Origin of the sequence: Methylobacterium currus, assembly GCF_003058325.1 — a bacterium.
Taxonomy (GTDB): domain Bacteria; phylum Pseudomonadota; class Alphaproteobacteria; order Rhizobiales; family Beijerinckiaceae; genus Methylobacterium; species Methylobacterium currus.
This window is the reverse complement of the sequence record NZ_CP028843.1, coordinates 414,434-470,350: the sequence shown is the minus strand read 5'-3', so window position 1 is coordinate 470,350 and position 55,917 is coordinate 414,434. Positions and strand designations below refer to the sequence as shown.

The following is a 55,917-nucleotide window of genomic DNA, read 5'->3' as shown; positions in this document are numbered from 1 at the left end:
CGAGCCGCAGGCCGTAGATCGGCAGGATGGCGAACCCCCCGGTCTCGACCGCGCCGTAGACGAGGGCCGCCAGCGTCGCCGAGGGCGCGACCCGCAGGTAGCCGAGGAAACCGCGCCCGCCCTTGTGCGGGATCTCCGGCGAGAGGCCGCGGGCCATGACGAGGGGCAACGTCCCGGCGCAGAACAGGGCGGCCCCCGCGAGGTACGGCGCCCAGCCGGTGGTGCCGAGGAAGCGCAGCAGGCCCGGGCCGATGGCGAAACCGAGCGCCAGCACGGTGGCGTAGACCCCCATCACCAGGCCGCGCCGCGTCGGCGGCGCCGCCTGGTTGATCCAGAACTCGGAGAGCACGAACAGCACGCCCAAGGCCGCCGAGAACACGAAGCGCAGCGGGAACCACCAGGCGAAGTCATAGACCGCCCGGAAGCCGACGAGCGCCGCCGCCGCCACCGCGATGGCGCCGAACAGCAGCGGCATCACGCCGACCCGCGCCGCCACCCGCGGCACGAAGGGCAGGACGACGATGCTCGCCACCCCGGCGATCGCCGTGTTGACGCCGATCCAGGTGTTGGACAGGCCCATCCGCTCCATCTCGAGCGACAGGAGCGGGATCGACAGGCTGAGCCCGACGCCGACCACCGCCACGCAGGCGATGGCGGCCGCGATGGCGGCGAGGCGCGCCGCGTCGAACTCGGAATCGGGGTTGAGGCGGGTCATGATGGGCTGGCCGTCGGGGCCGGCCCATATGGAACAGGCGGCCCGGGAAGGCCACCCCCGACGGCGTGCGCCTTACAGTTCTTCCCGCGTATGCTCGCCGTCGACGTCGCGGAAGAACGGCACCGGCAGCATCGGGCCGAACCCCGCCGCCAGCCGCGCCTCCAGCTCGTCGAGCACGATTCCCGTGATGCGCGGCAAATCCAGCTTGCGCGCCGCCGCGAGGTCGACCCAGGCGAGCTCGGTCAGCTCGGAATCGGGACCGACGATGCCGGGGGTCTCGGCCACCACCGCCTCGCGGTCGACGGCGAAGAAGCGGGTATCGAAGCGCTTGGGCCGGGAGGGCGGGGTGATGGCCCGGGCGACGAACTGCAGCATTTCGAGGTCGGGCATCACGCCGGCCTCGCGGAAGGCGGACCAGGCGCCGGGCGGCGCCGTCTCGGGCGGGCCGTAATCGAGGGAGCCGACCATCAGGCCGGTTTCCTCGTAGGTCTCGCGGATCGCCGCCAGCGCCAGCACCCGGCCGAGATGGAACAGAGGCGGGTGGACCTTTTCGGCCAGGGCGGCCTCGGCCCGGTCGTTGAGGGTGCCGGCCACCGGCATCGCGCGGTCGCCGAGCTCGATCCGTCCGCCCGGAAAGACGAACAGGCCGGGCATGAACTTGTGGCCGGCGTGGCGCCGGCCCATCAGCACCTTCGGCTCGTCGCCGGAGCGGTCGAGGATGATCAGCGTCGCGGCGTTGCGGATCCGCAGCGGCCGCGTCTTCCGCTCAGGAGCCGCTGCTCCGTCCGTCGGTCCTGCCGCCATCCCGCGTCTCCATCTCATGTCGGCTCGAGCCGTCCGCTGCCTGAGCCCCGGCGCGGCGTATCGCGGAAAAGCCGTGCATGCCAAGGGCATATTGCAGCCCGACCACCGCCCCCTTGGTCGGCTGGAGCAACGCGAGCGAGGCGATGAGCGCCAGGCCGGGCCAGAAGGTCATCTGGAACCAGAGCGGCACGTCGAGGCGCATCTCGGTCTCAAGGATCCCGATCCCGGCAAGGTGGCCGACGACGAAGATGACGAGATAGGGCGGCAGGTCGTCGGCGCGGTGGTGGTGCAGCTCGGTCCCGCAGGTCTCGCAGGTCTCCCGCACCTTGAGGAAGCGGTGGAACAGCCGTCCCTCGCCGCAATGCGGGCAGCGGTTGCGGAAGCCGCGCCACATCGCCAGCGCCCAGGACGGCTGGATGCCCGGCTGGATGCCCGGCTGAATGCCCGCGGGGGGAGCGGGCTCGGCGGCGGGGCCGGCGTGGATCTCGATCATGCGCGTCTCCCGCGGCGCTTGGTCAGGCTGTCCCGGTTCGCCGGGGCGGGCCTACCTTTACGCGGTCCGCCGCGGGCCGGAGCAGGCGCGCCGGCCCGGCCGCCGCCGGCGATCTCGAAGCGCAGGGCCCCGGCCACCGGCGCCGCCTCCATCAGCTGCACCTCGACCTTGTCGCCCAGGCGGAAGGTCTGGCGGGTGCGCTCGCCGACGAGGGCGTGGCGGCCCTCCTCATGGCGGAAATAGTCGGCGCCCAGCGTCGAGATGGGCACGAAGCCGTCGGCCCCGGTCTCGTCGAGCTTGATGAACAGGCCCGAGCGGGTCACGCCCGAGACCTGGCCGGAGAAGGTCGCGCCGACCCGGTCGGCGAGGTGGTGGGCGATCAGCCGGTCGATGGTCTCGCGCTCCGCCGCCATGGCGCGGCGCTCGGCGGCCGAGATCTGCTGGCCGATCTCGGCGAGGTCGCCGCTCTCCATGTCCGGCGGCAGCCCGTCCGAGCCGAGCCGCAGCGCCCGGATCAGGGCGCGGTGCACGATCAGGTCGGCGTAGCGCCGGATCGGCGAGGTGAAGTGGGCGTAGCGGCGCAGGGCCAAGCCGAAATGGCCGGCATTGTCGGCGGCGTAGACGGCCTGGGCCTGCGAGCGCAGCACCACCTCGTTGAGGAACAGCTTGTGCTCGCTGCCCTCCACCATGCCGAGGATGCGGTTGAACAGGGCGGGCCGGAGGTTCGCCTCCTTCGGCAGCTTCAGGCCGATCGAGGCCATGACCTCGCCGAGCGCCCGCATCTTCTCCAGCGAGGGCTCGTCGTGGACGCGGTAGATCAGCGGCTGGCCCTTCGCCTCCAGGGTCTCGGCCGCCGCGACGTTGGCCTGGATCATGAACTCCTCGATCAGCCGGTGCGCCTCCAGGCGCTCCGGCACGATCACCCGGTCGACGCCGCCCTCCGGATTGAGGATCACCTTGCGCTCGGGCAGGTCGAGGGCGAGCGGACCCCGCGCGTCGCGGGCCGCGGCCAGCGCCCGGTAGGCGGCCCAGAGCGGGCGGAGCACCGGCTCCAGGATCGGACTGGTGATCTCGTCGGGCCGGCCGTCGATGGCCGCTTGCGCCTGCGCGTAGGCGAGCTTGGCGCTTGATCGCATCATGACGCGGTGGAAGCTGTGGCGAACTTTCCGCCCCTCCGCCGTCACGGTCATGCGGACGGCGAGGGCCGGCCGGTCCTGGCCGGGGCGCAAGGAGCAGAGATCGTTCGAGATCCGCTCGGGCAGCATCGGCACGACCCGATCGGGGAAGTAGACCGAGTTGCCGCGGACCAGCGCCTCGCGGTCGAGGGCGGTGCCGGGCCTCACATAGGCCGCGACGTCCGCGATCGCCACCGTGACGACGAACCCGCCCGGATTGGCCGGATCGGGATCGGGGACCGCCATCACGGCGTCGTCGTGATCCTTGGCGTCCGGCGGGTCGATGGTGACGAGGGGACGATCGCGCCAGTCCTCTCGGCCCTCCAGGCCCACCTCGCGGGCGGAGTCCGCCTCGGCCAGCACCTCGCGGGGGAAAACGTGCGGGATGCCATGGGCATGGAGCGCGATCAGGCTGACCGCCTTCTCCGAGCCGACGCTGCCGAGGCGGTCCTTGACGCGGCCCTGCGTCAGCCCGAACCGGTCCTCGCGGCCGAGGGTCACGGTGACGAGGTCGCCGTCGAGGGCATCGCCCTCCCCGCCCGGCGGCACCGCGATCTCGCGCCCCTGCGCCTTCTTGTCGACGGGCACGATCCGCCCGCCCCCGGTCGGGAGCGCCCGGAACACGCCGAGCGTCTCGGCCTTGTTGCGGCCGATCACCTTGATGACCCGGCCGAGATAGCGCCCGGGCGCGTCGCCGTCGGGCTCGATCTTCAGGAGCGCCCGGTCGCCGGTGCCGGGGGCCGGCCCGTCGGCGCGGCGCCCGCGCGGCATCAGCACGGTGATGAGGGGGGCGGGCCCGGCCTCCGGATCCCATTGCGCCGGCCGTGCGACCAGCTCGCCGTCGCGGTCGCGGCGGGTATCGATGTCGGCGACGACGACCGGCGGCAACCGGCCGGCCTTGCGCAGGCCGGCGCGGTCCTTCTCGATCGCGCCGTCCTCCTGCATCTCCTTGAGCAGGCGCTTCAGCTCGATCTTGTCCGCGCCTTTGATGCCGAAGGCCTGGGCGATCTCGCGCTTGCCGACCTTTTGGGGCGAGTCCTCGATGAAGGCGAGCACGGCCTCGCGGGTGGGCAGGACGGCATGCGCCGGCTTCGGGTGAAGTCCCTTGGGATGAATTCTCTTGGCCAACAGGTCGATCCAGGCGGCGGGACGCGACGGCTCCCCGGCGGGCAAGCCGCAGCCGCTACCCGGAAATATGGGATGAGTGCGGCCGCGGGGCAACGTTGCCGGTGCGGCGATGCCCCGCTGCCACCGGGATCCTGAGAGCCTGCTCGCGTAGGCCGGCCGCATGGCAACCCTCTTCGTCATCCTGGGGCCGCGCAGCGGGACCCGGGATCCATGAACGCTGGCGGTCCAGGATGAAGCGGACCGCCATCCGCCTGATTCGGGACTCGAGGCGGATATGGATCCCGGGGTCTCGACTTCGTCGAGACTCGGAATGACGATGAGAAATGTCGCCGTCTGCGCCAGATCCACCCGCTCGACGAATCAGCCGAGATGATGATCGATCATGATCGATCGACGTCAAGCCCAATCATGAAATAGATTTTTCCATCCGCATTCTGTTGACGTTGCGGCGTCTGCGACAGCTGATTGTCGAGGACCGAATCGCTTCGCACAGTTCAGGCGCCATGACCCAGCCTCCCATGATCAAGACTTTCGCCGCGCGGAGTTCCACCGCCCTCAGCCGGCGCCGGCTGTTCCAGTCGGGCGCCGTCCTGGCCGGGGCCGCCCTCGGCAGCCGGGTTCCCGGCGCAGCGGCACGGGACTGCCCGCCGCCGCCGCGGGGACTCGACGCCCTGGCGCGCGACCTGCGCAAGCTGGGCAGCCGGCTGATCCTCCCGGGGGAGCCGGGCTTCCTGGTCGCCGCCTGGCCGAATAACGGCCGCTGGGCCGACGTGCTGCCGCGGGCGATCGCGATGTGCACGAGCGACGAGGCTGTGTGCCGCTGCATCGACTGGACGCGCCAGGAGCACCAGCCCTTCGCGGTCCGCTGCGGCGGGCATAATTACGCGGGCTTCTCGACCACCTGCGGCCTGCTCATCGACGTGAAGCCGATGAGCGGCATCACCTTCGACCCGAAGACCGGTCTCGTGACGATCGGGGCCGGCGCCAACAACCAGGACATGGCCGACGCCTTCCGGGCCACCGGCCTCGCCGTCCCCTCGGGCCGCTGCCCGACGGTGGGCATCAGCGGGCTGGTGCTCGGCGGCGGCTGGGGCTTCTCGGCGACGCGCAACGGCCTGACCTGCGACGCCCTGCGGGCGACGGATGCGGTGACGGCGGACGGCACGCTGCACCGCGGCATCACCGGGTCCGGCGCGGACGAGCCGCTGTTCTGGGCCGCGCGGGGCGGTGGCGGCGGCAACTTCGCGGTGCACACCTCGTTCACCTTCGAGCCGCACGAGGTCGGCAACGTGACGGTGTTCAACATTATCTGGCCGGCCGAGCATCAGGTCGAGCTGATGCTGGACCTGCAGGAGATCCAGCTCAAGAACCCGGCACTGATCTCGACCCGCAGCAAGCTCGCGCCGCTGGCGGCCGGCAAGGTCACGCGCGGCGAGCTGCGGGTGCAGACCCTCGGCCAGTTCTTCGGCCCGCCGGACCAGCTCAAGGGCCTCCTGGAGCGTCCCCTCAGACGGGCGACGCCGGTCGTCGCCGAGATCAACGCCATGAACTACTGGAGCGCCCGGGACTACCTCGTCACCGACGATCCGGAAGGCCTCTACGACATCCGCTCGAGCTACGTCGCCGGCCAGCTCGGCGGCGACGCGATCAACAGGATGATCGACTGGATGGAGAAGTGGCCCGGCGGCTCGCTGCGGCAGGACAATATGGGCATCCTGTTCGCCGCCGGCGGCCAGGTGAAGAAGGTGGGTCCGACCGACACGGCCTATTTCCACCGCGAGTGCGACTTCATCCTGGAGATGGAGGCGTCGTGGAGCCCGCTCGACACGCCCGACACGGTCACCCGGCAGCTGGCCTGGCTCACCGAATACTTCCAGGATATGCGACGCTTCGTGACGCCGCAATCCTATGTCAACTTCCCGAGCCGTGACCTGCCGAACTGGCTCAACGCTTATTACGGCGGCAATGTCGGTACGCTCTGCGAGGTGAAGCGCCGGTACGACCCGGACAACGTGTTCAACTTCCCGCAGAGCATTCCGCTCACGCCGCCGACCTGATCGCGGCGGCCAGCCTCCGCCTCACCCGGTGGAGGCCGACTTGCGGACCCGCCCGACGGCCTCGTCGAACCGGAAACCCGGTCCCGCGACGGCGTCGAGCGGGAGCGGGCAGGCCTGCGGCAGGGTGAGCGACACCTGCGTCTCGTCGGGCCGCAGGGCCGGCGCCTCGGCCTCGCGCACGGCAAGGATCCAGATCCCGTCGAGCTTGAGGCCGGAGAGATCCCGACCGGCGAGACGGCCGTGCAGCGCGGCCGCCTCCTGGCGCCACGCGGCGAGGCGGACCTCGTCGGCGATCAGGGCGGCCTTGACCAGGGTGGCGAGGAGCGCGCGCAGGGTCGCGGCGGGCGAGGTCGGATCGGTCATCGGGGCTCCGGGGCGTCTCGCCTCGACACGGCAAGCCGGATGCCAAAAAGGAAGGGGCCGGATCGCTCCGGCCCCCTCGCTGCCTCGTCCCTGAATCCGGTTCGGCTCAGAGCGAGTAGTAGTTCACGAACTCGATCGGATGCGGGGTCATCTCGTACCGCATCACCTCGGTCATCTTCAGCTCGATGAACGAATTGATGAAGTCGTCGTTGAACACGCCGCCGGCCTTGAGGAACTCGCGGTCGGCGTCGAGGCTGTTGAGGGCCTCACGGAGCGAGCCGCACACGGTCGGGATCTCCTTGAGCTCCGCCGGGGGCAGGTCGTAGAGGTCCTTGTCCATGGCCGGACCGGGATCGATCTTGTTCACGATGCCGTCGACGCCGGCCATCAGCATGGCGGCGAAGGCGAGGTAGGGGTTCGCCATCGGGTCGGGGAAGCGGACCTCGACGCGCTTGGCCTTCGGCGAGGTCGTCCACGGAATCCGGCACGAGGCCGAGCGGTTGCGGGCCGAATAGGCCAGCAGCACCGGCGCCTCGTAGCCCGGGACCAGCCGCTTGTAGGAGTTGGTCGACGGGTTGGTGAAGGCGTTGAGCGCCTTGGCGTGCTTGATGATGCCGCCGATGTACCACAGGCATTCCTGGGACAGGTCGGCGTACTTGTTGCCGGCGAAGACCGGCTTGCCTTCCTTCCAGATCGACTGGTGGACGTGCATCCCTGAGCCGTTGTCGCCGTAGACCGGCTTCGGCATGAAGGTCGCGGTCTTGCCGTAGCTCTGGGCGACGTTGTGAATGCAGTACTTGTAGATCTGCATATGGTCGGCCATCAGGGTCAGCGTGTCGAACTTCATGCCCAGCTCGTGCTGGGCCGAGGCGACCTCGTGATGGTGCTTCTCGACCTTGACGCCCATCGACTGCATGGCGGCCAGCATCTCGCCGCGCATGTCCTGGGCCGAATCCTGCGGCGGGACCGGGAAGTAGCCGCCCTTGATCTGGACGCGGTGGCCGAGGTTGCCGCCCTCGTACTCGGTCTGGCCGTTGATCGGCAGCTCGACCGAATCGAGCTTGAAGCCGGTATGGTACGGGTCGGCGGAGAAGCGCACGTCGTCGAAGACGAAGAACTCGGCCTCGGGGCCGACGAAGATGGTGTCGCCGATGCCGCTGGCCTTCACGAAGGCCTCGGCCTTCTTGGCGATGCCGCGGGGGTCGCGGCCGTAGGGCTCGCCGGTCGCGGGCTCGAGCACGTCGCAGACGATCGACATGGTCGAGGCCGAGAAGAACGGGTCCATGCAGGCCGTCGCCGGGTCCGGCATCAGCAGCATGTCGGATTCGTTGATCGCCTTCCAGCCGGCGATCGACGAGCCGTCGAACATCGTGCCTTCGGCGAAGATGTCCTCGTCGACCAGCGACACGTCGAAGGTGACGTGCTGCCACTTGCCCCGCGGATCGGTGAAGCGGAAATCGACGTACTTGACGTCGTTTTCCTTGATTTCCTTGAGGACGTCCGTCGCGGTCTTAGACATTCTCGTTTGACCCCTTCCTAGAGCGGCGGCAGGGCCGCCACAAAGCCGCGGTCCTGGATGTCAGGCCGCGGTTTTCGTCGTCGCAGATGAGGGCGGCAGATGATGGCAGGATGCGCGTCAGATCGCGTCCGAGCCGGTCTCGCCCGTGCGGATACGGATCGCTTCCTCGATCGAGGAGACGAAGATCTTGCCGTCCCCGATGCGGCCGGTCTGGGCCGACTTGCGGATCGCCTCGACGGCGCCGTCCACCAGCGTGTCGGGGAGCACGATCTCGAGCTTCACCTTGGGCAGGAAGTCGACCACGTACTCGGCGCCCCGGTAGAGCTCCGTATGGCCCTTCTGGCGGCCGAAGCCCTTGGCCTCGATCACCGTGATGCCCTGGAGGCCGACCTCCTGCAGGGCCTCCTTCACCTCGTCGAGCTTGAAGGGCTTGATGATCGCTTCGATCTTCTTCATGCCGGGCGGGCCTGGTCTGCAACGGTTCCGGCGGCATTCCTAGCATCGCGCCGCGCCGACCGCCACGGGGGATTTCCCCGGACCGGACCGGGAATGCCTAATCGATAAGCAATCTCTGCGCGTTTGTTGCGCAATCCGCCGTTCTCAAGCCCGGTGCCGCGGCAAAGCTGCCGCGCCCGGGCGCTTCTCGGAGTATGATGCGATGGCCGGGACCGAGTTGCTCACCACCGACGAGATGCGGCGGGCGGATGCCGCGGCGATCCAAGCCGGAACGCCGGGCCTGACGCTGATGCGCCGCGCCGGCGCGGCCGTGGCGGAGCGCGCCCGGGCGCTCGCCGGTGACGGCAAGGGCCTCGGCAAAATCCTGGTCCTGTGCGGGCCGGGCAACAACGGCGGCGACGGGTTCGTCGCCGCGACGCGGCTGGCCGAGGCGGGGGTCGCGGTCGAGGTGGCGCTGCTCGGCACGGTCGCGGCTTTGACGGGAGACGCCGCCGCGGCGGCGTCCGAATGGAAGGGCCCGGTGGCTGACGCCGCCGCGGCCGAGCCGGCGGGCTTCGCCCTGGTGATCGACGCGCTGTTCGGGGCGGGCCTGTCCCGCCCGCTCGAGGGCGACGCTGCGGCGCTCGTCGGGCGGGTCAACGGGGCGGGCGTGCCGGTGCTGGCGGTCGACGTGCCCTCGGGCCTCGATGGCGATACCGGAGCCTCCGCCGGTCCGGTCGTCTCCGCCACCGAGACCGTCACCTTCGTCCGGCGCAAGCCCGGCCACCTGCTCCTGCCCGGCCGGCGCCTGTGCGGCCCGGTGACGGTCGCCGGGATCGGCATCCCGGACGCCATCGTGGCGGGGATCAGGCCGAAGGCCCACGTCAACGGCCCGGACCTCTGGGGCGCCGCCTTCCCGCGCCTGGCGGGGGACAGCCACAAATATACCCGCGGCCACGCGGTGGTGCTGTCGGGGCCCGCTCACCGCACCGGCGCGGCGCGGCTCGCCGCCCGCGGCGCCGTGCGGATCGGCGCCGGCCTCGTCACCGTGCTGTCCCCGACCCCGGCTTTGCCCGAGAACGCCGCCCAGCTCACTGCGATCATGCTGCGCCCCTGCGACGGCGCCGACGACCTCGACGACGCGCTCACCGACGAGCGCCTCAACGTGATCGTCGCCGGCCCGGGCCTCGGCACCGGCGCCCCGACCCGCGACCTCGTGCGGGTCGCGACGGAAGCCGGTCGCGGCCTCGTCCTCGACGCGGACGCCCTGACGAGCTTTTCCGGTAAGGCCGACGAGCTCGCGGAGATGATCGCGACGGGCGGGGGCCAGGCGGTCGCGACCCCGCACGAGGGCGAGTTCGCGCGCCTGTTCAAGGGCGTGGCGGCGGTGCCGATGGAGGGCTCGAAGCTCGCTCGGGCGCGGGCGGCCGCGGCCCATCTCGGCGCCGTCGTGGTGCTGAAAGGGGCCGACACGGTGATCGCCGCACCGGACGGCCGCGCCGCCATCAACCCCAACGGCACGCCCTGGCTCGGCACCGCCGGCAGCGGCGACGTGCTGTGCGGCTTCATCGGCGGCCTGCTCGCCCAGGGCATGGCGCCCGCCGAGGCCGCCGCCGCCGCGGTCTGGCTCCACGCCGCGGCCGCGCGCCGGCACGGGCCGGGGCTGATCTCGGAGGACCTGCCGGAGATGATGCCGGGGGTGCTGGGGGAGGTTTTGGCGGGGCTCGCAGCGGCGTGAGAGCCGGTGGGGGGCGTCCGCGCCCCTCGACTCGCGGGGAGGAGGGCCCCCGCCTCATCCGGCACCGAGTGATCGGCCGGTCACGCCGCGACGGCGGCCACCACCCGGTTCCGGCCGGCCTGCTTGGCCTGGTAGAGCGCGAGGTCGGCGCGCTTGAGGATCTGGGCCGGGTCGGCATCCTCCGGCTGGCGGGCGGCGACGCCGATCGAAACCGTGACGTCGATGGCGCCGGTGCCGCGCTGGACCAGGAACGCCGCCGCCTCGATCCGCTCGCGGATGCGCTCGGCGACCTGGCGGGCGGCATCGAGCCCGGTATCGGGCACCACCACCACGATCTCCTCGCCGCCGAAGCGCGCCACCACGTCGATGCCGCGGGTCTGGGCCCGGATGCGGTTGGCGAATTCCTTCAGCACCTCGTCGCCGGCATCGTGGCCGAAACGGTCGTTGATCGACTTGAAGCGGTCGATGTCGAGGATCAGCAGGGCCACCGACCGATCGCGCAAGGACGGCTCGGCGAACAAGCCGCCGAGATAGCTGTCGAGGTAGCGCCGGTTGTGCAGGCCGGTGAGCCCGTCGGTCACCGCGAGGTCCATCGAGGCCTGCACCGATTCGCGCAGCGAGTGCGAGAAGCGCTTGCGCTTCACCTGGGTGCGGACCCGGGCCACGAGTTCGTTGCGGTCGATCGGGCGGACCAGGTAATCGTGCACGCCGAGATCGAGGCCGCGCATGATTCGCGCCCGGTCATGCGGATCCGCCATCATGACGACCGGCACCGTGCGGGTGCGGTCGAGGGAGCGGAGCTGGCTGCACAGGCGCAGGCCGTCATGGCCCTCGAGGTCGAGGCTCACCAGCACCACGTCGTAATCGCCGGCCTTGGCCCGCTGCAGCGCCTCCTGCGGCGAGGCCACCGTCTCGACGCAATGGTACTGGCCGAGCGCCGCCGCGAGGCGCTCGGCGGAGGAGGGGCGATCCTCGACGACCAGCACGTTGGCGTTGTGCCCGGTCTCGGCGGTGGCCGCCGCCAGCGGATCGCCGACCCGCGACGCCATGGCGCGGCTGCGCAGCTCGTCGGTCACCGCCTTCAGCCGCACCAGGCTGCGCACCCGGGCCATCAGGGCGGTGTCGTCGATCGGCTTGGTGAGAAAATCGTCGGCGCCGGCATCGAGCCCGCGCAGGCGGTCGCTCGGCTGGTCGAGGGCCGTCACCATCACCACCGGCAGATGCGCCATGGACGGCGTCGACTTGATCCGCCGGCACACCTCGAACCCGTCCATGCCCGGCATCATCACGTCGAGCAGCACGATGTCGCACAATCCCTTCTCACACACCGCGAGCGCATCGGGCCCGTTCATCGCCGAGACGACGTCGAAATACTCGACGGTCAATTTCGTCTCGAGCAATTTGATGTTCGGAAAGAGATCGTCGACGATGAGAACACGTGCCGACATGGAAGGCCAGGCCCCTCTCAGCTCTGCTCAGCTCTGGCGCTCGTCGCCGACATAGGTGCGGACCGTCGCGAGGAACTTCGCGACCGAGATGGGCTTGGACAGGTAGGCCTCGCAGCCTCCCTCGCGGATGCGCTCCTCGTCACCCTTCATGGCGAAGGCCGTGATGGCGATCACCGGGATGCTCTTGAGCTCGTCGTCCTCCTTGAGCCATTTAGTGACCTCGAGGCCCGACACCTCGGGGAGCTGAATGTCCATCAGGATCAGGTCAGGCCGATGCCGGCGCGCCAGCTCGATCGCCTCGATCCCGTTGGCCGTCTTGAGGGTCGCGTAGCCGTGAGCTTCCAACAAGTCGTTGAAAAGCTTCATGTTCAGCTCGTTATCCTCGACGATGAGCACCGTCTTCGTCATGGCTCACTGTCTCCGGCGCTCCAGCGGGCCGCATCACACCCCGGCTGCGCCCGGAACCGCAACACTGTTAAGCGGCACATGTTGATGAAACGCAAATTCGATGGATTTGCCAGGGGGTCCGGTCCCCGTGGCGGAGTGCTGAGTGAATCCGCCGCGGAGGCGCTGGGGACCCGCGTCTTCGCCTACGTCACCGGCGAGCCCGGGCGATTGCTCAGGTTCATGGAGAGTTCCGGTCTCTCGCCGGATGCGCTGCGGCAGGCGGCCAACAGCCCTGACCTCGTCGCGGGCCTCCTCGATCACGTGGTGGCGGACGAGGAGCTGCTACTGGCCTGCGCCGCGGCCCTGGAGGTGCCGCCGGAGCAGATCACCCAGGCCTGGCGGCGCCTCGGGCCGCCCGAGGACCCGGGCGAGTTCGGCGCGTGAGCGGGGGGCCGCTCTGCCGCGATTGCGGGGCGGGCCCGCCGGGCGACGCCCCGCGCTGCCGGGCCTGCGGCTCGCCGCGCCTGCTCGCCCACCCGGAACGGGACGCGCTCGCCATCGCGCATGTCGATTGCGACGCGTTCTACGCCGCGGTCGAGAAGCGCGACGATCCCTCCCTGCGCGACCGGCCGCTGATCATCGGCGGGGGCCGGCGCGGGGTGGTCTCGACCGCCTGCTACATCGCCCGCATCCGCGGCGTGCACTCGGCGATGCCGATGTTCCGCGCCCTCGAGGCCTGCCCGGACGCGGTGGTGCTGCGGCCCGACATGGAGAAATACGCCCGGGTCGGCCGGCAGGTGCGGGCGATGATGCAGGCGCTCACGCCGCTGGTCGAGCCGGTTTCGATCGACGAGGCCTTCCTCGACCTGTCGGGCACCGAGCGGCTGCACGGGGCCTCGCCCGCGGTGACGCTGGCGCGATTCGCCCGCAGGGTCGAATCGGAGATCGGCATCACCGTCTCGGTCGGCCTCGCGCCCAACAAGTTCCTGGCCAAGATCGCCTCGGACCTCGAGAAGCCGCGCGGCTTCTCGATCATCGGCCGGGCGGAGGCCGAGGCCTTCCTGGCGCCGCGGCCGGTGCGGATCCTGCCCGGCATCGGTCAGGCGGCGGCCGAGCGCCTCGCCGCCCTCGGCATCCAGCGGATCGGCGAGATCGGCCGGATCGCGCCGGAGCGGCTGCATGCCGGCCTCGGGCGCGACGCCGCCCGCCTCCTCGCGCTCTCCCGCGGCGAGGACCGGCGCCCGGTGCAGCCGCGGCGGGAGGCGAAGAGCATCTCCGGCGAGACCACCTTCGCGGAGGACCTGCGCGCCTTCGAGGCCCTGCGGCCGGTCCTGTGGCGGCTGTGCGAGACGGTGGCGCGGCGCCTGAAGCGGGCCGATCTCGCCGCCGGCAGCGTGACGCTGAAGCTGAAGGACCGCGATTTCCGCCTGCGCACCCGCACCCGCTCGGGTCTCGCCCCGACTCAGGTCGCCGAGCGGCTGTTTCGCCCGGCCGAGGCGCTGCTGCGCGACTCCTGCGACGGCACCGCCTACCGGCTGATCGGCATCGGGGCCGGCGACCTCTGCGATGCGGCCCATGCCGACCGGGGCGACCTCGCCGACGTCTCGGCCGTCCGCGACGCGAGCCGGGCGGCGGCGATCGACGCCCTGCGCGAGCGGTTCGGCGCGGCGGCGGTGCAGCGCGGGCTCGGCTTCGCGCCGCAGGCCAGGGACGGCAAGGACCGTGAGGGCGGAGATCGGCCGGAGCGGGAACCGCGCTGACGGTTCCGGCCTCAGCTCCGGTCCTGGCACTCCCGGTCCTACTTGCAGTCCTTGCTCTCCGGCGTGAGATCGATGCGCGACAGCTCGCCCTTCAGCGAGAACTCGCCGTAATCGAGGCGCAGCGTGCCGCTGACGCCGTTCTCGTAGAGGTCGAAGGCCAGCACATAGACCGGGGTCCGCTCCCCCTCCCCCGGCGAGAAGTAGCTCAGGGTCACGGGCCAGTGCGGCATCGACGCCATCGCGCCCTCGCGCAGGGGCGCCTCGACCGGGGCGGCGGCGGGTTTCGGCGCATCGGGCGGGCGGAGATCGGATGATGCGTCGGGCTTTGCGGGGGCGCGCTGCGGGCCGATCACCGCCAGGGTGTCGTAGACCTTGCGGCCGTCATCCGAGCCGTCGAACACCTTCACGGCGACGGTGGATTGCCCGGCCCGGGCGGCCTCGATCAGCCGCCGCATATGGGCAGCCGGGAACAGCACCTCGCCCGGCACCGCCATCTCGCCGCGCTTGGGCTGCTTGAGGGTGATGTCGAGGCCCTTGTCGCCGCGCTCGGCATTGCCGTCGACCGGGGCCGCCGCCTTGCCGTTGAGGTCGGACTGGGTGCGGAAGCGGAAGCTGCGCCCGTCGCCGCTCTCGAAGGTGGTGTTGCGCAGGTCGGAGGTGCGGGTGCCGCTCTCCGAGCTCTCCAGCACCGTCACCTGCCGGTATTGCAGGGCGAAGCCCTTGCAGGCATCGCCGGAGAAATCGAACACGATCCGGCCGCGGGCGCTCTCGACCGCGCGGGTGCCGGAACTGCCGGACAGAGACAGGTCGTAGACGGCACGATGAGGCGCGAGGTGCACCGCCTCCGCCGCCAGAACGGGCGACGAGAGCGCGAGCAGGACGCACGCGAGGAGTGATCGCATGAGGTCTCCCGGAGCGGCCGTCGGTGCTGGCGTCGGCCCTGGTGGTTCTCTCAAGATAGGACCCGCCCGGGCGCCCGGCAACGTTCCGGCCCCGGCCGATCGCCGGCGGCCCTGTCCGGGCCGTGGCACGACGGCCACGCTTGTCGACGACCGTATATACAACCTAAGATTGTTATACGCCGTGGCGGCGCCGGGACCTGCCAAGATGCGGTACCCCGGTATGCCGGACGCGCGCCGGTATTCGGGCAAACCATTGGCAGACAACGATGATCCAGGCTCGCCATCCGGCCCCGCCGGGTCGTTCGGCGGACCGGCCGCGCAACTCGGCCAGGTCCCGGAGGCCGCCCGCCCGCGTGGGAAAAACAGCCTCGGCGGGGGGCGGACTCTTGCGCGGGTGTTAGGGCGTCCTGTAGGTTCACCCCCGTCGCCACCGCTCAGGGCGTGGCGGCGATCACCAGCAGGATCGGACGGAGTCAACGCGCGGTCGAACGGCCGCCCGTCGCGGCTGCGTGCCGATCCCATGGGTGATGTCGGGGGATTGGAGGCGGCGATGGCAGATGCGGGTCCGAGCTGGACGAAGGAACGCGTCGAACTTCTCAAGCGGCTGTGGAGCGACGGCCGCAGCGCCAGCCAGATCGCCGCCGAGATCGGCGGCGTCTCCCGCAATGCGGTCATCGGCAAGGTCCACCGCCTCGGCCTGGCCGGGCGCGTGCTGAAGAGCAACGGCGCCGCGCCGGCCGTCGGCCGCCGGCCTCGGAGCGAGGCCGAGTCCGCTCCCGTGGCCGAGACGCCGTCCGTGCTGGCCCCCGCGCCGCCGGCCCTCGCCCTGGTTCAGGCCGCACCGCCCTGTACGGAGGTCGCGCTGCCGGAGAGCGCCCGCGTCACCATCATGGAGCTGCGGGAATTCATGTGCCGCTGGCCGATGGGCGACCCGTCCACGCCGGATTTCCGCTTCTGCGGCGACCGTGCGATCACCGGCCTGCCCTATTGCACCCACCACAGCCGCATCGCCTACCAGCCCGCCGCCGAACGCAAGCGCGACCGCAAGGCCGTGGGTTTCCGGTAGGTCTGGTTTCGGGGCTCGCCGAACGATCCGGAGGCGGCGTCACGTCGCCTCCGCCGGGCGGCTCGATTCTTTCGACCGGGTTGACCCTATCGGTCAAATCCTAACGAATCTTTGTCGGGCGGCTCTCCCTGGACCGGGATTGCCTAACCGGTGCTCTCCCGCAGGACGAGCCGGAACCCCAGATCGACCACCGCCGGCTCCCTCGCCTCGCCGTCGAGGAGGTCGATCAGCAGCGCACCTGTCCGCCGCCCGATCTCGCCGGCATCGACCGCGATGGTCGAGAGCCGCGGGATGCAGTGGCGGCCGATCTCGACATCGCCGAAGCCGAGGATCCGGACGTCCTGCGGCACCCGGATGCCGCGCCGCTGGCACTCCGTCAGGGCGCCGAAGGCCGAGATGTCGGAGACGAGGAAGACCGCTTCCGCGCCGCCGCGGGCCAGCAATGCGGCCATCGCCTCGGCGCCATGCGCGAAGGTCCCCGCCGCCCGGCCGTGATGCAGGATGAGGTCGTCCGGAAGACCAGCCTCGCGCAGCGCATCGCGCAGGCCGCGCAGGCGCTCCTCGCCGCGGAAGTCCCGGGCCTCGCCGGTCCGCTCCGGACCGAGCCCGGCGATGCGGGTGGCGCCGAGGCCGATCAGGGTCCGGGCGGCGAGCCGGCCGGCCTCGTGATTGGAGAAGCCCACCGCCCGGTCGACCGGCGCCTCGGGCCGGTCCCAGATCTCCACCACCGGCACGCCGGCGCGGGCCAGCAGGTCCCGGGCGGCGGCGGAGCGGTGCATGCCCGACACGACGATCGCGTCCGGGCGGCGCGACAGCATCGCGCGCAGCACCACCTCCTCCTCGGCCACCGAGTAGCCGGTGACGCCGATCAGGGGCTGGTAGCCGTGCGGGCGCATCGCGGCCGTGAGGCCGGCGGCGGTGTCGGCGAAGTTCGGGTTGGTCAGCGACGGGACGATCAGGGCGACGAAGCCGGTGCGCCGCGACGACAGGCCTCCCGCCCCCCGATCCGGCACGTAGCCGAGCCGGTCCACCGCCGCGAGCACCCGGGCCCGCGCCTCCTCCGAGACGCGGGCGGGATCGGCGAGCGTCCGCGAGACCGTCATCGGCGAGACGCCGGCGAGGCGCGACACGTCGCGCATCGTCGGCGCCCGGCGGATCGGGCCCCGATCCTCGGCCATGAAAAGCCTAGAAAGCGAGGTGGACCTTGATCGCCCGGCTGCGGTCGGCGGCGAGGGCAAAGGCTTCGTCGGCCCGGGCCATCGGCATCTCGGCGGAGAGGATCGGCCCGACATCGATCCGGCCGGCGGCCAGCAGGGCGATGGCGGTGCGGTACTCCTCGTGGAAGCGGAAGGCGCCGATGAAGTCGATCTCGCGGGCCATCAGCATGTTGGCCGGCACCGGGACGTCGCCCGGCGGCATCATGCCGAGCTGCACCACCCGGCCGCCGGGCCGCACCACCCGGAAGAGCGAGGCGAGGGCCGCGGGCGAGCCGGTGGCTTCGAGGGCGACGTCGAAGGTGCCCTTGTCGGCCTCGTAGGAGGCCAGCCGCTCCGGCTGCGTGCCGACGTTGATGGTCTCGGCGGCGCCGATCTCCCGGGCGATGCCAAGTGGCGCATCGGACAGGTCGGTGCAGACGATCCGGCGGGCGCCGGCGAGCTTCGCCGCCATCAGGCACAGGAGGCCGATCGGCCCGGCCCCGGCGATGAGGACGTGGCGGCCCAGAAGCTCGCCCGCCCGCCGCACGCCGTGGAGCGCCACCGCCAGGGGCTCTCCGCAGGCCGCGACCCGCATCGGCATCGCATCCGGCACCACCACGCACTGGTCGGCCCGGGCGAGGAAGAGCTCGCTGAAGCCGCCCTGGACATGCGGATAGATCGCCGCCGAGCCGAAGAAGCGCATGTTGCGGCACAGGTTCGAGCGGCCGGCGCGGCAATAGTCGCAGGAGAGGCAGGGCCGGCTCGGATCGACCGCGACCCGGTCGCCGGGCTTCACGCTCGTGACGGCGGCGCCCACGCGCTCCACCGTGCCGGCGACCTCGTGGCCGAGCACCATCGGCTCGCGCAACGAGAAGTCGCCGACCCGGCCCTTGCCGTAATAGGACAGGTCCGAGCCGCAGATGCCGCCGGCGCCGAGCGCGACCACGACCTCGTCCGCCTCCGGCTCGCGGAGCGAGATCGCCTCGACCCGCAGGTCCTTGGCGGCGTGGATGCGCGCGGCGAGCGTCATGACGTCGGTCTCCTCCCGGTGCGGCTCCCGGGCCTGCGCGAATCATCCCGCGCGAATCCCCGGCGCCGAGATGCCGCTTGCGCTGGTATCGGTACCATGCTTCCCTGACGGCACAAGCGCAATCGCAGGCGTGGCCTCGCCGGCCGCCGGAACCGGGCGCGCATCAGGGGAGGAAGCGCCGGTGTCGACCGCCTTGTTCGATCTGTCGGGCCGACGGGCCCTGGTGACCGGCTCCAGCCAGGGCATCGGCCTGTCGCTGGCCCTCGGCCTCGGCCGCGCCGGGGCGGCGATCGTGCTCAACGGCCGCGACGCGGCGAAGCTCGACGGCGCTGTGGCCGAGCTGCGGGCCGAGGGCATCGCCACGGAGGCGGCGGCCTTCGACGTGTCGGACGCCGCCGCCGTGAAGGCGGGCGTCGACCGGATCGAGGCCGAGATCGGCCCCCTCGACATTCTCGTCAACAATGCCGGCATCCAGCGCCGCGCGCCGCTCGAGGACTACCCCGTCGAGACCTGGCACGAGCTGATGCGGATCAACCTCGACAGCGTGTTCTATGTCGGCCAGGCGGTCGCCCGGCACATGATCGCGCGCAAGCGCGGCAAGATCATCAACATCGCCAGCCTGCAGAGCGAGGCGGCGCGCTACTCCATCGCCCCCTACACCGCCTCGAAGGGCGCGGTGAAGAACCTGACCAAAGGCATGTGCACCGACTGGGCCCGCCACGGCCTGCAGGTGAACGGCATCGGCCCGGGCTACTTCGCCACGCCGCTGAACCAGGCCCTGATCGAGAATCCCGAATTCGACGCCTGGCTGAAGAACCGCACCCCGGCCGGGCGCTGGGGCCGGGTGGAGGAGTTGCAGGGGGCGGCGATCTTCCTCGCCTCGTCCGCGTCGGATTTCGTCAACGGGCAGATCCTCTACGTCGACGGGGGTGTGCTGGCGACGTTGTGAGATCGGCGCGACCGCGCCGCATTCGGGACGCACTCGAGTTCGCCTGCCGTCACCGCGACGCTGGGGCGAGGCTTGCCAAGGCTCGGTCTCGCGGGTCGACGACCCGCTCGCGCCCGCCCGCGCCGCCCCTTCGTCTGAAATGCCTCTAGGGAAGTCGCGTTCATGTTTTTTTAGACGCGATCAGGTTAGTCGATCGTTGACTGACTGCACGGCGTTAGATTGTTGCCATGAGAGACGGACTCGTTGGCCCGCCGGCGCAAGACTCGGCTTCGCCGTCCCGGGGTGCGATCCTGCCGCTGTTCGTCGTCGGCGTCACCCTGATCCTCATCGTCATCCTCGCGCGACTGCCGGGCGTCCCGACCGGCCGCTACGCCCAGGACGTCACGGCCCTGCTCGACGGCGCCTATCGGATCGATCACGGCCAATGGCCGCATCGCGACTTCATGGTGCCGTTCGGCGGTCTCGTCCTGGTCCAGGCCTGGGTCGCGTTGAAGCTCGAAACGCTGGCCGCTCCCTTCGCCGCCCTCCAGGTCACGTCCTGGCTGCTGCTCCTGCCGGCGGTCCTGGCGCTCGCCGCGCGGCAGCCGTCGCGGTGGCACGCCGGCTTGCTCGTCGCCGCGGTCGGGCTGATGGCGCTCGTGCCCTACGTCGTCGAGCCGGAGCCGATCCCCGACCTCAACTCCAACGGTGTCTATAACCGCGCCGCCTCGGCCGCCCTGTTCCTGCTCCTCGCCTGGGTGTTCGGACCGAAGCGAGCGAGGCGCGATATCCTCCTGGTCGCGTGGCTGCTCCTGCTCGGCCTCGGCTGGAAGATCTCGCACGCCCTCGTCATGCTCGGGCTGCTCGGTCTCGCCGGCCTCCTCTCCGTGCCGGCGCGCCGCATCGGCCTTGGTGCCGTCACAGTGCTGGTCGCCGGCCTCGTGGCGATCGACCTCGCCACCGGGGGCGTCGTGCGGGGCTACGGCCGCGACATCGCCGAGATGGCGCGGATCAATCGCGGCGGCGGCACCTACTTCCTCGGCGCCCTGGCGATCCGCAGCCTGCCGGCCCTGGCCTGCGGCGCGCTCGTCGTGGCTTGGCTCCTCGCCCGGCGCGGGCGGGCGGCCGGGGTGCCGCTGCGGCGGGCCGCCGCGCACCCGATCCTCTGGCTGCGGGCCTGGCGGCGCCCGCTCTGGATCGCCGCGACGATCCTCGCGGTCCTGGCGACCGAGAGCCAGGGGACCGGCAATCTCGGGCTGTTTCCCGTCGTCGTCCTGCTGCTCGGCCCCCTTATCGGCGCCCTGGGCGGGCGGCCCGCCCGGCCGCGCGAGCCCCTGGCGGTCATCCTCGCAACGCTCCTCGCCGTGACGGCGGCCTATCCGTTCGTGGAGACGGTCCTGCGCCGCGCCGGCACGATGGCGATCCGCCAGGCGGCGTCCCTGCGGCGCGAGCCCGCCCTCGACCGCGTGATCGGGCCGGTTCTGGTGGCGCGCCAGACCGGCGAGGCCGCCGAGCGCTACGCCGCCCTCTGGCACGGGTCCGAGGCGGCCAAGGCGGCGGTCCAGAACGCCGATGTGGCGTTCTCGGGCGGCCTGAACGCCACCGAGCCGGCGATGAGCCTCGCCTGGGCCCGGGAGGTCGCCGCGATGGGCCGGCTCGTCCGGGAGCGCGACCTCGTCCGGCCGGCGATGCGGGTGACCACGATCGGCTATGTCGAGCCCTTCGGCCGCCTCCTCGGCGCCATCCCCACTCCCGGCACCCGGCTCTGGCTCGACCCCTGGCGCACGGTCGGCCTGCTGTCGGCCGAGGAGGCGCGCGCCACCCTCGCCCCGGCCGACGCGGTCTTCGTCCAACGCTGCCCGCTCAAGCCGCAGCTCCAGGACATGATCGCGCACATGTTCCAGGCCGCCCTCGACGCCGATTTCGCCCCGGCCGCCGCGACGGGCTGCTACGATCTCTGGCTCAGGCGGCCGCACTAGCGCGGCCGCCCCTCGTGCCCTGCGCCCCGGTATCCGCCGGGATCTCAGAACACCCGCTTCTCGCGGATCTGCCCGTCGAAGCCGACATGGAGCATCCGCTCCTTGCCGTCCTGGCCCTTCGCCGCGACGTCGAGGTGGCGCGGACCGCGGCCGGCGACGCGGACATCCGAGTAGCCGGCATCCGTGACCGCCTTGGTGAGGGCCGGGACGTCGACATTCGGTCCCAGCCCGACCTTGTTCCTGGCCCAGTCGAGGCCGCCGGGGGGCGGGCCGATCGGGCGCATGGGCTCGACCCGGCCATCGGCTCGCGTGAGCACGGTGGCGTGCAGGAAGCCGTTCTCGAACCGGCCCTGAACCGTCACGCTCTCGCCCTTGGCGACCAGCGTGCCGCCCTCCCCGGCCCGGCCGGTCTCGACCAGCGCCCGGCCGGTGCCGTCCTGGAGGATGAACTTGCTGCCAAAGATCTCGGCGACCTCGCCCTTGGCGGCGGTGGCGCCGGAGGGCTGGAGCGTGTTCACCGCGACCGGGGCGACGGGAGTGAGCGGCGTCCCGGCCGGCTGGGCGAGGGAGAGCCCGACGGCGCCGAGCGCCAGCGGCACCGCGACGGCGCCGACGAGGAGGCCGCGGCGAGGCCGCGGGCGCGGGGAGGCCGCGGGCGCCTCGGTCTTCGGGTTCTCGGTCGCGGCGGTCTCGATCTCGACGGCCTTGCCCTCGATGGTGGTGTGGTCGGTCATGTCCGTGTTCCCTGTCTGTCGAGGCCCTGTCCGGGTCGGCGCTGCTTCTACGTCAGGCCCCGGGAACCGGGCCTGAACCCGGCCGTTCAGGTTCGGTTAAACCGCCGGGACTACGGCGAAAATCCACTTTGGACATCCGGTCGGCACGCCCTATGAAGCTCCTGCTCGTCGAGGACGACGCGGCCTTGGCAGTCGAGATCCTGCGGGTCCTGCGCGCCGAGAACTGCGCCGTCGACCACGCCCGCAACGGCGAGGACGGCGCGCATCTCGGCGACACCGAGACCTATGACGCGGCCGTGCTCGATCTCGGCCTGCCGAAGCGCGACGGGATCATGGTGCTGCAGGGCTGGCGCGCGGCCGGCCGCACCCTGCCAGTGCTGATCCTCACCGCGCGGGACGCCTGGAGCGACAAGGTGGCGGGCTTCAAGGCCGGGGCCGACGACTACCTGGTGAAGCCGTTCCGGGTCGAGGAACTGGTGATCCGCCTGCGCGCCCTGGTGCGCCGCGCCGCCGCCCACGGGGCGACGACCGTCGCCTGCGGTCCGGTCAGCTTCGATCCGGGCCTCGGCGCCTTCTCGCGCGACGGGCTGCCGCTGAAGCTCACCGGGCTCGAATGGCGGGTGCTCTCGTGCCTGATCCTGCGCCGGGACGGGGTGGTGCCGCGGGGCGAGCTGCTGGAGCGGGTCTACGAGGGCGACGCCGAGGTCGATTCGAACTCGGTCGAGGTCATCATCACGCGGCTGCGCCGCAAGATCGCCCCGGCCCGGATCGAGACCGTGCGCGGCCACGGCTACCGGCTCACCGCCGGCGACGCCTCGTGACGGGCTCGGGCATGGGCTCAGGATCGGGCTCGGGCTCAGGATCGGGCTTGGGCCAGATCGGCTCCTTGCGCCGGCGCCTGCTCGTCGGAGCGCTGGCGCTGATCGCGATCGCTTTGGTGGTGGCGGGCCTCGCCATCGGGCTGATCCTCGCCCGCTTCGTGCGCGGCCAGATCGACCAGCGGCTCGACGCGCAGATCGTGTCCCTGGTCTCCGGGTTGGAGAAGGGACCCGCCCTGCGGCTTGCCCGCGACCTCGACGCGCCGCCCTTCGACCGGCCGGGCTCGGGCTGGACCTGGCAGATCCGGCGGGACGGCACGGTCCTGCGCTCGACGTCCCTCGGGGCGCGCGACCTCGCGCTCCCGGCGCAGCCGATGGAGGACGACGATCGGCCCCGCCCGGCGGACGGCACCGGCCCGCGCGGGGAAGCCTTGATCCTCCGGATCCTGACCCTGCCGGACGGCACCGTGGTCGCCGCGAGCGCCCCTCGCGCCGCCCTCGCCGGGCCGCTGCGGGAGGCCGGGCTCGCGGTCGCCGCCAGCCTCGCGGTGCTGGGACTTGTCCTCGCGGCGGCGAGCGTGCTTCAGGTGCGCCTCGGCCTGCGCCCCCTCGACACGCTGCGGCAGGAGCTGGAGGCGGTGCGGGCGGGGCGGCGCGAGCGGGTGCCCGATCTCCAGCCGGCCGAGGTCCGGCCGCTCGCCGCCGAGATCAACGCCCTCCTCGACCAGAACGCCGCCCAGCTCGCCCAGGCCCGCACCCACGTGGCGAACCTCGCCCACGGCCTGAAGACGCCGCTCGCCACGCTGTCGCTCGCCCTGTCGGAGCCCGGACGCGATCCCGACGGGCGCCTGTCGCGGCTCGTCGCCAGCCTCGACCGCGGCGTGCGCCACCACCTGCGCCGCGCCCGCAGCGCCGCCCTCGCCGGGGCGACCCGGATCCGCACCGGGCTGGCCGGGCCGGTGGCCGATCTCGCGGGCGCGCTCGAACGGCTCCACGCCGAGAAGGGCGTGCGGGTGGCCTGCGCGATTCCCCCCGGCCTCGCCGCGGCCTGCGACCCGCAGGACCTGGACGAGATGCTGGGAAACCTGATCGACAATGCCTGCACCTGGTGCACGCGAGCGGTGCGGGTCTCGGCGGACGCGTCGGGCGGCGACGTGGTGGTGGCGATCGAGGATGACGGGCCGGGCCTCGGGCCCGAGGCGCTGGCGGCGGTGGCGCGGCGCGGCCGGCGCCTCGACGAGACGGTGCCGGGCCACGGCTTCGGCCTCGCCATCACGACGGAACTCGCCGAGCTCTACGGCGGCGGGCTGGAGCTCGACCGGTCGGGGATGGGGGGTTTGAGGGCGCGGCTGCGGTTGCCGGGATGAGCGGCGGACCATAGCGCCATGTCCGCGGCTTCATCCCACCCTCGACCCATCCTGGGGTGCTGCTGCTTGCAGCAGCCTCGAAGGAGGGTTCCCGCGATCTCTCAGGCTTCTGGAGCCCTCCTTCGAGGCCCATCGATCAACGATCGATGCGATCTCCGATCGGCGGGCACCGCTGGATGCGGTCGCGGGTGGGATATGATCAGCTTACCGGACGCTCTCGAATGAGCGCGCCAAGCAGTCCGGCGGGATGGTGGCCCCGTCAGGGCCGCCCTCCCCTCATCCCTGCATCTTCGCCATCATCGCATCCGAGACCGCGAAGTTGACGAAGACGTTCTGCACGTCGTCCTGGTCCTCGATGGTCTCGACGAGGCGGATCAGCTTCTCGGCGGTCTCGTCGTCGACGTCGACGGTGTTCTGGGCGCGCCAGATCAGGGCGGTGCGGAGGGGCTCGCCGAAGCGGGCCTCGAGGGTCTTGGAGACGTCGCCAAGGGCGCCCTGGTCGCAGGTGATCTCGTGGCCGTTCTCGTCGGACTTCACGTCGTCGGCGCCGGCCTCGATGGCGGCTTCCAGCATCGTGTCGGCATCGGCCACCTTGGCGTCGAAGGCGACGAGGCCGACGCGGTCGAACATGAACGACACGGCGCCGGTCTCGGCGAGGCTGCCGCCGGACTTGGTGAAGGCCGAGCGCACGTCGGACGCGGTGCGGTTGCGGTTGTCGGTCTGCGCCTCGACGATCAAGGCGGCGCCGCCGGGGCCGTAGCCCTCGTAGCGGATCTCCTCGTAGTTCTCCGCGTCGCCGCCGGCCGCCTTCTTGATGGCGCGCTCGATGTTGTCCTTCGGCATGTTCTCGGCCCGGGCCGCCAGGATGGCGGCGCGCAGGCGCGGGTTCATCGACGGGTCCGGCGTGCCGAGCTTGGCCGCCACCGTGATCTCTCGGGCGAGCTTGGAAAACACCTTCGAGCGGACCGCGTCGACGCGGCCCTTGCGATGCATGATGTTCTTGAACTGTGAATGCCCGGCCATGGTACTCCCCGGCGGATTGGTGGACCCTGCGCGCGGAGAGCGCCCGGCGGGGCTCTCGACGCCGCGAGGCACGCGTGAGACAGCCGGCTTATAGGCGCCCGCCCCGGGGGAAGACAATCGCGCGGCGCCAGGTTTTCTGCGCCTTCGCAAGCGCGAAAACGCGGTGGAATCAGGCCCCTAGGATGCGCGGGCCACGCACCCGCCTCAGTGCGCCGCGGCCCCGATGATCGCCCGGCGCAGGCGGCCCGAGACGAGGTCGATCAGCGCCACGGTGACGAGGATCATCAGCACCAGGACGGCGACCTGCTGCATCTCCAGCACCCGGATCAGCTCGGTGAGGTACTGGCCGATGCCGCCGGCCCCGACGATGCCGATGATGGTGGCCGAGCGGGTGTTCGACTCGAAGAAGTACAGCACCTGGCTCGCCAGCACCGGCAGCACCGCCGGCACCAGGCCGAAGCGGACCCGGTGCAACCGGCTGCCGCCCGAGGCGGTCACGCCCTCCTGCGCCTTGCGGTCGGCGGTCTCGATCGCCTCGGAGAAGAGCTTGCCGAGCGCCCCGAAATCCGAGCACGCGATGGCGAGCGCGCCGGCGAACGGCCCGAGGCCGACGACGTTGATCCAGATCAAGGCCCAGATCAGCACGTCGACGGAGCGGATCACGTCGAAGCCGCGGCGCACCCCGAAGCGCAGGAAGGGGTTCGGCACCACGTTGCGGGCGGCGAGGAACGCCGCCGGGAAGGCGAGGCAGGCCGCCGTGAGGGTGCCGAGGAACGCGATCGCCAGCGTCTCCCCGAGCGCGGTCAGGAACAGGCCGAGCCGCCCGCCGGCGGAAGGCGGCAGCATCATGCCGGCGAAGTCGCCCAGCCGGTGGAGGCCGTTGAGGATGCGCAGGAGCGAGAAGTCGAGACGGACCATCGCGAAGGCGGCGAGGCCGACGACGAGGGCGAGGCTACCGAGGATGGCGGCGCGGCGGGACCACGAGGCCCGGAACACCTGCGGGTGACGCGCGCGGAGCCCGTCGAGGTCGGCGAGCGCCGCCTGACGGAGGGCGGAGGGTGGGCGGCGGCTCACGCGTGGGCCTCCCGGCCGAGCAGGTGGTGGCGCAGGCGCTCGGTGGCGAGGTCGATCGTCACCACGGTCAGGATGATGAGGAGCAGGATCGCGCTCACGTCCGAGTAGTAGAAGTTGCGGATCGCCACCAGAAACTCCTGACCGATGCCGCCGGCGCCGACGAAGCCCATCACCCCGGCGCCCCGCACGTTGATCTCGAAGCGCAGCAATGCGTAAGAGGCGAAGTTCGACAGCACCTGCGGCACCACCGCGAAGCGCACGGTCTCGACGAAGCCCGCGCCGGTGCCGGTCAGGCCCTCGACCGGCTTCATGTCGATGTTCTCGACCACCTCGGAGAACAGCTTGCCGAGCGCGCCCGTGGTGTGGATGGCGAGCGCCAGCACCCCGACCATCGGCCCGAGCCCGAAGGCGATCACGAAGATGAGGGCGAACACCACCTCCGGCACGGTGCGGCACACTTCCAGGAACCGCCGGGCGCCGAAGCGCAACGGGGCCGAGCGCACCAGGTTGGCCGAGGCCAGGAAGCAGAGGAGGAAGGCCGCGATGCCGCCGAACAGCGTGCCGAGATAGGCCATCAGCAGCGTCTCGGCGAGGAGCGAGAGCCATTTCGGCAGGCCCCAGTACCAGGCCGCCAGGTCGGCCGGCAGGTTCTCCAGCGTGAGCGGCGGCAGGATCTGGGCGATATAGGCGGTGAAGTTCTGGATGTTGTCGAGGAAGGTCAGCGGCCGCACCTCGGCCACGACGCCGGCCAGGAGGTAGAGCGCCACGATCACGACGACGGTCGCCAGGGTGCGCAGGCGGGTGGACGCGACGGCGCCGGCATAGGTCGCGAGCAGCGTCGTCTCGCGCTCGGGCGGCAATCTGTCGATCTGGACGGTCACGGGTGCTTGCGTCTCCGGGGCCGGATGGAGCGCCCTCTCCCCGAGGGACCGCCCGGCAAAATTCGGAGCGCGGGATCCCCTCTCCCGTGCGGGGTAGGGGTGAGGGTGGCGCGCTTCCGTGTGAAGCGCTGAGCATCGTGCTGGCAGCGGAACGTTCGGAGCCTGATCCGGTACCGTCTCCACCCTCACCCCCGCCCCTCTCCCACTCGGGAGAGGGGGACCCGCGCCTCTTCTGTGACCCTCGACCTCCTCACGGGAGGAGAGGCGCCAGCCTCACGACCGCTTGCGCTGGTCGTCGTTGTGGCGGAGCATCTCGATGATCGGCTGGTAATCCTTCAGGGTCACCGGGGTGAGGCCCTGGTCCTTGCCGTCCGAGAGCTTGTCAAAGGCGGCCTTGTCCTTGGTCGGCAGGTCGACGAAGGCCTGGCGGATCGTCGCCTTCAGGTCGTCCGGCAGGCCGGCCAGCACCGCGAACGGGCCCTCGGGCAGGAACTCGGACTTGAAGATGAGGCGGAAGTCCGACTGCTTCAGCGGCTTGCCGTCGGCGTCCTTCACCAGGCCCTTGGTCAACATCCGGGTCAGGTTGCTGTCGGTGTCGGAGTTCCAGAAGTTGGCGGCGGCGTCCGCCGTGCCCTGGGCCAGGGCCAGGACGGCGTTCTCGTGGCTGCCGGCATAGAAGGTCTTGCCGAAGAACTTGTCGACGTCGTGGCCAGCCTTGTGCAGGAAGAAGCGCGGCGCCTGGTTGCCGGAGGTCGAGTTCGGGTCGACGAGGGCGAGGCTCTTGCCCTTCAGGTCCTCGATCGTCTTGTACGGGCTGTCGGCACGCACGTAGATCACCGAGTAGTAACCCGACACGCCGGTCTCGTGCTTCTGGTTGACCACCGGCTCGATCTTCACGCCGGTGATGACGGCGCGGGCGAAGGAGGCCGGGCCGTAGAAGGCGATCTGGATGTTGCCGGCGCGCTGGCCCTCGATCACCGCCGCGTAGTCGTTGGCGACGCGCAGCTTCACCGGAACGCCGAGCGCCTTGGTGAGGTAGGCGGTGAGCGGGGTCCAGCGGTCGACGGTGCCGGAGGCGTTCTCGGCCGGGATGACGCCGAGGGTCAGCTCGGGGTACTTGGCCTTCCAGTCCTGCGCCAGGGCCGGGCCAGCGGCGAGAATCAGCGCGGCAGCGGCGCCCACGAGGGTGCGACGGTTCAGCATCGGTCGGGTCCTTTTCGGGAGTGTGAGACGTCTCAGGCGCTCAGCGCCTCGGCGTGGCGAACCGGGATCGGCGCCGCGAAGCGCTCGGGCTCGGGCTCGCCCCGGTCCATCACCTCGCCGGCCTCGAGCCCGTAGAGGGTGCGGGCGACGTCCTCGGTGAGGTCGAAGCCGCGGCCGTCGAACACCACCCGGCCGGCCGAGAGGCCGATCAGCCGGTCGCAATAGGCGCGGGCGAGGTCGAGGGAGTGCAGGTTGCACAGGACGGTGATGCCGTAGCGCTTATTGGCGTCGGCGAGGGCGTCCATCACCAGGCGGGTGTTGCGGGGATCGAGCGAGGCCACCGGCTCGTCGGCCAGGATGATCTCCGGCTCCTGCACCAGGGCGCGGGCGATGGCGACCCGCTGCTGCTGGCCGCCCGAGAGCTGGTCGGCCCGGTTGGCGGCGAACGCCCCCATGTCGAAATTCTCGAGCGCCGCGAGCGCCAGCGCCTTGTCCTCCTCGCTCCACAGCTTCAGGAGCGAGCGGTGTGCCGGCACCTGGTTGAGCCGGCCCATCAGCACGTTCGTCATCACGTCGAGCCGGCCGACGAGATTGAACTGCTGGAAGATCATCGCGCAGCGGGCGCGCCAGGCGCGCAAGTGCCGGCCGCGCAGGGCCGTCACGTCGGTGCCGTCGAACAGGATGCGGCCGCCGGTCGGATCGGCGAGGCGGTTGAGCATCCGCAGCAGGGTCGACTTGCCGGCGCCCGAGCGCCCGATCACGCCGACGAAGCTGCCGCGCTCGATGGAGAGGCTGACGCCGTCCACGGCACGGCGCGCCCCGTATTGGCGCGTGAGATTCTCGACAACCAGCATCCGTTCGCCCGATTTCGCTGTTCGGGCGAACGTAAACGCCGGTTCAACGACGATAGGATGACAGTCCGTCAGTGCTTAGCCGGCATACTTATCAAGGAAGGCCTCGATCGGAAGCTGGCGAAAGTCCGGGAGGGCGGCGCGCAACCGGCCGTGGTCCCAGTCCCACCAGGCGAGGGCGAGCAGGCGCTCGGCGGTGGCCTCGTCGAAGCGGCGGCGCACCGGCCGGCCCGGGTTGCCGACCACGATGGTGTAAGGCTCCACGTCCCGGGTGACGATCGCGCCCGCCCCGATCACGGCGCCGGTGCCGATGCTGCGCCCCGGCAGCACCACGACCCCGTGGCCGATCCAGACGTCGTGGCCGAGGGTCACCGGGCTCGCCCGGCGGCGGTCGAAGAAGGCGGGCTCGTTCTCCTCGTCGGGCCAGTACGAGGCGGCCCGGTAGGTGAAGTGGCTCTGCGAGGCCCGCTCCATCGGGTGGTTGCCCGGGTTGATCCGCACCATCGCGGCGATCGAGCAGAACTTGCCGATGGTGGTGTAGATCACCTCGCCGTCATTGCCGATGTAGGAATAGTCGTCGAGCACCGTCTCGGTGAGCTGCGTGCGCGGGCCGATCTCGGTGTAGCGGCCGAGACGGCATTCCCTGACCCGGGCGGTCGGGTCGATGACGGGTTCGAGCCCGAGTTGTCCGGCCATCGGTCAATCTCCGAACGGGATGCGCTGCAGCACCCGGAACGGGCCTGAGCCGTCCTGGCGCAGGACCGACAGGGCGTCGAGGGTGAGGCTTTCGCCCGTGCCGTAGGCCGCGGCGAGGCGCTCGCGCCAGGGCGCGCGGGCCTCCTCGGGCAAGGCGTCGGTCAGGGTCATGTGGAAGCGGAACGCCTCGAAGACGTAGGGGTAGCCCCAGCGCGCCAGCAGCGCGCGGCCGCGGGGGCTCAGGCGCTCGGGGTGCCGGCGCGCGGTCTCGGCCTCGGTGAGGGATGCGCGGAACGGCTCGAAGGCGGCGACGCATTCGGCGGCGAACAGGCCGAGTTCGGGCGGCGCGGCTCGCGGGACCAGGGCCGTGAAGGCGCCGAGCGTCGCGACGTGCAGGGGACCGACCGGGACCGGCGGGTGATCCGCCGCCAGGGCGAGAGCCGCCTCGAGCAGGTCGGCCTCGGTCACACCGGGGCGCAAGCGCATCGGCGCCTTCAGGGTGGCGTGGAAGCCGTAGCGGCGGGGGGAGTCGGTCACGCCCGCGAGGTCGGCCATCCCCTCCGGGCGGGACAGCGCCGCGCCGGTGTGGTTGTCGTAGCCCAAAACGGCGTTGCCGAAGCCGGCGAGGTCCGAATCGGGCTTCGGCGTGAAGTAGAGGGCGTAGCGTGGGGTGCCGGTCACGCGGTTCTCCTTTTGCCGCATGATTCAGCATGGCTGCGTGACTGAACGGTGACGGTGGACGACGGGCGCGAGGGGGAGTGCATGACCCCTCCCCCCTCTGCGGGGGAGGGCGGCCTACGGAGTAGGCCGGGAGAGGGGCAGCGCGACGCTGATCCACGATTCGCTGTTCATCGAGCGCGCGACCTCTCCGGGGGCGGCGCCCCCTCTCCCGCCCTGCATTCGCAGGTCACCCTCCCCCGCAGAGGGGGGAGGGAGAAGTCCGCGCTCATTCGGCAGCCGACCGCGCCCTCACGCCGGCACCGCCTCCCGCACCGGCCGCCGCCAGCGCGCCGGGCCGTCGCGGTGGACCGAGGTCCCGGCGGCGTCGACCGCGACCGTCACGGGCATGTCCTCGACGACGAATTCGTGGATCGCCTCCATGCCGAGATCGGCGAAGGCCAGCACCCGCGCCGACTTGATCGCCTTCGACACGAGATAGGCGGCCCCGCCGACCGCGATCAGGTAGGCGGCGCCGTGGCGGGCGATGGTCTCGACGGCGGCCGGTCCCCGCTCGGCCTTGCCGACCATCACGAGGAGCCCGGTCTGCGACAGGATCGGCTCCAGGAACTTGTCCATCCGCGTCGCGGTGGTGGGGCCCGCGGGGCCCACCGCCTCGTCGCCGACGGCGTCGACCGGGCCAACATAGTAGATCGCCCGGTCGCGCAGATCGACCGGCAGCGGCTCGCCCGCTTCCAGCATCCGGGTCAGGCGGAGATGCGCCGCGTCGCGGCCGGTGAGCAGATGGCCGGAGAGCAGCAGGGTCTCGCCGGCGCGCCAGGTCGCCACCTCCTCGCGGGTCAGCCGGTCGAGGTCGACCCGCCTCCCGGCCGCCGTGGCGACGCTGACGTCCTGCGGCCAGAGGTCGAGGGAGGGCGGAGTGAAGACGGCGGGACCGCTGCCGTCGAGGGTGAAGTGGGCGTGCCGGTCGGCGGCGCATTGCGGGATCAGGCCGACGGGGAGCGAGGCGGCGTGGACCGGGAAGGTCTTCAGCTTCACGTCGAGCACGGTGGTGAGCCCGCCGAGCCCCTGCGCACCGATGCCGAGGGCGTTGACCCGCTCGAAGATCTCGAGCCGCAATTCCTCCTCCTTCGAGGACGGGCCCCGGGCGCGGATCTGCGGCAGGTCGATCGGATCGAGGAGCGAGAGCTTGGCCAGCGTCATCGCCTTCTCGGGCGAGCCGCCGACGCCGATGCCGAGCATGCCGGGCGGGCACCATCCGGCCCCCAGCGTCTCGACGGTGCGCACCACCCAGTCGGCGACCGAGTCGCTCGGGTTGAGGGCAGCGAACTTCGCCTTGTTCTCCGAGCCGCCGCCCTTCGCCGCGACGTGGACCTCGAGCGTCTCGCCCGCCACCATCTCGACGTGGAGCATCGCCGGTGCGTTGTCGCCGGTGTTGCGGCGGCCGAACAGCGGCTCGGAGACGACAGAGGCGCGCAACGGGTTGCGCTCCTCGCGCCAGGCCCGGCGCACGCCCTCGTCGACGATCTCCTGGAGCGAGCGGTTCGACACGATGCGGGCGTTCAGCCCGACCTTCATGAACACCTGCGCGGTGCCGGTATCCTGGCAGATCGGCCGCCGGCCGAAGGCGGCCATGCGCGAATTGACCAGGATCTGCGCCATCGCGTCCCGGGCCGCCGGGCTCTCCTCGCGCCGCCAGGCCTCGGCGAGGTTCTGGATGTAGTCCGCCGGGTGATAGTACGAGATGAATTGCAGGGCGTCGGCGATGGAGGCGACCAGGTCCTCTTCGCGAATGGTGGCCATGGTGGTCCTCCCCGGATCGGTTATGAAATTTCCGGCTCCTATACCGCTTCGGCAACCACTGCGTCATCCCGGGCTCCGCTTTCGCGGCCCCGGGACGACCCTGAGAGGTGGAAACGATCGGGATTTCGGCGCTTACGCCGCGAATTCCCGCCGGATCGCCTCGCTGTGCTCGCCGATTCCCGGCACCCGGCCGAGCACCGGAGCCTGCCCGTTCCTCAGGGCCGGGGGCGCCACGATCGAGGCCGGGCCGGCCTGGGTCTCGACGGTCACCCGCCGCAGGGCCGGGTGGTGGACGAGGTCGGCCAGCCCGTTGACGAAGCCATAAGCCGTGCCGGCCGTGCGCAGCCGCGCCGCCGCCTCGTCGCGGCTCAACTCCGCGAAGACCTGCGCCACCACGGCATCGACCTCGGGGCGGTTCGCCACCCGGGCGTTGTTGCTCTCGAATCCCGCCCGCGACGGCAGGTCGGGCTGGCGCAGGAACTCGGCGCAGAACTTCGCCCATTCGCGCTCGTTCTGGATCGAGAGCAGCACCAGGGCCCCGTCCCGGGTCGGGAAGGCGCCGTAGGGGCAGATCGACGGATGGGCGAGGCCGACCCGCTGCGGCGCCCGGCCGGTGCCCTCGAAGTAGAGGAGCGGCACGTTCATCCAGTCGGCCATGCCGTCGAACAGGCTGACCTCGAGCTTCGCCCCCTCGCCGGTGATGCCGCGGGCGATCAGCGCCTCCAGCACGGCGGCATGGGCCGCCATGCCGCAGGCGATGTCGCAGACCGACACCCCGACCCGGCCCGGACCCGCCGGGTGCCCGGTGATCTCGGCCAGCCCGCTCTCGGCCTGGACCAGCAGGTCGTAGGCCTTCATGTCCGAGTAGGAATGGCCGGAGCCGTAGCCGGTGACGTCCACGGTGATGAGCCGCGGATAGCGGGCGCGCAGCGCCTCCGAGCCGAAACCGGCGCGGGCGGCAGCGCCCGGCGCGAGGTTCTGGATGAACACGTCGGCCTGGGCGAGGACGGCGTGAAGAAGCGTTGCGTCGCCCGGGTCCTTGATGTCGGCGACCAGGCTCTCCTTGCCGCGGTTGAGCCAGACGAAGTAGCTCGCCAGGCCGTTCACCGCGGCGTCGTAGCCGCGGGCGAAATCGCCCTCCGGCCGCTCGATCTTGATGACGCGGGCCCCCGCGTCGGCGAGGCGCGAGGAGCAGTAGGGGGCTGCCACCGCCTGCTCGAGCGCCACCACGGTCAGGCCTGCGAGCGGCCGGACCCCACTCCCCGCCACCATGATCAGACCCCGTGCTTGATCGCGATCATCTTCATGGAGCCGAAGCCGTAGAGCGCCTCGAACCCCTTCTCGCGACCGTGGCCCGAGCCCTTCACGCCGCCGAAGGGCAGCTCGACGCCGCCGCCGGCACCGTAATTGTTGACGAAGACCTGGCCCGACTTGATGCCCTTCGACAGGCGCAGAGCCCGGCCGAGATCCGACGTCCAGATTCCGGCGGCGAGGCCGTACTCGGTGCCGTTCGCCACCTTCAGGGCCTCGGCCTCGTCGCGCACCCGGATCGCCACCAGGACCGGCCCGAAGATTTCTTCCTGCGCCAGGCGGTGGTCCGGCGGCACGTCGCCGATCAGGGTCGGGCGGACATAGTAGCCGTCGCCCGGCACGTTGGTGCCGAGTTCGCCTTCGGCCAGGATGGTCAGGCCGTCGCGGCGGGCGAGGTCGATATAGCCCTGCACCCGCTCGCACTGCTTGGCGTTGACCACCGGGCCGAGATCGAGGTCCTGCTCGCCCGAGCCGACCCGCAGGGTCTTGAAGCGGTTCGCCAGGTCGGCCGTGAAGCTGTCGTAGATCGCGTCCTCGACGATCACCCGCGAGCCGGCCGAGCAGGTCTGGCCGGCATTCTGGGTGATCGCCTTGACGATGGTGGTGCCGGCCTCCGAGAGATCGGCATCGGCGAAGACCACCTGGGGCGACTTGCCGCCGAGCTCGAGCGTCACCGGGATCGTGTTCTTGGCCGCCGCCGCCTGGATCAGCGTGCCGACCTCGCGCGAGCCGGTGAAGCTGATGTGGTGGATGCCCTTGTGCGAGGCGAGCGCCGCGCCCGCCTCCTCGCCGAGGCCCGTCACCACGTTGAGGCTGCCGGCCGGGAAGCCGGCCTCGGCCGCGAGCTTGGCCAGATGCAAGGCCGAGAGCGAGGTGTCTTCGGCGGGCTTGAGCACGACCGCGTTGCCCATGGCCAGCGCCGGGGCGACCGAACGGCCGGTCATCTGGAGAGGGTAGTTCCACGGCACGATGACGCCGACGACGCCGTGCGGCTCGTAGACGGTCATCACCGTGAAGCCGTTCTGGAACGGGATCGTGTCGCCGTGCACCTTGTCGGCGGCGCCGCCATAATACTCGAAGTAGCGGGCGCAGACCTGGGCGTCGTTGCGGGCGAGGGTGATCGGCTTGCCGACATCCTCGCTCTCCATCTGCGCCAGGATCTCGGCGTCGCGGCGGATCAGCTCGGCGAGCTTGAGCAGCAGCCGGCCGCGGGAGGCGGCGTCGAGGCGGCCCCACTCGCCGTCCATGGCGGCCTGGCCGGCCTTGACGGCGGCGTCGATCTCGGCCGCGCCGCCGCGGGCGATGCGGGCCATCTCCTGGCCGTGCGACGGGTTGATGACCGGCAGGGTCGCCTCGCTGCCGGTCCAGGCGCCGCCGATGAAGTGCTGGTGGGCGTTCATGCTTCAACCTCCCGTGGCGGCCGGCCACCCTGGCGGCAGCCGGCCTGCTGTTGGGCGCGGTGTTACCGCGCCGGGAGGGCCAATTCCAATACGATCGACGGGCGGGCGCGATAGAATCGGGATATGGCGGCCGCCCGGTGCGCCCTTAGCGGCTGCCGCTGCCGGCACTGCCCTGCGGCACCGCCCGGGACGGCTGACCGGCATTGCCGCCGGCGGCCGAGTTGCCGGTGACGGTCGAGGCACCGGTCGGCCCGGGCGCTGCGACGCCAGCGGGATTGCCGCCGGTATTGTTCTGCGTCGGCGCGACGGTGCCGGTGGCAGCCGGCCCCGTGCCCATACCGGGAGCGGTGGAGGGGGCGGCGGTCTGGGCCGACGCCGCGCCGGCGACGAGAAGGCTGGCGGCGAGTCCTGCAAGAATCGAACGCATTCTGCTCTCCTGTGGGATCTCGAATTCATCAGATCCTGGACCCGACAACGCACTCGATGTGATCCGGTTCGACTGTCTTCAATTATGCTGCACGATGATGCGGCGCAGCATCGTGCAGCATTCCGCGAAATCGGCACGCCCGATCGACTCGTCGGGCCGGTGCGCCTCGGCGATGCGGCCGGGCCCATAGATGATCGACGGGATGCCGGCGGCCTGGAACAGCCCCGTCTCGGTGCCGTGGCTCACCGCCCCCGGAGCCGGCCAGCGCCATGTCGACATGGCCCGACAGGCCGATGCCGGACCTGTCGGGCGGGCCGATCGAGGCGAACAGGTTGGCGCGGTCCCCCTCCGGCCCCGGCAGCACCCGCACCGCGACGCCGTAGCGGGCGAGACAGGTGCGCGCACCCAGTCCACGATCGCGCCGTTCGGCGCGCGACAGACGGAGGGGAGTGCGACGAGGTCGGAGAGGAGGGGGCGGTCATCGGGGCTCTCGCATCGGGGCACTCGCGCTGGCGGTCCCGGCACCCTGATCCGGGACGACCGGCGCGCTCCGGCGGAAAGCCGCTCGCTGCGGCAGAACCTGCGGCAGGAGACGCCCAGCCCGGCAGGACGCCACCGCCTCGCCGGACGCGCGATCCCGGGCGAGTTGCCAGCTGACAATCCCGGCGAAGTGCGGACCGCTCCGTCGCGCGTGCCCACCATCATTTCTGCCGCTTCCCCCCTCCCAACCCGCAACCCCGCGCGGTGCCGCGGGACCAGTTCGGCGGAAAATCCCGCAGCCTCCCGCGCATGGTTGGGACCCCGCCGCCCGGAGCCGTGACCCATGCGCGCCAATTCCCTGATCGAGCTCGACCGCGACCATCTCATCCACCCGGTGATCTCGTGGAAGGGCCACGAGGCGCGCGGCGCCACGGTGCTGCAATCGGCGGACGGCGCGTACCTCACCGACGCCGAAGGCCACACCCTGCTCGACGGGTTCTCGGGCCTGTGGTGCGTCAATGTCGGGTACGGCCACGACTCGATCGTCGAGGCGGCGGCCGAGCAGATGCGGCGGCTGCCCTACGCCACCGGCTACTTCCACTTCTCGAGCGAGCCGGCGATCCGCCTCGCCGCCCGCCTCGCCGAGATGGCGCCCGGCGACCTGAACCACGTCTACTTCACCCTGGGCGGCTCGGACGCGGTCGATTCGGCGGTACGCTTCATCCGCTACTACTACAACGTGACCGGCCGGCCGGCGAAGAAGCACATGATCGCCCTGGAGCGGGGCTATCACGGCTCCTCGACCATCGGGGCGGGGCTGACCGCGATCCCCGCTTTCCACGACGGCTTCGACGCGCCGACCCCGCTCCAGCACCACATCCCCTCGCCCTATCCCTACCGCAACCCGGCCGGCGACGACGACGCGGCGGTGATCGCCGCCTCGGTGGCGGCGCTGAAGGCCAAGGTCGAGGAACTCGGGGCCGACACCGTCGCGGCCTTCTTCGCCGAGCCGGTTCAGGGCTCGGGCGGCGTGATCGTGCCGCCGGACGGCTGGCTGAAGGCGATGCGCGACGCGGCGCGCGACCTCGACATCCTGTTCGTCGCCGACGAGGTCATCACCGGCTTCGGCCGCACCGGCCCGCTCTTCGGCTGCGAGCATGACGGCGTGGTGCCGGACCTGATGACTACCGCGAAGGGCCTGACCTCCGGCTACAGCCCGATGGGCGCGGTGCTGATGTCCGACCGGATCTACCGCGCCATCGCGGACAACGCGCCCGCCGGCAAGCCCATCGGCCACGGCTTCACCTACTCGGCCCATCCGGTCAGCGCGGCGGTCGGCCTCGAGGTCTTAAGGCTCTACACCGAGGGCGGCCTCCTGGAGAACGGCCGCCGGGCGGGCGAGCGCTTCACCGCGGGTCTGAAGCGCCTCGCCGACCACCCCCTCGTCGGCGACGTGCGGGTGCGGGGTCTCCTCGCCGGCGTCGAGCTGGTCACCGACAAGGCGAAGCGCACGAAACCCTCGGCCGATCTCGGCCTCTCCGGTCACCTCGCGCGGTTCGGCTACCGGAACGGCGTGATCTTCCGCGCCTTCGCGGACGACATCGTCGGCTTCGCCCCGCCGCTCTGCTGCTCGGAGTCCGACATCGACACCCTGCTTGCCCGCTTCGAGCAGACGCTGAACGACGTCCTCGCCGTCGCCGACGTGCGCGCCGCGCTGGCGTGAGACGGGGTTCGGACATGACCGGCATCTCGCACCCGCGACCTCGAGGCTCCCGTCACGACCCGGCACGGAATCCTCCTCTCCCAGACGGCCCTCTGCTCGCGGGGAGAGGAGGCACGCACGACTCATTGCTTCGGTTCCGGAACTGACCGTCAGCCTCCCGCCCACGAAAACCCCTCATCCACCCACCCGGTGAACCCGCCGATCATCACCTTCACCGGCAATCCGAGTTCGGTGAGGTGGAGGGCGGCCTTGTTGGCGCCGTTGCAGTGGGGACCGGCGCAGTAGACCACGAACAGCGTGCCGGCGGGCCACTCGGCCATGCGCCTGGGCGTCATCTTGCCCCGCGGCAGGTTGAGGGCGGCGGAGTCTGGCCCCCCGCACGCGGGCGGCGGCCTCACGGTCGCGGTCGAGGGCGGGCTGGAGGTGCTGGCGGAGGCCGACCTCGTCGTGGTGCCGGGCTGGCGGGCGATCGACGCGCCCGTCCCGCCGGACCTCGTCCGGGCCCTGCGCGACGCCCATGCGGGCGGCGCCCGGCTGATGTCGCTGTGCTCAGGAGTCACGGTCCTGGCGGCGACCGGGCTCCTCGACGGGCGCCGGGCCACGACCCACTGGCGCTACGCGGCGGCGATCGCGGCGCGCCACCCGGCCATCGCCCTCGATCCGGACGTGCTCTACGTCGACGAGGGCCGGATCCTGACCGCCGCCGGGAGCGCCGCCGGCATCGACCTGTGCCTCCACGTCGTGCGCGGCGACTTCGGGCCGGACCTCGCCAACAGGGTGGCGCGCCGCCTCGTCGTACCGCCGCACCGGGAGGGCGGCCAGGCCCAGTTCATCGAGGCGCCGGTCCTGCGGGAGCGCGAGGCGGCCCGCCTCGGGCCGGTGATCGACGCGATGCGGGCGGGCCTGCACGAGGACCGGCCGCTCGCCGCCCTGGCCCGCCTCGCCGGGATGAGCCTGCGCACCTTCCAGCGCCGCTTCATCGCCGCGACCGGCCTGCCGCCGGGCGAGTGGATCATCGCCGAGCGGCTGCGCCTCGCCCGGGAGATGCTGGAGCGGCCGGGCGCCGTGTCCCTCGCCGAGATCGCCGCGGCGAGCGGCTTTCGCAACCCGGCCGGCCTGCGCCACCATTTCCGCAGCCGCCTCGGCACCAGCCCGGCGGCCTACCGGCGAAGCTTCGCCGGGCGCCGTTCCTAACCAGGTTTCGCAAAAGCAATGGCCGGTTTTGCGGCAAAAAGCTGCGACAAAACAAGACTCTAAGCGGACGAAGCGTTGGCCTGCCAACGCAAGTCCGCTTAGCTGACCGTCGCCGTGCTGCGCCGCCGCTGCCCGATGGCGCTCGCCAGCATGTGCGAGAGCTGCTCGGCCGAGTACGGCTTGTTCAGCAGCGGGAAGCCGTGGGAGCCCTCCTGCGCCAGCACGTGGCTGTAGCCGGAGGTGAGCAGCACCGGCAGGCCGGGATGGCGCTGGCGCAAGGCCTTGCCGAGCTCGATGCCGCCCATGCCGGGCATCACCACGTCGGAGAACACCGCGTCGTAGCCGGCATCCTGCGCCAGCACGTCCAGGGCGGCCTCGGCGTTGGTGACCCAGGTGGCGACGTAGCCGAGATCGTTGAGGATCTGCGCGGCGAAGCGGCCGACTCCGACATTGTCCTCGACGAGGAGGATCCGCTGGCCGGCCCGGGCCGGCGCCAGGCCCTCGTCCGCCGGCGCCGGCCGGCCGGCCTTGGCGGGGGCGGACACCTCGGGCAGGTAGAGGACGAAGGTGGAGCCTTCGCCCAGCCGGCTCGTCACGTCGACGTCGCCGCCCGATTGCTTGGCGAAGCCGAAGACCTGGCTCAGGCCGAGGCCGGTGCCCTTGCCGACCTCCTTGGTGGTGAAGAACGGCTCGAAGATCTTCTCGATCACCGCCGGCGGCATGCCGGTGCCGGTATCGGTGAGCGCGATCGCCGCGAAGGGACCCCTGGCGGCGGCGTGGCCGCGGATCTCGGGCTTCTGGGCCCCGCAGGTGATACTCAGGGTCAGCGTCCCCTCCCCGTCCATGGCGTCGCGGGCATTGACCGCCATGTTGATGAGCGCCGTCTCGAACTGGCTGAGATCGGCGCGCACGAAGCACGGCCGGTCGGGGGCTTTGGTCACCACGCGGATGCGCGCGCCCGTGACCGTGTCGAGCATGTCGGCCACGCCCTGGAGGCGGGCGACCACGTCGAACACCTCCGGCGCCAGGGTCTGGCGGCGGGCGAAGGCGAGGAGCTGGCCGGTGAGCTTGGCGGCGCGGTCGACCGTGTCGGAGACCGCGTCGAGGTAGCGCGCCTTGCGCGCCTCCGGCAGCTCGGGCCGGCGCAGGAAATCCACCGACGAGCGGATGATGGTGAGCAGGTTGTTGAAGTCGTGCGCCACGCCCCCGGTCAGCTGGCCCACCGCCTCCATCTTCTGCGACTGGCGCAACGCCTCCTCGGCCTGGACGAGACGGTGGGCGCGCTCGCGCTGCTCGGTCACGTCGCGGGCGACGCAGTACAGGCTGCCCTCGAACGGCACCGCCCGCCACGACAGGGTGCGGTAGCCTCCGTCCCGGGTGCGGAACCGGTTCTCGAACGAGGTGGTCGGCTCGCCGGTGCCGAGGCGCTGGATCTCGGTCCGGGTCCGGTCCTGGTCCTCCAGGTGTTCGAGCCAGCCGGAGGTGCGCCCGACCACCTCCTCGGGCTGCCAGCCCAGAATGGCCGTCCAGGCCGGGTTGACGCTGAGCCAGACCCCGTCGGCATCGGCCACGCCCAGCATGTCGCGGCTCACCTGCCAGATCCGGTCGCGCTCGGCGGTGCGGGCCGCGACCTGGCGCTCCAGGGTCTCGTTGAGGCCGCGCAGGGCCTCCTCAAGCCGGCGCCGGGCGGTGATGTCGTTGAACAGCACCGCGACGTGGCGGGCCTCCGGCGGATCGACCCGGAAGGCATAGACCTCGTACCAGCGCTCGCCGAGACCTTTCGCCGGCTGCACGAAGCGCACCGGCTCGCCGGTCAGGGCCACCCTTCCGTAGAGGTCGTACCAATGCTGCTCGTGGGTGGGGGACAGCTCGCGCATCCAGCGCCCGGTCGCGTCCGTGAGGCCGGTCTGGCGCGCGAAGGCGGGGTTCACCTCCAGGAAGCGGTAATCCTCCGCCCTGCCATCCGCGCCGAAGCGCAGGGCGACGACGCAGAAGCCGGCATCGATCGCCTCGAACAGCGTACGGTAGCGCGCCTCGCTGCGCCGCAACGCCTCCTCGGCCCGGCGCCGGCCGGTGATGTCGATGATGAACTCGAAGCCGGTCCCGTCCTCCAGTCGGGTCGCGGCGCACAGGCCCCAGAACCGCGAGCCGTCGCGCCGCAGGTATTCGCGCTCGGTCGAGTCCGAGCGGCCCCGCGCCTGGAGCTCGGCGATGACGCGCCGGGACGTCGGCTGCCATTCCGGCGGCACCAGGGTGGCGCCGGTGAGCCGGCCCGCGGCCAGATCCTCGCGGCTGTAGCCGCTCATCGCCAGGAAGGTGTCGTTGGCCTCCAGCACCCGGCCGGCCATGTCGAAGACGATCGCCCCGACGGTCTCGATGTCGAGCGCGGCGCGCAGGCGCGGATCCACCAGGAAGCCGCCGCCCTCGCCCCGGGGCCGTCCGGCGCGCGCCAAGGCTGCCTGGGCCACGGCCTCGGCCCGCGCCTGCTCGGCCGCCGCCAGGGCGGCGCGCAACCGCGCATTCTCCGCAACCAGGTCCGGGACGTGTCCGGAATCCGCCATTCCTCTCCCACCCGCACGGGCGCCGCGCGGTCTCGAGCGCATCCGCCTCATCCCCTCCGCCCCATATAGCGGAGGCGGGCCCTGCGTCTCCACCCTCCCGCCGCGATCACCGGCGGGGGCGGGACGCCCGCATTGCGGCGGAGCGGGGAAGGCCGCATATCTGGGCACGGCCCCGCGACGGCGGGGCGCGGAGGCGTTGCGTGACGATCCATCCGACCCGCTGCAGCAACGCGGCCCTGCGCCGGGCGACGCGCAGCGTCAGTCAGCTCTACGACGACGCCCTGGCGCCGAGCGGCCTGCGCGCGACGCAGTTCGGCCTGCTCGGCACGATCCGCCGCCTCGGCACCCCGACCATGGGCGAACTGGCCGACGCGATGGTGATGGACCTCTCGGGGCTGGCCCACACCCTCAAGCCCCTGACCCGCGACGGCTATGTCAGCGTGGTCCCGGACCCGCGGGACCGCCGGGCGCGGCGCATCGCCCTGACGCCGTCCGGCACCGCCAAGCTCGAGGAGGCGATGCCGCTGTGGCGGGCGGTCCAGGACCGCTTCGAGGCTGCGTTCGGGCCCGAACAGGCCGACCTCCTGCGCGACCTCCTGCACCGGCTGGCCGTGCCGGAGTTCCGCGACGCGTTCGCGGCGCGCCCCTGACCCGTCAGGGAGATCCCGCCCGGTCCCCGCGGCCCGCCTCGCCCGCTCCCGCCATCCCCCCGCCCGACGAGGTCCCGGTCAAGGTCCCCGCCATCCCGCGGGCGAGGTGCTGCAGGAGCGCGGCCGCCGCGGGCGGGAGCTGGCGGCCGAGGCGGGTGACGATCCGGGCCTCCACCGCGTTGAGGCCCGGATCGGCGAGGGGCAGGGCGACCAGGATCCCCGCGGCCATTTCCGGCGCGGCGCAGAAGGCCGGCAGCAGCGTCACGCCGGTGCCGGACGCGACGAACTGCTTGAGCACGCCGATCGAACCGGTGGTCAGCGCCGGTTCGAGCCGCGCGCCCTCCGCCTGCTCCGCCGCCGCGATGATCTGCCGGATGCCGGTGGCCGGGTGCATCGTGCCGAGGCGGTGGCCGGCAAGGTCGGCGAGGCGGACCGGGCCCCGATGGGATGCGAGCGGGTGGTCCTCCCGCACCAGCACCCGGATCGGGTGGGGCATCGCCAGATGGGTGCGCAGGCGCGGCTCGGGCGGCGGGTTGTAGACGAGGCCGAGATGAGCCTCGTCCTCGACGACACGGCGCACCACGTCGTTGGTCGCCGCGAGGTCGAGGGTCATGGTCAGGGCGGGGTGGCGGGCCCAGAAGCCCTGGAGCAGGCCCGACATCAGGTCGCCGATGAAGCCCTCGCCGAGGACCACGCCGATATGGCCGCGTCGCAGACCTTTGAGCGCGGCGAGCTTGGCCAGGATGTCCTCCCGATCGGAGGCCTGGCGGCGGTGATAGTCGAGGAGCAGGGCGCCGGCCGGGGTCGCCCGCACGCCGCGGCTGTGGCGCTCGATCAGGGGCGTGGCGAGCTGCACCTCCATCTGAGCGAGCTGGCGGCTCACCGCCGAGGCGTTGACGTTGAGCTTGTCGGCCGCAGCCCGGACCGAGCCGCAGCCGACCGCCTCCGCGAGGTAGCGCAGGCAGCGCTCGTCGAGGCTGTGCATTGGTCTCCTCCCCTTTCCCGCTCGCCGGGTGCGTTGCCGGCAAGGCAACGCAAAATACCGGCCGGCGTCGTTCCGCTCAACGCCGGCCTGCCTCATTCTTCGGTTCCCAGAAGGCGCCGCGGCACGGATTCCGGCGCCGGTTCCGGGAGACAGCGGATATGCGGACGATCGGCGTCATCGGCTTGGGCCATATGGGCCGGGGCATGGCCCTCTCGCTGCGGCGGCGCGGCTTCGACGTGATGGGGTACGACCCCGCCCCGGCCGCCCGCGAGGCCTCGGCGGCGGACGGCATCGAGATCGTCGACGGGCCGTCCGTCCTCTGGCGGGCCTGCGGCGCGGTGGTGCTGTCGCTGCCCAACCCCGAGGTGGTGGAGGCGGTGCTGCTCGGGCCCGACGGGCCGCTCCAGGGCGCTCGGCCCGGGCTCCTCGTCATCGACACCTCCACCTCGGACCCGGCGGTCACCCGGCGCATCGCGTCGGCCCTCACGCCCGCCGGCATCGACCTCGTCGACGCGCCGGTGAGCGGCGGGCCGAAAGGAGCACACGCCGCGACGCTCACGATGGTGATCGGCGGCAGCGAGCGGGCGGTGGCCCGGGCCGAGCCGGTGCTGGCCGCCATGAGCGCGACCCGGGTCCATGTCGGCGATGTCGGCGCCGGCCACGTCACCAAGCTCGCCAACAACCTGCTCTGCGCCGCCCACCTCATCACGGCCGCCGAGGCGGTGCGGATGGCGAAGGAGGCCGGCGTCGATCCGGAGCGCCTGCTCGCCGGGATCAATGCCGGCTCGGGCCGCAGCGGCGTCACGCAGGTGAACTTCCCGACCTGGGTGCTCAACGGCGCCTTCGATTCCGGCTTCACCATGAAGCTGATGCGCAAGGACGTGCGGCTGGCCGAGAGCCTGATCGGCGCGCTCGGCCTCGACCTGCCGCTCTCGGGAGAGGCCGCCCGGCTGTGGCGCGACAGCGCCGAGATCCCCGACGACGCCGACTTCAACGCCATCGTCACGCTCCAGCTCGACCCGAACGCCTGACCCGGGAGGACCCGCCATGACAGAGACCCGCCCGCAGGCGCTCGCCGCCCTCCTGCGCCCATTCTTCCCCGAGATGACGACCATCGGTTCCTGGGTCGACGGCCGCCTCGTCCCCGGCACCGGCGAGCCGGTGCGGCTCGTCGATCCGGCCACCGGACTCGGCCTCGCCGAGTACCCGGATGCCGGCGCGTCCGTGGTCGCCGAGGCCGCCCGGGCCGCGACCGCCGGCCAGGCGCGGTGGGCGGCGCTCACCGGTGCCGCCCGCGGCCGGGTGATGCAGGAGATCGCACGCAGCATCCGCGCCGAGATCGAGCCCCTCGCCCGCCTGGAGGCGCTGAACGCCGGCAAGCCGATCCGCGATTGCCGCGTCGAGGCGACCAAGGTCGCGGAGATGGTCGAGTACTATGCCGGCTGGGCCGACAAGCTGCACGGCGAGGTGATCCCGGTCCCGACCAGCCACCTCAACTACACGCGCCGCGAGCCCCTCGGCGTGGTCCTGCAGATCACGCCCTGGAACGCCCCGGTCTTCACCTGCGGCTGGCAGCTCGCCCCGGCGCTCGCCGCCGGGAACGCGGTGCTGCTCAAGCCCTCCGAGCTCACCCCCCTGACCTCGCTCGCCGTGGCGGCGCTGGCCGAGCGGGCGGGCCTGCCGCCTGGCGTCGTCAACGTGCTCGCCGGCTACGGCCATACCACCGGCCAGGCTGCGCTCGCCGAGAAGGTGGTGGCGAAGGTGGTCTTCGTCGGCTCGCCGGCGACGGGCGCACGGATCGCGGAGAGCGCCGCGCGCCATCTGAAGCCCTGCCTGCTCGAACTCGGCGGCAAGTCGGCCAACATCGTGTTCGCGGATGCCGACCTGGAGCGGGCCTGCCTCGGCGCGCAAGCCGCGATCTTCGCGGGCGCCGGCCAGTCCTGCGTCGCCGGCTCGCGGCTGCTCGTCGAGCGCCCGGTCTATGAGAGCTTCATCGCCATGCTGGCGGCAGGAGCGAATCGCATCCGCGTCGGCGATCCCCTCGATCCGGAGACCGAGATCGGGCCGATCAACAACGCCGGCCAGTACCGGCACGTGCTGGCGATGATCCGCGGCGGCCTCGGAGAGGGCGCGCGCCTCGCCGCCGGCAGCGACGGCACGCCGGGAGAGGGCGGCTACTACGTGCGCCCGACGATCCTGGCGCAGGCCGATAATTCCATGGACTGCGCCCGGACCGAGATCTTCGGGCCGGTGGTGACGGTGATCCCGTTCGACACGGAAGAGGAGGCGATCGCCATCGCCAACGATTCCGAGTTCGGCCTCGCCGGCGCGGTCTGGACCCGCGACGTCGGCCGCGCCCACCGGGTCGCGGCGTCGGTGCGGGCCGGCACCTTCTGGATCAACGCCTACAAGACCATCCATGTCTCCTCGCCCTTCGGCGGCTCGGGGCGCAGCGGCTACGGGAGGTCCAGCGGCATCGAGGCCCTGCACGAATACACGCAGGTGAAGAGCGTCTGGGTCGAGACCGCGGCCGCCCCCGCCGCATCCTTCGGCTACGCCCCGGGCGTCGGCGCCTGACCTCTCCTGCGGTGCGCCCTGGTCCCCGGCCCGGCTCGCCACGGCGGCGTTCGGGCTCGGCGGGGCAGAGATTTCGGGTGGGACGCGCTAACGCCCGGCCGAGCGCCATGAGGCACCGACTTGGGTTAGACTTGGCCGTTCATGAAAACGGAACCCCAATACAAAAGAACGGGCCGGATCAGGATCCGGCCCGTTGGAAGAGTTTCCGGCCAATGCACAAGGGGAATGCGGGGAGGACCAGGTGGCCGGGTTGCCACATCAACGGGAATCCGCGCGGAATGGTTCCAAGGGTCCGCGCACTGCGATCCTTTTTCGTTGCCTGTGGCGAAATTGCTTCGCTTGAGCGCCGCACCGGTCGGTTAACGGGAGGTTGACGGGGCCGTTCGCATTCGCGGCATGAACTGTCCCGCCGAGGCACGATCGCGGGAACTACTTGCCACGCATCCGCGTTGAAAAAGCATTCTCAAGCTTCGCCGCGAGGGCCACGCGTATGCTCCGCCCGCACTTCTTCCTCGGCATTACGGTTCCGGCCGCGTTCCTCGCCCTGGTCGGGCAACCGCTGATCGAGCATTCCGTCGGGGCGGTCGCCCGCCCGGCCGTCGAGCAGGCGGCGATCAAGGGCGATCGGCTCGCGCCGGTCCGGCCGGCCGCGGCGGTGCAGGTTCCGGTGGCGGTCGAGATCACCGGGCTCGGCGCCGCCAAGATCACTCTGCGCAACGCGGCCGGCGACGTCGTCTACCAGGCCGATTCCACCCGCAACACGACCTTGGTCGCCCGCGACACCGCGCTCCCTCACGTCACCGTGCGCGAGCGCGCCGGCGCCCCGGTGGCACAGCGCGATCCGGCCCCGGCGGGCCAGGCGGTGCGGCGGATGCCGGAGGGTTGCGAAGGCGCGATCAGCGGTCTCGCCGGCCACGAGGCCCGCCGTCTGCTGCCGAGCCGCTGCCTGGCCGATGCCGGCGAGGTCGTGCCGCCCGCCCTCTCCCCGATCCCGGTCGCGACGCTCTGACGGCGCCGCGCGGGATCGCTCGAAACCACCGGACGCCCCCATGATCGACCTACGCGAATACGAGGTGCCCTCGCCTCAGCCGCCGGCCCCGGAACGCGTTCATCGCGACGGCTCCGTCGAGCCCGATGCCGACCGGCTCGCCAGCCTGCTCGCCGGCGTCGCGGCCATGCGGCCGGTCGACGACGTGGTCTGCCTCCACCTGGCGCGCCGCAACCTCCTGGTCACGGCCCGGCCCCGCGCCGCTTGACCGCAACCGCGAACGAGGCACCCCGGCGCGGCAGCGCCCGGGGTGCTTCGTCGTGTCCGATCACCGTCGTGACGGCCCATGCTGATGCGCCGGAGGCGAGGTGATCTCCCTCCGGCGCATGAGTGTGGGTCTCAACGGGCCCGCGGCGCAGAGGCCTGCGGCTCCTGGGCTTGGCGCTTCTGGGCCTGGCGCTCTTGCCGGGGCCCGGTCAGGCGGATCGGTCCGTCGCCGGCCGATGCCGGTCCGGCGAGCCTCACTCGTCGGTGGCGCGACCGCTGCCCGAAGCCTGGCCGCCCTTGCGGCCGGCCGACGAGGCCAGCTCGCGATCCTGCGAGAAGGACCGCTTCTCGGCCGGCACGCTGCGGCCGCCCTTGCTGGCGATCTCGCGCTGCCGCTCCAGATCCATGGATGCGAAGCCGCGCTTCGAGGTCGAATTTCCCGTAGCCATGATTGCCTCCTTGGCCGTGCTCTCAGTCCGGACAACCTTCAGCGCAAATGATGGTTCCTGCCACGCATGCGGTCCGGCGGACTGAAGGTCCCGAATCGGGTCAGTACAGCCGGAGGCCCGAGATCGTCGTGTCGGGGCGGTGACTTGCACTAACAACGCAAGCCCCGATGAAAGCTGGCCGCGCGCGGCCAGCGCGGGGCGGAACCGGTCGGAGAGGCCGGCGTTCGCCCCGGAGAGAGCGGTGGAGCGGCCTGCGGCCGGCCGCCGCACCGTCATCTCCGGAGCAGCCGATGACCAACAAGACCATGGTGAGCCGCGAGGCCGTCGCCCATCCGGAGACGGCGCCTTCGCCGAACCGCACCGCCCCGCCGCCGATGCCGGCCGAGGAAGGCAGCCCGCACCTGACCACGACCGAGGAGCCGGGCGACTCGCCCCAACCCAACCGCCAGTTCGGCGACGAGCCGATCGGCGGCCTGACCACCCGCAAGGAGCATGCCCGCCGGGATTGATCCCGGGGTGATATGCCGGGCTCGGGCCGGCAAGCGCTGACGCAGCCGCGGTTTCCAGTCCCGCTCCAGCCCTCTACACAGGCAGGCGGGATCTGGGGCGCGGGATCTGGGGCGGCGGACCGGCATGAGCGGCGGGGCGGAAGCGGCGGAGCGGACGGGCGGCGGCATAAGCCCTGAAACGGCCCCGGCACTGGGCCGGGTCCCGGCCGTCGAGCGCGGTGACCGCGCGACCGGGCAAGGGCGGGACGAGCAGGGGCGGGACGGGCAAGTGCAGCAGGCGGCCCGGTCCGGCAACGACCCGGAGGCCGCCGACGCGTCGGGCGGCCTCGATCGCAGCCTCTTCCGCTACATCTGGCGCCATTCGAAGCGCGACCAGATCCTGATCTGCGGCGTCGTGCTGGCCTCGCTGCCGCTCTACTTCGCCTCGCTCGACCTGCCGCGGCGCATCGTCAACGAGGCGATCCAGGGCCATGCCTTCGAGAAGGGCAACGAGACCGCCAAGTTCCTGGTGCTGCGGCTCCAGATGCCGGACTGGTTCGGGCACGACATCTCGCTGTTCTCCGGCTTCGACGTCGACCGGTTCGAGCTGCTGTTCGGCCTCTCCTCGATGTTCCTGCTGCTGGTGCTGATCAACGGCGCCTTCAAGTACTGGATCAACGTGGCCAAGGGGGCGCTCGGCGAGCGCATGCTGCGGCGCCTGCGGTTCCAGCTGTTCGCGCTGATCATGCGCTTCTCGCCGGAGGCCCTGCGGCACACCAAGGCCTCCGAGGTCGCCACCATCATCCGCGACGAGGTCGAGCCGATCGGCGGCTTCATCGGCGACGCCTACATCCTGCCGGCCTTCCTGGGCACCCAGGCCGCCACCGCGATGACGTTCATCCTGCTCCAGAACGTCTGGCTCGGGCTGCTGGCCGCCGGCGTCGTGGGGGTGCAGTTCGTGGTGATCCCGCGCCTGCGGCGCGAGTTGCTGCGCCTCGGGCGCCAGCGCCAGCTCGCCTCGCGCCGCCTCGCCGGCCGGGTCGGCGAGGTGGTGGACGGCATCGCGGCGGTGCATTCCAACGGGGCCGAGGCCTGGGAACGGGCCGAGATCGGCCACCGGCTCGGCGGACTGTTCGACCTGCGCCTGCGCATCTACCGGCGCAAGTTCATGGTCAAGTTCCTGAACAACCTGCTCGCGCAGATGACGCCGTTCCTGTTCTACTGCATCGGCGGCTACTTCGCGCTGAAAGGCCAGCTCAGCATCGGCCAGCTCGTGGCGGTCATCGCCGCCTATCGCGACCTGCCGCCGCCCCTGAAGGAACTGATCGACTGGGACCAGCAGCGCCTCGACGTGCAGGTGAAGTACGAGCAGGTGCTGCAGCAATTCCTGCCCGAGCGGCTGATCGGGCTCGACGCGCCCGGCCGCGACGACACCCTGTGCGGCCGCCTCGCCGCCGAGGGCGTCGGCGTCCAGGAGCCGCACGGGCCGGTGCTGGCCAACGTCTCCCTCAGCCTGCCGCTCCCGGCCGTGATCGGCATCGTCAGCGACGGCGGTCCCGCCGCCTCGACCTTCGCCCGGGTGCTGGCGCGGCGGGTGGTGCCGACCTCGGGGCGGATCACCCTGGAGGACCACGACATCGCGGAATGGTCCGGCGCGGCGCTCACCCGGCGCATCGCCTATGCGGGGGTCGATCCGATCCTGTTTCCGGGCTCGCTGCGCGACAACATCGTGTACGGCCTCAACCGCCGCCCGCCCGAGGGTGTCCAAGCCGATGCCAGGGTGCTCGCCGAGGCCCGCCGCACCGGCAACCCGGTCGAGCCGTTCCCGGCCGACTGGATCGACTACGCCCAGGCCGGGGTCGCGGATGCGGGCGCCCTCGACGCCCTGATCCTCGACTGGCTCACCCGCATCGGCATGGGCGAGGAGGTCTACCGCTTCGGCCTCCTCGGCCAGGTCGATCCGGAGCGCCATCCCGACCTCGCCGCCCGGCTGATCGAGGCCCGGATCGCCTTCCGCGAGCGCCTCGCGGCGGAGGGGCGCGCGCATCTCGTCGAGCCGTTCGATCCTGCCCGCTACAACCACCAGGCGACGGTGGCCGAGAACCTGCTGTTCGGCGTGCCGACCACCACCTCGCTCACCGGCCGGGCGCTGGCCGAGCACCCGGTGGTGCGCCTCGTCCTCGACCGCACCGGCCTCACCGACGACCTCGTCACCATGGGCGAGCGGATCGCCGCCACCATGCTGGAGATCTTCCGCGGGCTGCCGAGCGGGCATCCGCTGTTCGAGCAGTTCTCGTTCCTGGCCGCCGACGAATTGCCGGAATACGAGGCGATCCTCGCCCGCCGCACCGCCACCGAGGCGTCCGCCGAGCGCCATGGCGGCGGCGCGCTCAACCGGATCCGGCGGCGCTGGATCGGGCTCGGCCGCTACGGCTCGGCCGATGCGACCCGGCTGATGGCCCTGCCGCTCGCCTATATTCAGCCCCGCCACCGCCTCGGCCTGATCGACGACGCCTTTCGCGACCGGCTGGTCGAGGCGCGGGCGCAGCTGCGCCAGACCTTCGACGAGGCCGGGATGGGAGGGGTCGACTTCTACGATCCCGACCGGGTCTGCGCCGCGGCCCCCTTGCGCGACAACCTGCTGTTCGGCCGCATCAACCAGTCGGTGGCCGACGCCGTCGAGACCGTCACGGCGACCGGCACCGCCCTGGTCCAGGAGATGCGCCTCGCCCCCGCCATCACCCGGGTCGGGCTCGACCACCAGGTCGGACCGGAGGGCCGCTTCCTCTCGGGCGCCCAGCGTGCGGTGGTGAGCCTGATCCGGGCGCTCGTCCGCCGGCCGGACCTCCTCGTCCTCGACGGCGCCCTGTCGCCGATGGGCGAGAACCGCGCCGGCACGGTGCTGGGCCTGCTGCTGGAGCGGTTCGGCCGCGAGAACAGCCTCGTGGTGGTGCTGCCGAACGACCGCGTCGCCGACCGGTTCGCGCTGGTGCTGCGGGCCGCCGGCACACAGATCCACGGGCCGGAGAAGCCCGCGGGAACCGCAGCGTCCCCCGAAGAGACGTCCGCGGGGGCTGGCGCTGCGGCGCCGGCTGCGGCAGTCTCCGGACGCGCCGAGGACGAGACGGGGCCGGAACCGGCGCGCGTCGAGCAGGATGTGAAGGCATGACGCTTGAGACCGAGGTGCAGTCGCTGCGCCAAGTGCCGATGTTCCGCGAGGTGGATCCGGCCCGCCTGAAGCTGCTCGCCTTCACCAGCGAGCGGGTGCATTTCGCCGACGGCCAGCGCTTCTTCGACCGGGGCGACGCCGCCGACGCGGCCTACCTGATCCTGGAGGGGGAGGCGGCGGTCACCCTGGACGGGCCGCAGGGGCCGATCCGCCTGGCGCTGCTCGGCGCCAACGCCCTCGTCGGCGAGATGGGCATCCTGGCCGACCAGCCGCGCTCCGCCACCGTGACCGCGGTGGTGCCGACGACGGCGTTGCGCATCGACCGGCGGGTCTTCCTCGAGCTCCTGAGCCAGTTCCCGCAGATCGCCATCGCGGTGATGCGCGAGCTCGCCCACCGCCTCGAGATGACCAACCAGCAGCTCGCCCAGACGCGGACCGGCTGACGACCACACCCACGAGGCGTGCCCGCCAAAGAGGCATGCCCGGCCATCGATATCGGGGAAGCGCCATGGATCTCGCCGCAGGCCTGAAGGGCCGCCACGTCCTCGTCACCGGGGCCTCGGGCGGCCTCGGGGAGCATTTCGCCCGGCTCTGCGCGCGGTGCGGCGCCGCCGTCACGGTGGCGGCGCGTCGCAAGGAGAAGCTCGACGCCCTGGTGCGGGACGTGAGCGCCGCCGGCGCTCCGCAAGCCCGGGCCGTCGCCCTCGACGTCGCCGACCCGGATTCGGTGACGGCCGCCTTCGCGGCCCTGCACGCCCTGCCGGACGTGGTGGTCAACAATGCCGGCATCGCCGAGGGCGGCGCGGCGATCGACGTCGACATCGCGACCTTCGACCGGGTGATCGACACCAACCTGCGCGGGGTCTGGGCGGTGTCCACCACCGCGGCCCGGGCCTGGCGCGATACCGGCCGCGGCGGCGTGATCGTCAACGTCGCGTCGATCCTCGGCCTGCGGGTCGCCGGCGGGGTCGCGCCCTACACGGTGTCGAAGGCCGGCGTGGTGCAGATGACCCAGGCGCTGGGGCTCGAATGGGCCCGCTACGGCATCCGGGTCAACGCGCTCGCGCCCGGCTATATCGGCACCGACATCAACCGCGACTTCTTCGAGACGCCGCCCGGCCAGGCGATGCTCAAGCGCATCCCGATGCGCCGGCTCGGCCGCCCCGAGGATCTCGACGGCGCCTTCCTGCTGCTCGCCGGCGACGCCTCCGGCTGGATGACCGGGGCGACGCTCCCGGTCGATGGCGGGCATCTCGTGTCGGGGCTGTGATCCTCAGTTGGTCAGCCGGACCTGCGCGAAGGCATTGAACAGCTTTGCCATCGCATCGCCGATCGAGATGGTGCCTCCGGCCTCCATGTAGAGGTCCTTGCTGGTCGCGCAGGCGGTCAGCTGGGACGGGATGTCGTCGCGGCGCGTGCCGCTGCCGCCGACCTGGCTCGGCTGGCCGAGGGTCGCGTTGTAGCCCCAGTCCCAGGTCATCGCCAGGTAGGGCGTGTAGATCACCCCGACCCAGACCGGCAGCTTGGCGGTGCCGCTCGGAACCTTGAGCGGTGCGCATTGCGCCGGGTCGAACGGCGTGACGTAGGCGCGCTTCGGGGTGTCCCAGGTCCAGGACCGGCCCGGATCCGCGACGCCGTCGGTCGCCAGGATCACCAGCTTCTTCGGGCTGGTGACGCCGTCGCCGCTCGTGCCGACCGCCTTGATGAAGTCCGGCATGACGGTATTGAACAGCGTCGCGCCGTCGCTCTCGCCCGAGGCGCTCGGCGCCTTCGGCAGGTTGGCGGCCACCTGCGACAGGTCGCTGGTCAGGTCGAGCACCTTGGTGAGCGTCGTGCTGAACGAGTAGATCGAGATCCGCATCCGCTTGCTGACCGCGTCCTGCTGGCGCAGTGAACCTACAAAATCGAGGATCCCCTGGTTCATCTCGTCCAGGCGCAGGGTGATGCCGTTCGCCTTGGCCCATTGATAGCTGTCCTTGCCGCTGTTCTTGACGGACGCGCCGTCATGGCAGGCGAAGGCGCAGCCCAGATTGGACTGGAGCGCGTTGATGTCGGCGGTCGTCGCCCCCAGGGCCATCGAGCCGGACACGTCGATCAGCAGGTAGACGTCGATCAGCGGCGACAGGTCGACGCCGGCCTTGACGTTGCCGGAATACTGCATCGCCGCAAGGCCGGTGAGGCCCATGAGCGTCGTCTTGGTCGAGGCCGTGTAGCTCCCCGAGACGGTGGCGCTTCGGCCGGTGAGGGTCACGTCGAATTGCGCCTGCGGCGCATTGGCGGCGATCGCGTCGGACGCGAAGCTGGCGAAGGCCTGCGTGGCGGCGGCTATGCCGACCTGCTTGAGCTCCGTGTCGGTCTTCCCCTTGGCATCCGCCGCCTTCACCGCCTGGGCCGCCGCCAGAACCGCGGCGTCGAGGGCTGCATCCAGGCGCGCCTCGTCCTTGCGGGCGCGGGCGTAGTCGAAGGCGGACCCCGCCAGGGTCACGAGCACGAGGCTCGTCAGGGCCGTCAGGATCGCGACGGCGCCCGCGCGGTCGCGCCGGAAAGCCGAGATCGTCCTCGTCAGGCGGCGCGGGTGAAGCAGGGGAGGATGCATGACGGTCGACCGGTGCGGGGCTTCCGTCATCTCACGACAATAATTTCCCGTCAGTAAAATGCGTGCCAGAATGTTAGGGCCATCTGCCGAAACATGCGGCGCCTCAGCCCGCCGGATAGGTAATGAATTCGAGCAGCGATCCGTCCGGATCCCGGAAATAGACGCTGATGCCGTCGCCGACGGCGCCGTGACGCGGCACCGGGCCCATCTCGACCGGCACGCCGTGGCGCTCGAGATGGACCATCGCCTCCTCGATCGGCCCGTGCCAGCGGAAGCAGAGGTCGCTGTTGCCGGGCATCACCGGCACCCGGGCCCGCGGCTCGCCGATCTGGCCCGGCCCGTGGCAGTTCAGCTGGACGCCGCCGAACCGGTAGGCGTAGCCGCGCCCGACCGGGATGACCTCCGCGCCGAGGATGTCCCGGTAGAAGGCGGTGGAGAGCTCCCAGTCCGAGACGTGGATGACGCAGTGGTCGAGATGGATCGCCGGACGAACGATCGTCTCCGGCACCTCGGCCACGCGTTCGGGCAGGATCTCGGTCTCCGGCATCGTCGGTGTTCCATGAGGGTCGGTGTGAGAAAAATCCGGGTCGCGCGCCGGAGGTTCCGCTCCGGCAAGGCCAGACGTTACTGCGCCAGGGCACCACCGGGCCAAAGGATCATTGGGCCAATCGGACCGGCTCGTCCCCCGGGGTGCCGTTTCCGGCCGGCACCGGGACGCTGGAGGAGGCGTAGCCCGCATGGATGACGAGGATGGCGCTACCGCGCGTCCCGGATCGTGCGCACCACCACCACCGTCCAGGGCGCCCGGCACGACCCCGACGGCGTCGCGCCGGCCTACACGTCAGCCGACCACGTCGTGCTCGATCGCCCCGAAGATCGAATGCCCGCTGACATCCTTCATCTCGACCCGCAGGCGGTCGCCAGCCGCGAGATAGGGCGTGCGGACCCAGCCGCCGGTCAGGGCCTCGGCGGCGCGGGCCTCCGCGAGGCAGGCATAGCCGGCGCCGCCCTCGGCGGTGGGGCGGCCGGGGCCGCCATCGATGCCGCGGTTCGAGACCGGGCCGGCACTGATGAGCGTGCCGGCACCGAGCGGCCGGTGCCGCGCCGCCTCCGCCACCAGGGCGACGAGGCTGCTCCCGAGATCGGCGCCGGCATCGGGGCAGCCGAGGGCCTTGCCGTTGCGGCTGACCAGCAGCGGCCGGTGCAGGCTGCCGTCCCGCCAGGCATCCCCCAGCTCGTCGGGCGTCACGACCACCGGCGCGAGGCTCGCGGCCAGCGCCGGCGCCTCCGCACCGTCGAGGTCGAGCCCGTCCGGACGCAGGCGGTCGTGGCGGATCACCTCCGCCACCAGGGTCACCAGCCGGATGGCCGAGCCGGCCGCCGCCGCATCGGCGCCAGGGGCTAAGTCGCCGGTGATCACCGCGACTCCCGCCGAGAGATCGAGGGAGGCCGCTGGATCGTCGAGATCCAGCGCGTCGCGGGGCCCGAGGAACCCGTCGGAGGCGGCGCTGCGCAGCGCTCCCGCCTCGCCGGCTGGCGCCTCGGCGCCCGCGGCCTGGCGCAGCAGCGCCGGGTAGCCCGGCCAGGCGGCGGCGTGCCGGCGGGCATAGGCGCGCGGCAGGGGGGCGGCGCAATCGTGCTCGTGGAAGCGGAACGAGGGCACCGAGCCGTGCTCGAGTTGCTCGGCCAGGGCGTCGAGGGCGGGGGCGAACCGCTCCCACGCGTCGAGGGCCTGCTGCAGGGTCGGTACCACGATGAAGGCGTCGGTGGCGCGGGTCAGGTCGCGCGAGACCACGACGAGGCGGCCGTCGCGGCCGTGCTTGAGGCTGGCGAGCTTCATTCGGCGTCCCTCCTTGGGCCCGCTCGCGCGGGCTTCCGTGCCTGCCGATGGCAGGCGGGCGGCCCGATTCGTCGGGCACGTTGCCCCATCATGGACCGCCCCGGCCGTGGACGCTACGGCCGGGCGGCAAAACCGCCCGGTGCCGAGACGGCGAGGAGGGCGCCCTTACGTCAGATCGTTCCCGTCAGATCGTTCCATGCACGAGGCCGTGGATGAAGCCGAGCTTGCCGATCACCGGCGGCGCCAGCACGAAGGGGTAGAGGTCGCCCTGGCCCATCGCCCGGTTGACGCTGTTGAGGGCGAAGACGAAGGGCAGCCAGGCCGCAACGATCTGCTCGATGCTCTGCGCCTCGTAAGGATCGAAGTCGATCCGCGCCGCCAGCTCGCCGCCCGCGTCGAGGAGCGGATGGACCTGCATGCCGAAGGCGCTCGCCATCTCCAGCGTGTCGACGATGTGCAGGTAATGCGCCCAGGTCTCGGCGAAGTCCTCCCACGGATGGGTGGTGGCGTAGGCCGAGACGTAGTTCTCCTGCCAGTTGGCCGGCGTGCCCTGCTCGTAGT

Annotated in this window: 51 protein-coding genes and 2 pseudogenes (2 of these 53 only partly in view); 20 read left to right on the top strand and 33 right to left on the bottom strand. The window is 71.7% G+C overall.

Features of this window, described 5'->3' with window-relative positions:
- The 4 genes from DA075_RS02195 to rnr form a co-directional block, all read right to left on the bottom strand.
- Positions 1-715, bottom strand: the 5' portion of a protein-coding gene (locus DA075_RS02195; RefSeq protein WP_099951815.1) for an MFS transporter. Its footprint begins 455 nt before the window's first position; only the first 715 of its 1,170 coding nucleotides appear in the window; it begins with the start codon at positions 713-715; its stop codon lies beyond the left edge, outside the window.
- Positions 716-787: 72 nt separating this feature from the next.
- A complete protein-coding gene (locus DA075_RS02190; RefSeq protein ID WP_164712187.1) occupies positions 788-1,519 on the bottom strand; it encodes an NUDIX hydrolase in 732 nt (243 codons plus the stop codon).
- Positions 1,482-1,913 (bottom strand): DUF983 domain-containing protein, encoded by a 432-nt coding sequence (locus DA075_RS02185; RefSeq protein WP_232388661.1) that lies wholly within the window; start codon positions 1,911-1,913, stop codon positions 1,482-1,484. Before DA075_RS02185 ends, DA075_RS02190 begins: the two co-directional genes overlap by 38 nt.
- A 95-nt stretch (positions 1,914-2,008) precedes the next feature.
- Positions 2,009-4,315 (bottom strand): ribonuclease R, encoded by a 2,307-nt coding sequence (gene rnr, locus DA075_RS02180; protein WP_099951812.1) that lies wholly within the window; start codon positions 4,313-4,315, stop codon positions 2,009-2,011.
- Between the two features lie 518 nt (positions 4,316-4,833).
- Between rnr and DA075_RS02175 the strand changes: the two genes are divergently transcribed.
- A complete protein-coding gene (locus DA075_RS02175) occupies positions 4,834-6,372 on the top strand; it encodes an FAD-binding oxidoreductase (RefSeq protein WP_099951811.1) in 1,539 nt (512 codons plus the stop codon).
- Positions 6,373-6,393: 21 nt separating this feature from the next.
- Here the strand turns inward: DA075_RS02175 and DA075_RS02170 are convergent, their stop codons facing one another.
- The 3 genes from DA075_RS02170 to DA075_RS02160 form a co-directional block, all read right to left on the bottom strand.
- Positions 6,394-6,735, bottom strand: coding sequence for a hypothetical protein (locus tag DA075_RS02170; RefSeq protein ID WP_099951810.1), 342 nt, complete (start codon positions 6,733-6,735; stop codon positions 6,394-6,396).
- Between the two features lie 106 nt (positions 6,736-6,841).
- On the bottom strand, positions 6,842-8,254 hold the full coding sequence (gene glnA, locus DA075_RS02165) for a type I glutamate--ammonia ligase (protein ID WP_099951809.1): 1,413 nt from the start codon (positions 8,252-8,254) through the stop codon (positions 6,842-6,844).
- A gap of 117 nt (positions 8,255-8,371) precedes the next feature.
- Positions 8,372-8,710, bottom strand: a complete 339-nt coding sequence (locus DA075_RS02160; protein ID WP_048427121.1) for a P-II family nitrogen regulator — start codon at positions 8,708-8,710, stop codon at positions 8,372-8,374.
- A gap of 202 nt (positions 8,711-8,912) precedes the next feature.
- Here DA075_RS02160 and DA075_RS02155 point away from each other — a divergent pair, with 202 nt between their 5' ends.
- Positions 8,913-10,427, top strand: a complete 1,515-nt coding sequence (locus DA075_RS02155; protein ID WP_099951808.1) for an NAD(P)H-hydrate dehydratase — start codon at positions 8,913-8,915, stop codon at positions 10,425-10,427.
- A gap of 80 nt (positions 10,428-10,507) precedes the next feature.
- On the opposite strand, the gene DA075_RS02150 is transcribed toward DA075_RS02155, so the two are convergent.
- On the bottom strand, positions 10,508-11,875 hold the full coding sequence (locus DA075_RS02150) for a PleD family two-component system response regulator (protein WP_099951807.1): 1,368 nt from the start codon (positions 11,873-11,875) through the stop codon (positions 10,508-10,510).
- Between the two features lie 27 nt (positions 11,876-11,902).
- On the bottom strand, positions 11,903-12,283 hold the full coding sequence (locus DA075_RS02145) for a response regulator (protein ID WP_093570411.1): 381 nt from the start codon (positions 12,281-12,283) through the stop codon (positions 11,903-11,905).
- Positions 12,284-12,418: 135 nt separating this feature from the next.
- Here DA075_RS02145 and DA075_RS02140 point away from each other — a divergent pair, with 135 nt between their 5' ends.
- Positions 12,419-12,706, top strand: a complete 288-nt coding sequence (locus DA075_RS02140; RefSeq protein ID WP_244936484.1) for a DUF3572 domain-containing protein — start codon at positions 12,419-12,421, stop codon at positions 12,704-12,706.
- On the top strand, positions 12,703-14,022 hold the full coding sequence (locus DA075_RS02135) for a DNA polymerase IV (protein WP_099951806.1): 1,320 nt from the start codon (positions 12,703-12,705) through the stop codon (positions 14,020-14,022). The genes DA075_RS02140 and DA075_RS02135 overlap by 4 nt, the downstream gene beginning before the upstream one ends.
- Before the next feature lie 38 nt (positions 14,023-14,060).
- Here DA075_RS02135 and DA075_RS02130 read toward each other — a convergent pair whose 3' ends face one another.
- Complete coding sequence (locus DA075_RS02130; protein ID WP_099951805.1) at positions 14,061-14,924, bottom strand: cell envelope integrity EipB family protein; 864 nt, start codon at positions 14,922-14,924, stop codon at positions 14,061-14,063.
- 550 nt (positions 14,925-15,474) lie between these two features.
- Between DA075_RS02130 and DA075_RS02125 the strand changes: the two genes are divergently transcribed.
- Complete coding sequence (locus tag DA075_RS02125; RefSeq protein WP_099951804.1) at positions 15,475-15,990, top strand: GcrA family cell cycle regulator; 516 nt, start codon at positions 15,475-15,477, stop codon at positions 15,988-15,990.
- A gap of 143 nt (positions 15,991-16,133) precedes the next feature.
- On the opposite strand, the gene DA075_RS02120 is transcribed toward DA075_RS02125, so the two are convergent.
- Both DA075_RS02120 and DA075_RS02115 read right to left on the bottom strand, forming a co-directional pair.
- The gene (locus DA075_RS02120; protein WP_099956347.1) at positions 16,134-17,129 is read right to left on the bottom strand and encodes a LacI family DNA-binding transcriptional regulator; all 996 of its coding nucleotides are present in this window, start codon (positions 17,127-17,129) and stop codon (positions 16,134-16,136) included.
- Positions 17,130-17,175: 46 nt separating this feature from the next.
- Positions 17,176-18,216: an L-idonate 5-dehydrogenase gene (locus DA075_RS02115; RefSeq protein ID WP_099951803.1), complete on the bottom strand. Its 1,041-nt coding sequence runs from the start codon at positions 18,214-18,216 to the stop codon at positions 17,176-17,178.
- 181 nt (positions 18,217-18,397) lie between these two features.
- Here DA075_RS02115 and DA075_RS02110 point away from each other — a divergent pair, with 181 nt between their 5' ends.
- Together DA075_RS02110 and DA075_RS37335 are read left to right on the top strand one after the other, a co-directional pair.
- A complete protein-coding gene (locus tag DA075_RS02110) occupies positions 18,398-19,165 on the top strand; it encodes an SDR family oxidoreductase (RefSeq protein ID WP_174800046.1) in 768 nt (255 codons plus the stop codon).
- A 227-nt stretch (positions 19,166-19,392) separates the two neighbouring features.
- Entirely contained in the window at positions 19,393-21,123 is a 1,731-nt protein-coding gene (locus DA075_RS37335) for a hypothetical protein (RefSeq protein WP_244936483.1), read from the top strand.
- Between the two features lie 44 nt (positions 21,124-21,167).
- Here the strand turns inward: DA075_RS37335 and DA075_RS02100 are convergent, their stop codons facing one another.
- Positions 21,168-21,857 carry a DNA-binding protein gene (locus tag DA075_RS02100; protein WP_099951802.1) on the bottom strand — a complete coding sequence of 230 codons (690 nt, stop codon included), beginning with the start codon at positions 21,855-21,857 and terminating at the stop codon, positions 21,168-21,170.
- Positions 21,858-22,009: 152 nt separating this feature from the next.
- On the opposite strand from DA075_RS02100, the gene DA075_RS02095 reads away from it, so the two are divergent.
- Both DA075_RS02095 and DA075_RS02090 read left to right on the top strand, forming a co-directional pair.
- Complete coding sequence (locus tag DA075_RS02095) at positions 22,010-22,678, top strand: response regulator (RefSeq protein ID WP_099951801.1); 669 nt, start codon at positions 22,010-22,012, stop codon at positions 22,676-22,678.
- A 47-nt stretch (positions 22,679-22,725) separates the two neighbouring features.
- On the top strand, positions 22,726-24,042 hold the full coding sequence (locus DA075_RS02090; protein ID WP_244936482.1) for a sensor histidine kinase: 1,317 nt from the start codon (positions 22,726-22,728) through the stop codon (positions 24,040-24,042).
- A gap of 276 nt (positions 24,043-24,318) precedes the next feature.
- Here the strand turns inward: DA075_RS02090 and DA075_RS02085 are convergent, their stop codons facing one another.
- The 12 genes from DA075_RS02085 to DA075_RS02030 all read right to left on the bottom strand — a co-directional run bounded on the left by DA075_RS02085 (position 24,319) and on the right by DA075_RS02030 (position 35,668).
- Positions 24,319-25,065, bottom strand: coding sequence for a YebC/PmpR family DNA-binding transcriptional regulator (locus DA075_RS02085; protein ID WP_099951799.1), 747 nt, complete (start codon positions 25,063-25,065; stop codon positions 24,319-24,321).
- Between the two features lie 204 nt (positions 25,066-25,269).
- Complete coding sequence (gene phnE / locus DA075_RS02080; RefSeq protein WP_099951798.1) at positions 25,270-26,139, bottom strand: phosphonate ABC transporter, permease protein PhnE; 870 nt, start codon at positions 26,137-26,139, stop codon at positions 25,270-25,272.
- Positions 26,136-27,020, bottom strand: coding sequence for a phosphonate ABC transporter, permease protein PhnE (phnE, locus tag DA075_RS02075; RefSeq protein WP_099951797.1), 885 nt, complete (start codon positions 27,018-27,020; stop codon positions 26,136-26,138). Before phnE (DA075_RS02075) ends, phnE (DA075_RS02080) begins: the two co-directional genes overlap by 4 nt.
- A 273-nt stretch (positions 27,021-27,293) precedes the next feature.
- On the bottom strand, positions 27,294-28,223 hold the full coding sequence (gene phnD, locus DA075_RS02070; RefSeq protein ID WP_099951796.1) for a phosphonate ABC transporter substrate-binding protein: 930 nt from the start codon (positions 28,221-28,223) through the stop codon (positions 27,294-27,296).
- Between the two features lie 32 nt (positions 28,224-28,255).
- Positions 28,256-29,077 carry a phosphonate ABC transporter ATP-binding protein gene (gene phnC, locus DA075_RS02065; RefSeq protein WP_244936481.1) on the bottom strand — a complete coding sequence of 274 codons (822 nt, stop codon included), beginning with the start codon at positions 29,075-29,077 and terminating at the stop codon, positions 28,256-28,258.
- Positions 29,078-29,152: 75 nt separating this feature from the next.
- Complete coding sequence (locus tag DA075_RS02060; RefSeq protein WP_099951795.1) at positions 29,153-29,770, bottom strand: LbetaH domain-containing protein; 618 nt, start codon at positions 29,768-29,770, stop codon at positions 29,153-29,155.
- Between the two features lie 3 nt (positions 29,771-29,773).
- The gene (locus tag DA075_RS02055; RefSeq protein ID WP_244936480.1) at positions 29,774-30,451 is read right to left on the bottom strand and encodes a DUF1045 domain-containing protein; all 678 of its coding nucleotides are present in this window, start codon (positions 30,449-30,451) and stop codon (positions 29,774-29,776) included.
- Between the two features lie 288 nt (positions 30,452-30,739).
- On the bottom strand, positions 30,740-32,251 hold the full coding sequence (locus DA075_RS02050) for a fumarate hydratase (protein WP_099951793.1): 1,512 nt from the start codon (positions 32,249-32,251) through the stop codon (positions 30,740-30,742).
- A 132-nt stretch (positions 32,252-32,383) separates the two neighbouring features.
- Positions 32,384-33,523, bottom strand: coding sequence for a CaiB/BaiF CoA transferase family protein (locus DA075_RS02045; RefSeq protein ID WP_099951792.1), 1,140 nt, complete (start codon positions 33,521-33,523; stop codon positions 32,384-32,386).
- 2 nt (positions 33,524-33,525) lie between these two features.
- Complete coding sequence (locus tag DA075_RS02040) at positions 33,526-34,962, bottom strand: aldehyde dehydrogenase family protein (RefSeq protein ID WP_099951791.1); 1,437 nt, start codon at positions 34,960-34,962, stop codon at positions 33,526-33,528.
- 145 nt (positions 34,963-35,107) lie between these two features.
- Entirely contained in the window at positions 35,108-35,389 is a 282-nt protein-coding gene (locus DA075_RS02035) for a hypothetical protein (protein WP_099951790.1), read from the bottom strand.
- A gap of 78 nt (positions 35,390-35,467) precedes the next feature.
- On the bottom strand, positions 35,468-35,668 hold the full coding sequence (locus DA075_RS02030) for a hypothetical protein (protein WP_099951789.1): 201 nt from the start codon (positions 35,666-35,668) through the stop codon (positions 35,468-35,470).
- A 544-nt stretch (positions 35,669-36,212) separates the two neighbouring features.
- Here DA075_RS02030 and DA075_RS02025 point away from each other — a divergent pair.
- Positions 36,213-37,592 carry an aminotransferase class III-fold pyridoxal phosphate-dependent enzyme gene (locus DA075_RS02025; RefSeq protein WP_099951788.1) on the top strand — a complete coding sequence of 460 codons (1,380 nt, stop codon included), beginning with the start codon at positions 36,213-36,215 and terminating at the stop codon, positions 37,590-37,592.
- Positions 37,593-37,741: 149 nt separating this feature from the next.
- Here DA075_RS02025 and DA075_RS02020 read toward each other — a convergent pair.
- Positions 37,742-37,951, bottom strand: a pseudogene (locus tag DA075_RS02020) (rhodanese-like domain-containing protein); the annotation flags it as partial.
- 4 nt (positions 37,952-37,955) lie between these two features.
- On the opposite strand from DA075_RS02020, the pseudogene DA075_RS02015 reads away from it, so the two are divergent.
- Positions 37,956-38,786: pseudogene (locus tag DA075_RS02015) on the top strand (helix-turn-helix domain-containing protein); the annotation flags it as partial.
- 98 nt (positions 38,787-38,884) lie between these two features.
- Here the strand turns inward: DA075_RS02015 and DA075_RS02010 are convergent.
- Positions 38,885-41,347, bottom strand: coding sequence for a PAS domain S-box protein (locus DA075_RS02010; RefSeq protein ID WP_099951786.1), 2,463 nt, complete (start codon positions 41,345-41,347; stop codon positions 38,885-38,887).
- Between the two features lie 200 nt (positions 41,348-41,547).
- Here DA075_RS02010 and DA075_RS02005 point away from each other — a divergent pair, with 200 nt between their 5' ends.
- A complete protein-coding gene (locus tag DA075_RS02005; RefSeq protein ID WP_099951785.1) occupies positions 41,548-41,997 on the top strand; it encodes a MarR family winged helix-turn-helix transcriptional regulator in 450 nt (149 codons plus the stop codon).
- A 4-nt stretch (positions 41,998-42,001) separates the two neighbouring features.
- Here the strand turns inward: DA075_RS02005 and DA075_RS02000 are convergent, their stop codons facing one another.
- Entirely contained in the window at positions 42,002-42,982 is a 981-nt protein-coding gene (locus DA075_RS02000) for a LysR family transcriptional regulator (RefSeq protein WP_099951784.1), read from the bottom strand.
- A 158-nt stretch (positions 42,983-43,140) separates the two neighbouring features.
- Between DA075_RS02000 and DA075_RS01995 the strand changes: the two genes are divergently transcribed.
- The 4 genes from DA075_RS01995 (at position 43,141) to DA075_RS01980 (ending at position 46,815) form a co-directional block, all read left to right on the top strand.
- The gene (locus tag DA075_RS01995; protein ID WP_099951783.1) at positions 43,141-44,013 is read left to right on the top strand and encodes an NAD(P)-dependent oxidoreductase; all 873 of its coding nucleotides are present in this window, start codon (positions 43,141-43,143) and stop codon (positions 44,011-44,013) included.
- A gap of 16 nt (positions 44,014-44,029) precedes the next feature.
- Positions 44,030-45,559 carry an aldehyde dehydrogenase family protein gene (locus tag DA075_RS01990; RefSeq protein WP_099951782.1) on the top strand — a complete coding sequence of 510 codons (1,530 nt, stop codon included), beginning with the start codon at positions 44,030-44,032 and terminating at the stop codon, positions 45,557-45,559.
- Positions 45,560-46,049: 490 nt separating this feature from the next.
- Positions 46,050-46,568, top strand: a complete 519-nt coding sequence (locus tag DA075_RS01985; RefSeq protein ID WP_099951781.1) for a hypothetical protein — start codon at positions 46,050-46,052, stop codon at positions 46,566-46,568.
- Between the two features lie 40 nt (positions 46,569-46,608).
- The gene (locus DA075_RS01980) at positions 46,609-46,815 is read left to right on the top strand and encodes a hypothetical protein (RefSeq protein WP_099951780.1); all 207 of its coding nucleotides are present in this window, start codon (positions 46,609-46,611) and stop codon (positions 46,813-46,815) included.
- 253 nt (positions 46,816-47,068) lie between these two features.
- On the opposite strand, the gene DA075_RS01975 is transcribed toward DA075_RS01980, so the two are convergent.
- On the bottom strand, positions 47,069-47,263 hold the full coding sequence (locus DA075_RS01975; RefSeq protein WP_048429096.1) for a con-10 family general stress protein: 195 nt from the start codon (positions 47,261-47,263) through the stop codon (positions 47,069-47,071).
- Positions 47,264-47,553: 290 nt separating this feature from the next.
- Here DA075_RS01975 and DA075_RS01970 point away from each other — a divergent pair, with 290 nt between their 5' ends.
- The 4 genes from DA075_RS01970 to DA075_RS01955 all read left to right on the top strand — a co-directional run bounded on the left by DA075_RS01970 (position 47,554) and on the right by DA075_RS01955 (position 52,190).
- Positions 47,554-47,772, top strand: coding sequence for a hypothetical protein (locus DA075_RS01970; protein WP_099951779.1), 219 nt, complete (start codon positions 47,554-47,556; stop codon positions 47,770-47,772).
- Positions 47,773-48,040: 268 nt separating this feature from the next.
- The gene (locus DA075_RS01965; RefSeq protein WP_244936479.1) at positions 48,041-50,920 is read left to right on the top strand and encodes an ABC transporter ATP-binding protein/permease; all 2,880 of its coding nucleotides are present in this window, start codon (positions 48,041-48,043) and stop codon (positions 50,918-50,920) included.
- On the top strand, positions 50,917-51,363 hold the full coding sequence (locus DA075_RS01960; RefSeq protein ID WP_093569017.1) for a Crp/Fnr family transcriptional regulator: 447 nt from the start codon (positions 50,917-50,919) through the stop codon (positions 51,361-51,363). Before DA075_RS01965 ends, DA075_RS01960 begins: the two co-directional genes overlap by 4 nt.
- Before the next feature lie 65 nt (positions 51,364-51,428).
- Positions 51,429-52,190 (top strand): SDR family NAD(P)-dependent oxidoreductase, encoded by a 762-nt coding sequence (locus tag DA075_RS01955; RefSeq protein ID WP_099951777.1) that lies wholly within the window; start codon positions 51,429-51,431, stop codon positions 52,188-52,190.
- Positions 52,191-52,193: 3 nt separating this feature from the next.
- On the opposite strand, the gene DA075_RS01950 is transcribed toward DA075_RS01955, so the two are convergent.
- The 4 genes from DA075_RS01950 to DA075_RS01935 form a co-directional block, all read right to left on the bottom strand.
- Positions 52,194-53,516 (bottom strand): pilus assembly protein TadG-related protein, encoded by a 1,323-nt coding sequence (locus tag DA075_RS01950; RefSeq protein ID WP_164712186.1) that lies wholly within the window; start codon positions 53,514-53,516, stop codon positions 52,194-52,196.
- Positions 53,517-53,619: 103 nt separating this feature from the next.
- On the bottom strand, positions 53,620-54,063 hold the full coding sequence (locus tag DA075_RS01945; protein ID WP_099951775.1) for a VOC family protein: 444 nt from the start codon (positions 54,061-54,063) through the stop codon (positions 53,620-53,622).
- Positions 54,064-54,357: 294 nt separating this feature from the next.
- Positions 54,358-55,356 carry a fumarylacetoacetate hydrolase family protein gene (locus DA075_RS01940; RefSeq protein WP_099951774.1) on the bottom strand — a complete coding sequence of 333 codons (999 nt, stop codon included), beginning with the start codon at positions 55,354-55,356 and terminating at the stop codon, positions 54,358-54,360.
- A 184-nt stretch (positions 55,357-55,540) separates the two neighbouring features.
- Positions 55,541-55,917: the 3' portion of a zinc-binding metallopeptidase family protein gene (locus DA075_RS01935; RefSeq protein ID WP_099951773.1), read on the bottom strand. Its footprint extends 685 nt past the window's final position; the window shows 377 of its 1,062 coding nt (coding positions 686-1,062); its start codon lies beyond the right edge, outside the window; its stop codon occupies positions 55,541-55,543.

Excerpts from the sequence above, each read along its gene's own strand:
- DA075_RS02170 (WP_099951810.1), bottom strand. The coding sequence starts at position 6,735 with ATGACCGATCCGACCTCGCCCGCCGCGACCCTGCGCGCGCTCCTCGCC.
- DA075_RS02010 (WP_099951786.1), bottom strand. The coding sequence starts at position 41,347 with ATGGCGGATTCCGGACACGTCCCGGACCTGGTTGCGGAGAATGCGCGG.
- DA075_RS02035 (WP_099951790.1), bottom strand. The coding sequence starts at position 35,389 with ATGCGTTCGATTCTTGCAGGACTCGCCGCCAGCCTTCTCGTCGCCGGC.
- DA075_RS01975 (WP_048429096.1), bottom strand. The coding sequence starts at position 47,263 with ATGGCTACGGGAAATTCGACCTCGAAGCGCGGCTTCGCATCCATGGAT.
- DA075_RS01995 (WP_099951783.1), top strand. The coding sequence starts at position 43,141 with ATGCGGACGATCGGCGTCATCGGCTTGGGCCATATGGGCCGGGGCATG.
- DA075_RS02030 (WP_099951789.1), bottom strand. The coding sequence starts at position 35,668 with ATGTCGACATGGCGCTGGCCGGCTCCGGGGGCGGTGAGCCACGGCACC.
- DA075_RS02155 (WP_099951808.1), top strand. The coding sequence starts at position 8,913 with ATGGCCGGGACCGAGTTGCTCACCACCGACGAGATGCGGCGGGCGGAT.
- DA075_RS02095 (WP_099951801.1), top strand. The coding sequence starts at position 22,010 with ATGAAGCTCCTGCTCGTCGAGGACGACGCGGCCTTGGCAGTCGAGATC.
- phnC (WP_244936481.1), bottom strand. The coding sequence starts at position 29,077 with ATGCTGGTTGTCGAGAATCTCACGCGCCAATACGGGGCGCGCCGTGCC.
- glnA (WP_099951809.1), bottom strand. The coding sequence starts at position 8,254 with ATGTCTAAGACCGCGACGGACGTCCTCAAGGAAATCAAGGAAAACGAC.
- DA075_RS02120 (WP_099956347.1), bottom strand. The coding sequence starts at position 17,129 with ATGCGCGACGTGTCGCGCCTCGCCGGCGTCTCGCCGATGACGGTCTCG.
- DA075_RS37335 (WP_244936483.1), top strand. The coding sequence starts at position 19,393 with ATGAGAGACGGACTCGTTGGCCCGCCGGCGCAAGACTCGGCTTCGCCG.
- DA075_RS01980 (WP_099951780.1), top strand. The coding sequence starts at position 46,609 with ATGATCGACCTACGCGAATACGAGGTGCCCTCGCCTCAGCCGCCGGCC.
- DA075_RS02000 (WP_099951784.1), bottom strand. The coding sequence starts at position 42,982 with ATGCACAGCCTCGACGAGCGCTGCCTGCGCTACCTCGCGGAGGCGGTC.
- DA075_RS02050 (WP_099951793.1), bottom strand. The coding sequence starts at position 32,251 with ATGGCCACCATTCGCGAAGAGGACCTGGTCGCCTCCATCGCCGACGCC.
- DA075_RS02130 (WP_099951805.1), bottom strand. The coding sequence starts at position 14,924 with ATGCGATCACTCCTCGCGTGCGTCCTGCTCGCGCTCTCGTCGCCCGTT.
- DA075_RS01985 (WP_099951781.1), top strand. The coding sequence starts at position 46,050 with ATGCTCCGCCCGCACTTCTTCCTCGGCATTACGGTTCCGGCCGCGTTC.
- DA075_RS02145 (WP_093570411.1), bottom strand. The coding sequence starts at position 12,283 with ATGACGAAGACGGTGCTCATCGTCGAGGATAACGAGCTGAACATGAAG.
- phnD (WP_099951796.1), bottom strand. The coding sequence starts at position 28,223 with ATGCTGAACCGTCGCACCCTCGTGGGCGCCGCTGCCGCGCTGATTCTC.
- DA075_RS01945 (WP_099951775.1), bottom strand. The coding sequence starts at position 54,063 with ATGCCGGAGACCGAGATCCTGCCCGAACGCGTGGCCGAGGTGCCGGAG.
- DA075_RS02190 (WP_164712187.1), bottom strand. The coding sequence starts at position 1,519 with ATGGCGGCAGGACCGACGGACGGAGCAGCGGCTCCTGAGCGGAAGACG.
- DA075_RS01940 (WP_099951774.1), bottom strand. The coding sequence starts at position 55,356 with ATGAAGCTCGCCAGCCTCAAGCACGGCCGCGACGGCCGCCTCGTCGTG.
- DA075_RS01960 (WP_093569017.1), top strand. The coding sequence starts at position 50,917 with ATGACGCTTGAGACCGAGGTGCAGTCGCTGCGCCAAGTGCCGATGTTC.
- DA075_RS02025 (WP_099951788.1), top strand. The coding sequence starts at position 36,213 with ATGCGCGCCAATTCCCTGATCGAGCTCGACCGCGACCATCTCATCCAC.
- DA075_RS02160 (WP_048427121.1), bottom strand. The coding sequence starts at position 8,710 with ATGAAGAAGATCGAAGCGATCATCAAGCCCTTCAAGCTCGACGAGGTG.
- DA075_RS02115 (WP_099951803.1), bottom strand. The coding sequence starts at position 18,216 with ATGACGCTCGCCGCGCGCATCCACGCCGCCAAGGACCTGCGGGTCGAG.
- DA075_RS01990 (WP_099951782.1), top strand. The coding sequence starts at position 44,030 with ATGACAGAGACCCGCCCGCAGGCGCTCGCCGCCCTCCTGCGCCCATTC.
- DA075_RS02100 (WP_099951802.1), bottom strand. The coding sequence starts at position 21,857 with ATGACCGACCACACCACCATCGAGGGCAAGGCCGTCGAGATCGAGACC.
- DA075_RS01955 (WP_099951777.1), top strand. The coding sequence starts at position 51,429 with ATGGATCTCGCCGCAGGCCTGAAGGGCCGCCACGTCCTCGTCACCGGG.
- DA075_RS02175 (WP_099951811.1), top strand. The coding sequence starts at position 4,834 with ATGATCAAGACTTTCGCCGCGCGGAGTTCCACCGCCCTCAGCCGGCGC.
- DA075_RS02125 (WP_099951804.1), top strand. The coding sequence starts at position 15,475 with ATGGCAGATGCGGGTCCGAGCTGGACGAAGGAACGCGTCGAACTTCTC.
- DA075_RS02185 (WP_232388661.1), bottom strand. The coding sequence starts at position 1,913 with ATGTGGCGCGGCTTCCGCAACCGCTGCCCGCATTGCGGCGAGGGACGG.
- DA075_RS02150 (WP_099951807.1), bottom strand. The coding sequence starts at position 11,875 with ATGTCGGCACGTGTTCTCATCGTCGACGATCTCTTTCCGAACATCAAA.
- DA075_RS02060 (WP_099951795.1), bottom strand. The coding sequence starts at position 29,770 with ATGGCCGGACAACTCGGGCTCGAACCCGTCATCGACCCGACCGCCCGG.
- DA075_RS02085 (WP_099951799.1), bottom strand. The coding sequence starts at position 25,065 with ATGGCCGGGCATTCACAGTTCAAGAACATCATGCATCGCAAGGGCCGC.
- DA075_RS02040 (WP_099951791.1), bottom strand. The coding sequence starts at position 34,962 with ATGAACGCCCACCAGCACTTCATCGGCGGCGCCTGGACCGGCAGCGAG.
- DA075_RS02045 (WP_099951792.1), bottom strand. The coding sequence starts at position 33,523 with ATGGTGGCGGGGAGTGGGGTCCGGCCGCTCGCAGGCCTGACCGTGGTG.
- DA075_RS01970 (WP_099951779.1), top strand. The coding sequence starts at position 47,554 with ATGACCAACAAGACCATGGTGAGCCGCGAGGCCGTCGCCCATCCGGAG.
- DA075_RS01950 (WP_164712186.1), bottom strand. The coding sequence starts at position 53,516 with ATGCATCCTCCCCTGCTTCACCCGCGCCGCCTGACGAGGACGATCTCG.